General features: G+C 66.4%; 50 protein-coding genes (2 of these 50 running past the window's edge). 31 read left to right on the top strand and 19 right to left on the bottom strand.

The window, feature by feature from the left end:
- A protein-coding gene (locus BLQ85_RS16545) for an ATP-binding protein (protein WP_074578358.1) crosses the window boundary here: on the bottom strand, window positions 1-1,744 show its 5' portion. 623 nt of this gene lie to the left of the window's left edge; 1,744 of the gene's 2,367 nt are visible here — the first part of the coding sequence; the start codon lies at window positions 1,742-1,744; the stop codon falls past the left edge of the window.
- Between the two features lie 268 nt (window positions 1,745-2,012).
- Between BLQ85_RS16545 and BLQ85_RS16550 the strand changes: the two genes are divergently transcribed.
- Window positions 2,013-3,215, top strand: coding sequence for a threonine ammonia-lyase (locus BLQ85_RS16550; protein WP_074578360.1), 1,203 nt, complete (start codon window positions 2,013-2,015; stop codon window positions 3,213-3,215).
- Between the two features lie 19 nt (window positions 3,216-3,234).
- Here the strand turns inward: BLQ85_RS16550 and BLQ85_RS16555 are convergent, their stop codons facing one another.
- Window positions 3,235-3,699: a glycine zipper family protein gene (locus BLQ85_RS16555; protein ID WP_074578362.1), complete on the bottom strand. Its 465-nt coding sequence runs from the start codon at window positions 3,697-3,699 to the stop codon at window positions 3,235-3,237.
- A gap of 137 nt (window positions 3,700-3,836) precedes the next feature.
- Here BLQ85_RS16555 and BLQ85_RS24615 point away from each other — a divergent pair, with 137 nt between their 5' ends.
- Window positions 3,837-4,004, top strand: coding sequence for a hypothetical protein (locus BLQ85_RS24615; RefSeq protein WP_175456135.1), 168 nt, complete (start codon window positions 3,837-3,839; stop codon window positions 4,002-4,004).
- 513 nt (window positions 4,005-4,517) lie between these two features.
- The gene (locus tag BLQ85_RS16560; protein WP_074578365.1) at window positions 4,518-6,380 is read left to right on the top strand and encodes a phosphoenolpyruvate carboxykinase (GTP); all 1,863 of its coding nucleotides are present in this window, start codon (window positions 4,518-4,520) and stop codon (window positions 6,378-6,380) included.
- Between the two features lie 146 nt (window positions 6,381-6,526).
- Here the strand turns inward: BLQ85_RS16560 and BLQ85_RS16565 are convergent, their stop codons facing one another.
- Window positions 6,527-7,045, bottom strand: a complete 519-nt coding sequence (locus tag BLQ85_RS16565) for a hypothetical protein (protein WP_074578367.1) — start codon at window positions 7,043-7,045, stop codon at window positions 6,527-6,529.
- A gap of 149 nt (window positions 7,046-7,194) precedes the next feature.
- Between BLQ85_RS16565 and BLQ85_RS16570 the strand changes: the two genes are divergently transcribed.
- The 3 genes from BLQ85_RS16570 (at window position 7,195) to BLQ85_RS16580 (ending at window position 12,042) form a co-directional block, all read left to right on the top strand.
- Window positions 7,195-8,166 (top strand): LysR family transcriptional regulator, encoded by a 972-nt coding sequence (locus BLQ85_RS16570; protein WP_074578369.1) that lies wholly within the window; start codon window positions 7,195-7,197, stop codon window positions 8,164-8,166.
- Window positions 8,167-8,295: 129 nt separating this feature from the next.
- Window positions 8,296-10,956, top strand: a complete 2,661-nt coding sequence (locus BLQ85_RS16575) for an autotransporter outer membrane beta-barrel domain-containing protein (protein ID WP_074578371.1) — start codon at window positions 8,296-8,298, stop codon at window positions 10,954-10,956.
- 99 nt (window positions 10,957-11,055) lie between these two features.
- On the top strand, window positions 11,056-12,042 hold the full coding sequence (locus BLQ85_RS16580; protein WP_074578373.1) for a Bug family tripartite tricarboxylate transporter substrate binding protein: 987 nt from the start codon (window positions 11,056-11,058) through the stop codon (window positions 12,040-12,042).
- 9 nt (window positions 12,043-12,051) lie between these two features.
- On the opposite strand, the gene BLQ85_RS24355 is transcribed toward BLQ85_RS16580, so the two are convergent.
- Window positions 12,052-12,240, bottom strand: a complete 189-nt coding sequence (locus BLQ85_RS24355; protein WP_139201030.1) for a hypothetical protein — start codon at window positions 12,238-12,240, stop codon at window positions 12,052-12,054.
- Between the two features lie 170 nt (window positions 12,241-12,410).
- Here BLQ85_RS24355 and BLQ85_RS16585 point away from each other — a divergent pair, with 170 nt between their 5' ends.
- The gene (locus BLQ85_RS16585; RefSeq protein ID WP_083336886.1) at window positions 12,411-13,940 is read left to right on the top strand and encodes a sensor histidine kinase; all 1,530 of its coding nucleotides are present in this window, start codon (window positions 12,411-12,413) and stop codon (window positions 13,938-13,940) included.
- A gap of 24 nt (window positions 13,941-13,964) precedes the next feature.
- On the opposite strand, the gene BLQ85_RS16590 is transcribed toward BLQ85_RS16585, so the two are convergent.
- Window positions 13,965-14,387, bottom strand: a complete 423-nt coding sequence (locus BLQ85_RS16590) for a VOC family protein (protein ID WP_074578377.1) — start codon at window positions 14,385-14,387, stop codon at window positions 13,965-13,967.
- Complete coding sequence (locus tag BLQ85_RS16595) at window positions 14,387-14,800, bottom strand: DUF1801 domain-containing protein (RefSeq protein ID WP_254806458.1); 414 nt, start codon at window positions 14,798-14,800, stop codon at window positions 14,387-14,389. The genes BLQ85_RS16590 and BLQ85_RS16595 overlap by 1 nt, the downstream gene beginning before the upstream one ends.
- Window positions 14,801-15,162: 362 nt before the next feature.
- Here BLQ85_RS16595 and BLQ85_RS16600 point away from each other — a divergent pair, with 362 nt between their 5' ends.
- Both BLQ85_RS16600 and BLQ85_RS16605 read left to right on the top strand, forming a co-directional pair.
- A complete protein-coding gene (locus BLQ85_RS16600) occupies window positions 15,163-16,014 on the top strand; it encodes a metallophosphoesterase (RefSeq protein WP_074578379.1) in 852 nt (283 codons plus the stop codon).
- A 260-nt stretch (window positions 16,015-16,274) separates the two neighbouring features.
- Window positions 16,275-16,826 (top strand): hypothetical protein, encoded by a 552-nt coding sequence (locus BLQ85_RS16605; protein ID WP_254806459.1) that lies wholly within the window; start codon window positions 16,275-16,277, stop codon window positions 16,824-16,826.
- 246 nt (window positions 16,827-17,072) lie between these two features.
- On the opposite strand, the gene BLQ85_RS16610 is transcribed toward BLQ85_RS16605, so the two are convergent.
- Both BLQ85_RS16610 and BLQ85_RS16615 read right to left on the bottom strand, forming a co-directional pair.
- Window positions 17,073-21,137 carry a PAS domain S-box protein gene (locus BLQ85_RS16610; RefSeq protein WP_074578383.1) on the bottom strand — a complete coding sequence of 1,355 codons (4,065 nt, stop codon included), beginning with the start codon at window positions 21,135-21,137 and terminating at the stop codon, window positions 17,073-17,075.
- A 213-nt stretch (window positions 21,138-21,350) separates the two neighbouring features.
- Window positions 21,351-22,295: a LysR family transcriptional regulator ArgP gene (locus BLQ85_RS16615; RefSeq protein WP_074578385.1), complete on the bottom strand. Its 945-nt coding sequence runs from the start codon at window positions 22,293-22,295 to the stop codon at window positions 21,351-21,353.
- A gap of 169 nt (window positions 22,296-22,464) precedes the next feature.
- Between BLQ85_RS16615 and BLQ85_RS16620 the strand changes: the two genes are divergently transcribed.
- On the top strand, window positions 22,465-23,814 hold the full coding sequence (locus tag BLQ85_RS16620; protein WP_074578387.1) for a D-amino acid dehydrogenase: 1,350 nt from the start codon (window positions 22,465-22,467) through the stop codon (window positions 23,812-23,814).
- Between the two features lie 7 nt (window positions 23,815-23,821).
- Here BLQ85_RS16620 and BLQ85_RS16625 read toward each other — a convergent pair whose 3' ends face one another.
- Window positions 23,822-24,772, bottom strand: a complete 951-nt coding sequence (locus BLQ85_RS16625; protein ID WP_074578389.1) for a helix-turn-helix transcriptional regulator — start codon at window positions 24,770-24,772, stop codon at window positions 23,822-23,824.
- 112 nt (window positions 24,773-24,884) lie between these two features.
- Between BLQ85_RS16625 and BLQ85_RS16630 the strand changes: the two genes are divergently transcribed.
- On the top strand, window positions 24,885-25,406 hold the full coding sequence (locus BLQ85_RS16630) for a hypothetical protein (protein WP_074578392.1): 522 nt from the start codon (window positions 24,885-24,887) through the stop codon (window positions 25,404-25,406).
- An 11-nt stretch (window positions 25,407-25,417) separates the two neighbouring features.
- Window positions 25,418-26,053, top strand: a complete 636-nt coding sequence (locus tag BLQ85_RS16635; protein ID WP_074578394.1) for a LysE family translocator — start codon at window positions 25,418-25,420, stop codon at window positions 26,051-26,053.
- 9 nt (window positions 26,054-26,062) lie between these two features.
- On the opposite strand, the gene BLQ85_RS16640 is transcribed toward BLQ85_RS16635, so the two are convergent.
- Window positions 26,063-26,485 (bottom strand): VOC family protein, encoded by a 423-nt coding sequence (locus tag BLQ85_RS16640; RefSeq protein WP_074578396.1) that lies wholly within the window; start codon window positions 26,483-26,485, stop codon window positions 26,063-26,065.
- 87 nt (window positions 26,486-26,572) lie between these two features.
- On the opposite strand from BLQ85_RS16640, the gene BLQ85_RS16645 reads away from it, so the two are divergent.
- The 10 genes from BLQ85_RS16645 to BLQ85_RS16690 all read left to right on the top strand — a co-directional run bounded on the left by BLQ85_RS16645 (window position 26,573) and on the right by BLQ85_RS16690 (window position 36,931).
- Window positions 26,573-27,139, top strand: a complete 567-nt coding sequence (locus tag BLQ85_RS16645) for an NAD(P)H-dependent oxidoreductase (protein WP_083336887.1) — start codon at window positions 26,573-26,575, stop codon at window positions 27,137-27,139.
- An 88-nt stretch (window positions 27,140-27,227) separates the two neighbouring features.
- Window positions 27,228-27,518, top strand: a complete 291-nt coding sequence (locus BLQ85_RS16650) for a hypothetical protein (RefSeq protein ID WP_074578398.1) — start codon at window positions 27,228-27,230, stop codon at window positions 27,516-27,518.
- 162 nt (window positions 27,519-27,680) lie between these two features.
- Window positions 27,681-28,640 carry a MurR/RpiR family transcriptional regulator gene (locus tag BLQ85_RS16655; RefSeq protein WP_074578400.1) on the top strand — a complete coding sequence of 320 codons (960 nt, stop codon included), beginning with the start codon at window positions 27,681-27,683 and terminating at the stop codon, window positions 28,638-28,640.
- A gap of 50 nt (window positions 28,641-28,690) precedes the next feature.
- On the top strand, window positions 28,691-29,647 hold the full coding sequence (locus BLQ85_RS16660) for an isoaspartyl peptidase/L-asparaginase family protein (protein WP_254806464.1): 957 nt from the start codon (window positions 28,691-28,693) through the stop codon (window positions 29,645-29,647).
- Entirely contained in the window at window positions 29,644-31,503 is a 1,860-nt protein-coding gene (locus BLQ85_RS16665; RefSeq protein WP_074578403.1) for a dipeptide ABC transporter ATP-binding protein, read from the top strand. The genes BLQ85_RS16660 and BLQ85_RS16665 overlap by 4 nt, the downstream gene beginning before the upstream one ends.
- Before the next feature lie 78 nt (window positions 31,504-31,581).
- Window positions 31,582-33,129: a glutathione ABC transporter substrate-binding protein GsiB gene (gene gsiB / locus BLQ85_RS16670; RefSeq protein ID WP_074578405.1), complete on the top strand. Its 1,548-nt coding sequence runs from the start codon at window positions 31,582-31,584 to the stop codon at window positions 33,127-33,129.
- A gap of 54 nt (window positions 33,130-33,183) precedes the next feature.
- Complete coding sequence (gsiC, locus tag BLQ85_RS16675; protein ID WP_074578408.1) at window positions 33,184-34,104, top strand: glutathione ABC transporter permease GsiC; 921 nt, start codon at window positions 33,184-33,186, stop codon at window positions 34,102-34,104.
- Entirely contained in the window at window positions 34,101-35,021 is a 921-nt protein-coding gene (gsiD, locus tag BLQ85_RS16680; protein WP_074578410.1) for a glutathione ABC transporter permease GsiD, read from the top strand. The genes gsiC and gsiD overlap by 4 nt, the downstream gene beginning before the upstream one ends.
- 18 nt (window positions 35,022-35,039) lie before the next feature.
- Window positions 35,040-36,116: a DmpA family aminopeptidase gene (locus BLQ85_RS16685; protein ID WP_074578411.1), complete on the top strand. Its 1,077-nt coding sequence runs from the start codon at window positions 35,040-35,042 to the stop codon at window positions 36,114-36,116.
- Window positions 36,113-36,931 (top strand): M55 family metallopeptidase, encoded by an 819-nt coding sequence (locus BLQ85_RS16690; RefSeq protein WP_074578413.1) that lies wholly within the window; start codon window positions 36,113-36,115, stop codon window positions 36,929-36,931. Before BLQ85_RS16685 ends, BLQ85_RS16690 begins: the two co-directional genes overlap by 4 nt.
- A gap of 15 nt (window positions 36,932-36,946) precedes the next feature.
- On the opposite strand, the gene BLQ85_RS16695 is transcribed toward BLQ85_RS16690, so the two are convergent.
- The gene (locus BLQ85_RS16695) at window positions 36,947-37,798 is read right to left on the bottom strand and encodes a M14 family zinc carboxypeptidase (protein ID WP_074578415.1); all 852 of its coding nucleotides are present in this window, start codon (window positions 37,796-37,798) and stop codon (window positions 36,947-36,949) included.
- A gap of 173 nt (window positions 37,799-37,971) precedes the next feature.
- Here BLQ85_RS16695 and BLQ85_RS16700 point away from each other — a divergent pair, with 173 nt between their 5' ends.
- From BLQ85_RS16700 to BLQ85_RS16715, 4 genes are all read left to right on the top strand, one after another.
- Window positions 37,972-38,415, top strand: coding sequence for a flavin reductase family protein (locus tag BLQ85_RS16700; protein WP_254806460.1), 444 nt, complete (start codon window positions 37,972-37,974; stop codon window positions 38,413-38,415).
- A gap of 67 nt (window positions 38,416-38,482) precedes the next feature.
- Complete coding sequence (locus BLQ85_RS16705; RefSeq protein WP_074578419.1) at window positions 38,483-39,379, top strand: DMT family transporter; 897 nt, start codon at window positions 38,483-38,485, stop codon at window positions 39,377-39,379.
- 9 nt (window positions 39,380-39,388) lie between these two features.
- Window positions 39,389-40,579 carry a pyridoxal-phosphate-dependent aminotransferase family protein gene (locus tag BLQ85_RS16710; protein ID WP_074578421.1) on the top strand — a complete coding sequence of 397 codons (1,191 nt, stop codon included), beginning with the start codon at window positions 39,389-39,391 and terminating at the stop codon, window positions 40,577-40,579.
- Window positions 40,580-40,863: 284 nt separating this feature from the next.
- Window positions 40,864-41,568 carry a tetratricopeptide repeat protein gene (locus tag BLQ85_RS16715; protein ID WP_139201031.1) on the top strand — a complete coding sequence of 235 codons (705 nt, stop codon included), beginning with the start codon at window positions 40,864-40,866 and terminating at the stop codon, window positions 41,566-41,568.
- An 80-nt stretch (window positions 41,569-41,648) separates the two neighbouring features.
- On the opposite strand, the gene BLQ85_RS16720 is transcribed toward BLQ85_RS16715, so the two are convergent.
- The 7 genes from BLQ85_RS16720 to BLQ85_RS16750 are packed head-to-tail and all read right to left on the bottom strand — an operon-like array spanning window position 41,649 to window position 49,386.
- Window positions 41,649-42,461 carry an SDR family NAD(P)-dependent oxidoreductase gene (locus BLQ85_RS16720; RefSeq protein ID WP_074578425.1) on the bottom strand — a complete coding sequence of 271 codons (813 nt, stop codon included), beginning with the start codon at window positions 42,459-42,461 and terminating at the stop codon, window positions 41,649-41,651.
- A 50-nt stretch (window positions 42,462-42,511) separates the two neighbouring features.
- The gene (locus BLQ85_RS16725) at window positions 42,512-43,255 is read right to left on the bottom strand and encodes an SDR family NAD(P)-dependent oxidoreductase (protein ID WP_074578427.1); all 744 of its coding nucleotides are present in this window, start codon (window positions 43,253-43,255) and stop codon (window positions 42,512-42,514) included.
- 35 nt (window positions 43,256-43,290) lie between these two features.
- Window positions 43,291-44,220, bottom strand: a complete 930-nt coding sequence (locus BLQ85_RS16730; RefSeq protein ID WP_074578429.1) for a branched-chain amino acid ABC transporter permease — start codon at window positions 44,218-44,220, stop codon at window positions 43,291-43,293.
- Between the two features lie 33 nt (window positions 44,221-44,253).
- Entirely contained in the window at window positions 44,254-45,606 is a 1,353-nt protein-coding gene (locus BLQ85_RS16735) for an ABC transporter substrate-binding protein (RefSeq protein ID WP_139201032.1), read from the bottom strand.
- A 31-nt stretch (window positions 45,607-45,637) separates the two neighbouring features.
- The gene (locus BLQ85_RS16740) at window positions 45,638-46,540 is read right to left on the bottom strand and encodes an NAD(P)-dependent oxidoreductase (RefSeq protein WP_074578431.1); all 903 of its coding nucleotides are present in this window, start codon (window positions 46,538-46,540) and stop codon (window positions 45,638-45,640) included.
- A gap of 36 nt (window positions 46,541-46,576) precedes the next feature.
- Window positions 46,577-48,508, bottom strand: coding sequence for a bifunctional 5-dehydro-2-deoxygluconokinase/5-dehydro-2-deoxyphosphogluconate aldolase (iolC, locus tag BLQ85_RS16745; RefSeq protein ID WP_074578433.1), 1,932 nt, complete (start codon window positions 48,506-48,508; stop codon window positions 46,577-46,579).
- Complete coding sequence (locus BLQ85_RS16750) at window positions 48,505-49,386, bottom strand: MurR/RpiR family transcriptional regulator (protein ID WP_074578435.1); 882 nt, start codon at window positions 49,384-49,386, stop codon at window positions 48,505-48,507. The genes iolC and BLQ85_RS16750 overlap by 4 nt, the downstream gene beginning before the upstream one ends.
- A 171-nt stretch (window positions 49,387-49,557) precedes the next feature.
- Between BLQ85_RS16750 and BLQ85_RS16755 the strand changes: the two genes are divergently transcribed.
- The 4 genes from BLQ85_RS16755 to BLQ85_RS16770 are packed head-to-tail and all read left to right on the top strand — an operon-like array spanning window position 49,558 to window position 52,687.
- On the top strand, window positions 49,558-50,574 hold the full coding sequence (locus BLQ85_RS16755; RefSeq protein WP_074578438.1) for a branched-chain amino acid ABC transporter permease: 1,017 nt from the start codon (window positions 49,558-49,560) through the stop codon (window positions 50,572-50,574).
- On the top strand, window positions 50,571-51,314 hold the full coding sequence (locus tag BLQ85_RS16760; RefSeq protein WP_074578440.1) for an ABC transporter ATP-binding protein: 744 nt from the start codon (window positions 50,571-50,573) through the stop codon (window positions 51,312-51,314). The genes BLQ85_RS16755 and BLQ85_RS16760 overlap by 4 nt, the downstream gene beginning before the upstream one ends.
- Entirely contained in the window at window positions 51,311-52,057 is a 747-nt protein-coding gene (locus BLQ85_RS16765) for an ABC transporter ATP-binding protein (RefSeq protein WP_217631827.1), read from the top strand. Before BLQ85_RS16760 ends, BLQ85_RS16765 begins: the two co-directional genes overlap by 4 nt.
- Window positions 52,058-52,063: 6 nt before the next feature.
- Complete coding sequence (locus BLQ85_RS16770) at window positions 52,064-52,687, top strand: ATP-binding cassette domain-containing protein (protein WP_074578442.1); 624 nt, start codon at window positions 52,064-52,066, stop codon at window positions 52,685-52,687.
- A 9-nt stretch (window positions 52,688-52,696) separates the two neighbouring features.
- Here BLQ85_RS16770 and BLQ85_RS16775 read toward each other — a convergent pair whose 3' ends face one another.
- Window positions 52,697-54,499, bottom strand: coding sequence for a sigma-54-dependent Fis family transcriptional regulator (locus BLQ85_RS16775; RefSeq protein ID WP_074578444.1), 1,803 nt, complete (start codon window positions 54,497-54,499; stop codon window positions 52,697-52,699).
- Window positions 54,500-54,758: 259 nt separating this feature from the next.
- On the opposite strand from BLQ85_RS16775, the gene BLQ85_RS16780 reads away from it, so the two are divergent.
- Window positions 54,759-56,060 carry the 5' portion of a benzaldehyde dehydrogenase gene (locus BLQ85_RS16780; protein WP_139201033.1) on the top strand. The gene runs 153 nt beyond the window's last position, so 1,302 of the gene's 1,455 nt are visible here — the first part of the coding sequence; its start codon is at window positions 54,759-54,761; the stop codon falls past the right edge of the window.

A 56,060-nucleotide genomic window follows, 5' to 3' on the forward strand; every position in this document is an offset into this window, starting at 1 on the left:
ACAGGCTGCCGTGGCCGCGGCTTTTAAGGGCCTCGACGATGCGCGGCACTTCAAAGCGCGACTCGACATGGAGCATGGACAGGTCGTAGGTGGTGACGCTGCGCCGCCCCGCCGCCTCCGATTTGTTGCCCAGGGCCACGTCGGCGTTCTTGAGCTGCCGCTCTATCAGCGACTCCATCAGCAGCGGCCGGCCGCCGGCCAGGACGGCTTGCATGGCCTGGCCGTCGACCTGCGCGTCTATCTTTTCCTCGGGCGCGCTGGCCAGGCGGGCGAAACGAACGGCCGTGCGTATCTGCGCGGGCGTGAGGCCCTTGCGCGCGGTGAGTTTGGCCACAAAGGCGTCGCTGACCTGCACGCCCTCCAGCGTCTTGCGCACCACGCCCTCGCGCGCGCCGGGCGGCGGCGAGCGCAGCTCCAGGTGGTAGGCGAAGCGGCGGCGGAAGGCCGGGTCTATCTGCTCGATGCGGTTGGTGACCCACAGCGTGGGCACGGTGTTGGACTCCAGGATCTGGTTGACCCAGGCCTTGCCGCTGACCGAGCCGCTGGCCGGCACCGGCAGCTGTTCGGAGCGCGCCATGAGCTGCGCGGCTTCGCTGGAGATGGGCGGGAACACGTCTTCGACTTCATCGAACAGCAAAGCCGAATGGGTGCTGCCCTTGAGGAAGACCTGCGCGATCTGCAGCGAGCGGTAGCGGTCGCGCCCGCTCAGCGAGTTGCCGTCGCGGTCGGCGTATTCAACTTCAAACAGGTCCAGCCCGGCGGCCTGCGACACAACCTTGGCGAGTTCGGTCTTGCCGGTGCCGGGCGGGCCGTAAAGCAGCACGTTGACACCCTGCTCCTTGGTGGCCACGGCATTGCGCAGCAGGGACACCAGCACCTGCGCGTCTTCCTGCACAAAGGCGAAATCGGCCAGGCCCAGGCTGCTGTGCGCGGCGGGGCGGGTGAAGACGGCCATGAGTTCGTTCTGGTCGCGGTATTCGCGCATCAGCACGGGCGGCAGTTTTTCGCTGACCTTCATGAGGTCGGCCAGGTCGGTGATGTTGTGCTCGGAGATCAGGTTCTCGACCATGCCTATGCGCTCCAGGCGCGAACCCGCGCGCAAGGCCTCGGCGACCTCAGGCGCCTTGACGCCGGCCACGTCGGCGATGGCGGCATAGGCCTCGGGCGCGTTGTTGACCTTGAACTCCACCAGCAGGGAGCGCAGGTCGCGCTGGTAGCGCGCCAGCGTGCCGTAGAGCAGCAGCGCGCGCTCGGCGCGGTTGAGCTGCAGCAGGTTGGCCAGTGCATCGATGTTTTTTTCAACCAGGGTGGATTGTTTCTTGAGCGCGTGCGTAAGCCAGTCGCCGGTAGCGGCCAGCACCGAGAGCAAATCCCTGGGCTGGTCCTTGGCGTGTTCGTCGAGGTAGAAGAACAGCGTGCCCTCTTCGTAGGGGCCGCGCCAGGCGCCGTGGCGCGCCATGAACTCGGCGTCGGTCAGGCTTTCGTGGCCGCGCCAGAATTCGTTGTCCTTGCAGCGGCGCACCAGGAATTCACGCAGGCGCTGCAGCGCGGGCAGCGGCCAGACCAGGTGCCGGCCGGACAGCGAGAGCAGGCTGTTGAGGTCGCGCCTGACGTTGAACTTGGCGCCCTGGCGCGCCGCCAGCGTCAGCACGAAATGCGAACACATCAGGTCCAGCACCGGCGCCTCCTTCAGCCCGGGGGACAGCAGCCACTGCTGCTGCTCGCTAACGGAACGCTTGCTCATGGACAAACCTCCCTATTGCACTGATTGCACCTGATGCAACGACACCGCTGGTTGACATGCCTCTGGACCTTGCCTGATTGACTGGATGCACTACCCTGGCTATGAGCGCCTAGGCGCCACGGGGTTCAACGAGACTCCACCATAACGCAGCTTGAAGCATCATGGAAGACGCTACTTGAACCCCGTCGTGTGAAATGCGCCACAGAATCGCTACCGTTACACGCGGACAATCACACGGCACAATCCCACCATCGCCACAGAGGACATCATGCTCAGCCTTACCGACATCGAACAGGCCGCCCAGCGCCTGCAGGGCCATTTGCTGGACACGCCCTGCGTGGAATCCCGGACGCTGTCGCAGCTGACGGGCGCGCAGATTTTCCTGAAGTTCGAAAACCTCCAGTACACCGCATCCTTCAAGGAGCGTGGCGCTTGTAACAAGCTCGCGCAACTGTCAGCCGACGAACGGCGCCGCGGCGTGATCGCCATGAGCGCGGGTAACCATGCCCAGGGCGTGGCCTACCATGCGCAGCGCCTGGGCCTGCGGGCGGTGATCGTGATGCCGCGCTTCACGCCCGGCGTGAAGATAGAGCGCACCCGCGGCTTCGGCGCCGAGGTGGTGCTGCACGGCGACTCGCTGGACGAGTCGCGCGCCCACGCCCTGCAGCTGGCCGAACGCGAAGGCCTGGTCTTTGTGCACCCCTATGACGACGAGGCCATCGTCGCGGGCCAGGGCACCGTCGGGCTGGAAATGCTGCATGCCGTGCCCGAGCTGGACACCCTGGTCATTGCCGTGGGCGGCGGCGGCCTGATCGCGGGCATGGCCACGGCGGCCAAGGCCCTCAAGCCCGGCATTGAAATCATCGGCGTGCAGACCTCCCGCTTCCCGGGCATGGTCAACGCCATCAAAGGCACCAAGCACCCGCAGGGCACCAGCACCATCGCCGAGGGCATCGCCGTCGGCACGCCGGGCCTCATCCCGCAAGCCATCATCGCCAAACTGGTGGACGACCTGGTGCTGGTCGACGAAGGCGACATCGAGCAGGCCATGGTCATGCTGCTCGAGATCGAAAAAACCCTGGTGGAGGGCGCGGGCGCGGCCGGGCTGGCGGCACTGCTCAAGTACCCGGCGCGCTTTGCCGGCAAGAAGGTCGGCCTGGTGCTGTGCGGCGGCAACATCGACCCGCTGCTGCTCGCGGCCATCATCGAGCGCGGCATGGTGCGCGCCGGGCGCCTGGCGCGCATCAAGGTCAGCGTGCGCGACATTCCGGGCTCCCTGGCGAAGATCACCGCCACCGTGGCCGATGCCGGGGCCAATATCGACGAGGTGCACCACCAGCGCGCCTTCACCATGCTGTCAGCCCAGAACGTGGAGATCGAGCTGGTGATACAGACGCGCGGGCGCGACCACATCCAGCAGGTGCTGGTGGCGCTCAACGCCGCCGGCTACGAGGCTTCGGAGCAGCACTGAGCGCGGCGGGGGGCCAGGCTCAGTTCCAACCAATCACCTCAAAACCGCGTTCGCTGAGGCAGCGCTGCACAAAGCTGCGGTAGGTGCTGTTGGGTTTGTCGTTGTGAAACGCCCCCGACACCGCACCGGCCGAGCCGCCCACGGCAGCCCCCGCGGCGCCGGCGCGCAGCACGCCTTCGCCGCCGCGCCCGGTGATCAGGGCGCCCACGGCGGAGGCCACGCCGCCGACGGCCGCGCCCTCTCCGGCGCGGCGGCCGACCTCGTTGCCGCTTTGCGACGGGCTGAGCCCGGCGGCCGAGGCCCGCGACATGCAGGCATTGACCTCGGCCTGGCCCTGGGCATCGCCCACGCGGTTGAGCGTGGCATTGGGATACAGCACCGGCCTGGCCGAAGCGCTGCTGGGCCCGCCGGTGGCGCAGGCCGACAGCAAGGCCAGCGCGGACACGGCGGCCGGCAAGAGTCGAAATGAAGTTGGGTATTTCATGCGTTCCTTCCGCAAACAAGCATGGGTAAAGGGTAACGCAACTGGGCAAAGCAGCCGGCGGTGGCGGCCTGTTTGCCGCCGGGGCGCCGCATGCGGCTAAAATCTGCCCAGACTTTCAAGCAATTCAGGAACCTCCCATGTCCAGTTCAGCCAACCACACCACCAATGCCGCCCACGACAGCCCTACGCCCGCCCAGGAGCAGGAAGCCGTTGACGCCATCGTCCCCGTGATCCCAATCGTTCTGCCCGTGGTCGGCGGCGTGCTGATGTTCCTGCTGGCCTTTATCGCCATCTACATGGCCTGATACTCCCCCGCTTCCCCTAAAAAGTCCGCAGCCTGCGGACTTTTTTGTTTCCGGCCCTGGCGCCCGCCGCCGGCCCGTTTCACCGCAAAAACCGCCGTGAAACCGTAGCCCAGGTGCCCTTCGCGGCATTCCATACCCCCATGTCAGGGCTGCCTGAACCCCTGCGCATGGTATGCATAACCTCATGCAAGTTCTGCATAACTTTTGACGGTAACTGCAAGGTAACCCGCGCCTATCTTCTTAAAATGAATTCTCTGGCCGACCCGTGGAAGGCGGAAAAGCAGGTCTTCCGGCCGCTTTTTTGACCTTGCGCCGCAGCACCTCCGGGCTTGCGGCCCCCGCCCGCCGACCAGGACCCGGTTGTTGCGTGAGCTGCCCTGTTTCAGGCCCGTCAGGGCCCGGTTCGGAAAAGCCCCCAAGCCTTATTTCGACAGTCGTTTCGATGTCGCAACCTCTTTCGGTTGCCGCGCGACGCCTCTCGAAATAACGCTTTTTAACTTTGGAGTTTTTTCGATGAACCAACCCGTGATGCAAGGCCTGCAGCTCAACACACCGAGCTACGTCAAAAACGCGAAACTGATCGCCTGGGTCGCCGACATGGTGGCCCTGTGCAAGCCCGACAACGTGTACTGGTGCGACGGCAGCGAGGCCGAATACCAGCGCCTGTGCCAGCAGCTGGTCGACGCCGGCACCTTCAAGAAACTCAACGAAGCCAAGCGCCCCAACAGCTTTCTGGCCCAGAGCGACCCCAGCGACGTGGCCCGCGTGGAAGACCGCACCTATATCTGCTCGGCCAAAAAGGAAGACGCCGGCCCCACCAATAACTGGATGGCGCCCGCCGAAATGCGCCAGACGCTGCAGCCCCTGTTCGATGGCTGCATGAAGGGCCGCACCATGTACGTCGTGCCTTTCAGCATGGGCCCGCTGGGCTCGCCGATCGCGCACATCGGCATCGAGCTGTCCGACAGCCCTTACGTGGCCGTCAACATGAAGATCATGACGCGCATGGGCCAGGCGGTGTTCGGCGTGCTGGGCGTGGACGGCGACTTTGTGCCCTGCGTGCACACCGTGGGCGCGCCGCTGGCTGAAGGCCAGAAGGACGTGAAGTGGCCTTGCAACAAGACCAAGTACATCGTGCATTACCCCGAGACCCGCGAGATCTGGTCTTACGGCTCCGGCTACGGCGGCAACGCGCTGCTGGGCAAGAAATGCTTTGCGCTGCGCATCGCCTCCAACATGGGCCGCGACGAGGGCTGGCTGGCCGAACACATGCTGATCCTCGGCGTGACCAACCCCCAGGGCAAGAAATACCACGTCGCGGCGGCCTTCCCCAGCGCCTGCGGCAAGACCAATTTCTCCATGCTGGTGCCGCCCGCCGGTTTTGACGGCTGGAAAGTCACCACCATCGGCGACGACATCGCCTGGATCAAGCCCAGCGCCGACGGCAAGCTCTACGCGATCAACCCCGAAGCCGGTTATTTCGGCGTGGCCCCGGGCACCAACTTCCACACCAACCCGAACTGCATGGCGAGCCTGGACAAGAACGTGATCTTCACGAACGTGGCCCTCACCGATGACGGCGACGTGTGGTGGGAAGGCATGGAAAAAGACACCGGCGGCCAGCCTGCGCACCTGATCGACTGGCAAGGCAAGGACTGGACGCCGCAAATCGCCAAGGAAACCGGCGCCAAGGCCGCCCATCCCAACGCCCGCTTCACCGTGGCCGCCACCAACAACCCGGCTCTCGACAGCGCCTGGGACGACCCCAAGGGTGTGGCGATTGACGCCTTCATCTTCGGCGGCCGCCGCTCCACCACCGTGCCCCTGGTCACCGAGGCGCGCAACTGGGTCGAAGGCGTTTACATGGCCGCGACCATGGGCTCGGAAACCACGGCAGCCGCCACCGGCCAGGCCGGCGTGGTGCGCCGCGACCCCTTCGCCATGCTGCCCTTCATGGGCTACAACATGAGCGACTACTTCCAGCACTGGCTCAACGTCGGCAAGAAGCTGGAAGCCACCGGCGCCAAAATCCCCAAGATCTACACCACCAACTGGTTCCGCAAGGGTGAAGACGGCAAATTCGTCTGGCCCGGTTACGGCGAGAACATGCGCGTGCTCAAGTGGATGATCGACCGCATCGAAGGCACGGGCAAGGGTTCCGAGCACATCACCGGCATCAGCCCCGCCTACGAAGACCTGAACTGGACCGGCCTCAATTTCAGCGCCGAGCAGTTCAAGACCGTGACCAGCATCGACAAGGCCGCCTGGCTCAAGGAGCTGGAGCTGCACGCCGAACTGTTCAAGCAACTCGAACATCACCTGCCGAAAGAGCTGGGGGAGACCAAAGCCGCGATCGAGCGCCGCCTGGCTGCCTGACCGGCAGACCCAAGCGGGCGCGGCGCATGACCTGCGCCGCGCCTTACGCCCCCGGGCCATCCGGTACAGGGCAAAAAAAAGCCACCTGACAAGGTGGCTTTTTTTGTGGGCCGCCGCGGCGGGCGGCCCGGCATCCGGCGGGATGCTTAGATGTAGCTGCGGTGGTAGGCGCGCAGCACCGAGGCGCCGCTGACGGCTTCGGCACGCTCTGCCTTAGCGACAGGAGCAGCGGGTGCTTCCACTTCAGCATCGGCGGCGCGTTGCAGGGCCATTTGCAGGTCGGCCATTACGCGGGGGTCGTTCTTGGCGGCTTGCCAGAGGCGCTGGTCGGCGCGGGCTTCGGCCAGGCTGCGCGACCAGTCGTCCAGGCCGGCTTTGACACGGGCGGCCAGGTTGCGCGCGGTGCCGGCGAACAGCGCCAGGACGGCGAAGGCGACAGCCCACAAGGCGATCCACATCACCAGCAGATGGCCTTCGGTGACGCTGTCCATCACTTGGTAGGCCACCACCATGATGGCGGCCGCGACGGCGGACAACAGCAGCGTGGCGAGGCCGCGGGTGCCGGTAAAGGCTTGGCCCAGCTGGCGTACGGCACCAAAGGCCGACTCAGCGCGGACAACGCCGGGGTGCTGTGTGGAATGTTTGATATTGACGAAGCTGGTCATGATGAACTCCCGTTATGGCTAATCCCCGCCGGGACAAGATATCTCGGCGGGTACAGAGATATTAGGGTTATCACTGATGTTATTCAACTTTATCTTTATGATGAGATTTATTCATATCAGTGATAACCTTGCCGCCTGCCCTCCAAACCATGGCCTCCGAAACCTTCAATCCCCTCAATTTCCGGACGCTGGACCTGAACCTGCTCCGTGTGTTCGACGAAGTGATGGCCGAGCGCAGCCTCACGCGGGCCGCGCGCAACTTGTCGCTGACCCAGCCCGCCGTCAGCAATGCGCTGCGCCGGCTGCGCGAGACCCTGGGCGACGAGCTGGTGCAGCGCAGCGGCCAGGGCATGGCGCCCACGCCACGCGCCCTGGCCATCTGGCCGGCCGTGCGCGAGGCGCTGCAGCAACTGCAGGAGTCGCTGGTTCCCAACGAATTTGTGCCCGGCGAAGCCAACACCACCTTTGTGCTGGCCATGGCCGACGCCACCGCGGCCGAGCTGATGCCCGGCCTGGTCGAAACGCTGGAGCGCGAAGCCCCGGGCGTGTCGATACGGGTGGTGCCGCTCACCACCCGTGACCCGCGGCGCCTGCTGGACGAAGAAACCTGCGACCTGGCCATAGGCTACTTCCCCTCGCTGCTGGCCGACCTGACGGCCAGCGAGCAAAGCGGGGAGCCGCTGCCGTTTTCGCACCAGCGCCTCTACGACGGCGAATATGTCTGCGTGATGCGCAAGGACCACGCGCTGGCCACCGGCCCCTTCTCGCTTAACCGTTTTTGCGCCGCACGCCACATGCTGGTGAGCTTTTCGGGCCGGCCCTACGGGTTTATCGACGAAGCCCTGGCCTCGCTGGGACGCAAGCGGCAGGTCGTGCTCACCGTCAACCAGTTCTTCACGGCCGGCCGGGTGGTGGCCAACTCCAACCTGCTGACGGTGTTGCCGCGCCACTTTGTGCGCGTGACCGGCATTGCCGAGCAGTTGGTGCTGCGCCCCTTGCCTTTTGACGTCTCGCCGGTGCACGTGGACGCGGTGTGGCACCGCCGCTCGCGGCAGCGCAGCGCCCACATGTGGCTGAGGCAGGCGGTGGTGCGCGCCGCCGACCAGGCGTTTTCTGCCTGAGCCCCTCTACGCTTCTATTACAGATGACATGGTGAAGCGCTTGCGCGCCCGGCGGTACATCCGCTAAGCTGGCCCGGCCCGCTCAAGGACGGGACCACAACAACCACGCCAGCCCGAGGGATCCCTTCCGTGATAACACGTCCGAAATTCCGCCTGCGCCCGCTGAGCGCATCCCTTGTCCTGGTCGGCCTGCTCGCGTCGCCCGGCAGCGGCATCGCCCAAAGCACCGACTGGAACGCCGGCGCCGGGGGCAACTGGAACACCGGCGGCAACTGGACCAGCGGTGTGCCCACCGGGGCGACCGCTGCGCGCCTGACCAATGCCGGCGACCAGGTCACCCTGAGCGGCGCAGGCGCGGCGCAGTCACTGGAAGTGCAGGCCAGCGGCGAGGTCATCGTCGGCGCGGGCGGGTCGCTGGCCGTCGGCGACCTCATCAGCCTCGGAACGACAGCCATCGGCGCCGCCGGCCCCGCCGTGCTCACAATACAGGGAGGCGGCACGGTAAGCGGCGCCCACCTTTTCGCGGGCGACGCAGCCCGGCAGGGCATTGTCACGGTCACCGGCGCGGGCTCCAGCCTGACACTGGCGCCTGTCGGCCTGGGGCAGGCGCAGCGCTTTGAGATAGGAGGCAATGGCGCGGGTGAGCTTCACATCGATGCCGGCGCCAACGTCACGGTCAACGGTACGCGCACCCTGCATGTAGGCGACACGGCCAACGGCACCCTTTTTATCGGCAGCGGCGCGGGTGCGGGCACGCTCACGGCCGACAGCGTGATCCTGGGCACGGCGGGCTCCTCCGTGCAGTTCAACCACACCGGCACCACGACGTTTTCAGCGGCTGTTTCCGGCAACGGCTCCCTGACCAAGACCGGGGCCGGCACCACCATCCTGTCGGGCGCCAACACCTACACCGGCGGCACCACCGTCACCGCGGGAACCTTGCAAGGCGACAGCACCAGCCTGCAGGGCAGCATCACCAACAACGCCGCCGTCACCTTCAGCCAGGCGGCCAACGGCAGCTATGCCGGCGCCATAAGCGGCACAGGCACCCTGGCCAAGACGGGCGCCGGCAATCTGGTGCTCAGCGGCGTCAACAGCTACAACGGCGGTACCTCGGTCAATGCCGGCACGCTGTCGGTCAACGGCAGCATCGCCAACTCGGCCGTCAGCGTCAACAACGGCGGCACGCTGGGCGGCAGCGGCACGGTGGGAAGCACCACCATTGCCGCAGGCGGCGTGCTGGCGCCGGGCAATTCCATCGGCACGCTGACAGTCAACGGCAACGTGACGTTTGCGGCAGGCTCCATCTACCGCGTCGAAGTCGACCCGGCCGGCAACAACGACCGCATCAATGCCACGGGCACAGCCACGCTCAATGGCGGCACCGTCGACGTGCAGGCAGGCGCCGGCAGCTACTCGCTGAGCACCCAGTACACCATCCTCAACGCGGCGGGCGGCCGTACCGGGGCTTTTGCGGGCGTCACGTCCAACCTGGCATTCCTCACGCCCTCCCTGGCCTATGACGCCAACAATGTCTTCCTGACCCTGGCACGCAACAACACCAGCTACGCCAGCGTCGGCCTCACGCCCAACCAGGTCGCCACGGGCACGGCCTTGCAAAACGCGGTGGCCGGGGCCAGCGGCGACATGAGCACCGTGCTCGCCGCCGTCGACAGCCTCTCAGCGCCGCAGGCACGCGCCGCGTTCGACGCCGCCAGCGGCGCCGGCATCGTGGAACTGCGCCGCGCCTCCGCCGGCTTTGCCACCCGCTTCGGCAGCCAGCTGCAGGCGCGCCTGGCCGCGGTGCAGGGCCGGGGCACCGGCACACTGGCGAATTCCTTTACCGACCGGCCGCTTCTGCTGGCCGCCAATGACACGCTGTCCGACCTGATGGCGCCGGTGTCCGACATGCCCCCGCGCAAGTTCTCGCTCGCCGGCAACGCGCCGGCGCTGTCCGGCACTTCGGATGCGAGCCAGGGCCTCTGGGCGCGCGGCTACGGCGGCCACAGCACCACCGACGCTGACGGCAACGCGGCGGCCAGCCGCCTGCGCAGCTCCGGCCTGAGCATTGGCTTTGATGCGGAGGCCGGCGAGGGCTTGCGTTTAGGCGTGGCCGCGAGCATCGGCACCGCCCGGCTGTCCACCGACAACAACGAGAGCGGCAAGACACGCGGCACCGCGCTTGCGGTTTACGGTGGCTACACCAGTGGAGCCTGGACCTTCAGCGGCTCGGCCGGCATGAGCTGGGGCAAGAACCACATGGACCGCGGCATCGCTTTCGGAACGCTGAGCCGCACGGCCGGCGGCGACTTCGACAGCGACACGCTCTCGGCTTACGGCGAGGCCAGCTATTCACTCGCCATGGAGGGCTGGACGCTGCAGCCGCTGGCCGGGCTCTCGCTCAGCAGGAACAAGGCGAACGGCTTTACGGAAACGGGGGCAGGCGCGCTGAACCTGCAAGTGGCGAGCCAAACCACCCGCTCATCCAGGTCAATCCTGGGCGCCAGGGCCTTCTTTGACACGGGCCACATCCGCCTGGAGCCCCGGGTGGTCTGGGCCCATGAATTCGGCAACCTGAACACACCGATGACGGCGCAGTTCCAGGGCGCGGCCACGGCTTCGCCGTTCCAGATTTCGGGCGCGGCACTGAAGCGGGACACGCTGATCCTCGGGCTGGGCGCGACCGGCAGCATAGGCAAGGGTGTTGATCTCTTCGCGGATGTGCAAGCCGAGTTCAACGCGGCCCAGCGCAACGTGGCAATGCTGGTGGGATTGCGCAGCCGCTGGTAAACGGCAAGCCGCCGCGGCCCGGATCCAGGCCCTGGGCGCTTTCCGGGGCATGCTTTTTGCGTATGGCTCTGCACACACACTGTCTGCAGGAGCCCCCGAATGTCCCAGCCTGAATTTCCCTTGCTCCGCCGCCGCGGCACGCTGAAGTGGCTCGCCGGCGGCGCGGCCTGCCTCGCCCTGCCGGCTTTCGCCGCCTGGCCCGACAAGCCCATCAAGATCGTGGTGACCTTCCCGGCCGGTGGCGCCAGCGACATCGTGGCGCGCCTGATGGCCGAGCAACTCGGCAAAAAGCTGGGGCAGGCGGTGGTGGTAGACAACCGCCCCGGCGCGGGCGGCAGCGTGGGCGGGCTGGTGGTGGCGCAGGCGCCAGCCGACGGCTACACCCTGATGCTCAGCAATTCGACGCCAGTGTCCATAGGCCCTTTCGCGCTCGAAAAACAGCCTTACGACCCGGTCGAGGGCTTTACCCATATCGCGCTGATCGGCAACGCGCCCTGCGTGGTCATGGCCAACCCGCACGCGCCCATCAAGACCATCACGGATGTGGAATCGCAGGCGCGCAAGACGGGCCGGCTGGACTTCGGTTCGGGCGGGCCGGCGTCCATAGGCCACATCTACGGCGAACTGATGAAAAAAGCCATGGGCGTGAACCTGCAGCACATTCCCTACCGCGGCGGCGCGCCCATGGCGACCGACCTGATTGCCGGCGTGATTCCGGTGGGCATTGATGTGCTGACGGCCTTTGTGCCTTACTTCAAGAGCGGGCAGCTGGTGCCGCTGGCGGTGACCTCGGCGGCGCGTTCGCCGCTGGTGCCCGACGTGCCCAGCGTGCTCGAGTTCGGCTACCGCAAGCTGGTGCTGGACAACTTCTTCGGCCTGAGCGGGCCGGCGCACATGCCGGCCGACATGGTGGCGCGGCTGAACGCCGCGTGCAACGAGATCCTCGCCACGCCGGAAGTCAAAAAGAAGATGCTGGAATTGGGCATCACCACCCAGGCCATGAGCCCGGCCGCCTTTGGCGGCTTCGTCAAGGAACAGGTGGCGGTGCTGGCGCCCGCAGTGAAGGGCGCGGGCGTGAAGCTTTGAGAAAACCGCTCAGCGAACAACGCTAAGGTAGGCGTAGGCGGCCGTGCGCAGTTCCTGGGCTTGCTGCGGATTGCGACCGGCACGGGCTTCGGCGCGCTCCATCAGGTTGTGGGCCACGCCGTTGATGGGGGCCACGCCGGCGGCGGAAGGCAGGAAACGGGCGATTTGGGCAAACAGGCTGTACATGTCGAAAGTCACCCATGGGTGGGTGAAAAGTTGCGGTGAATCAAGAATAAGGGTTTTCCCTAGGGTTTCAAGCCTAAGATGGACCCATAACCATGCAAAACATGCATAGTTTGATCCGCCGGCCCACATAGCCGGGGTTTTCTGGGAGGAATTCACGCCCGCGATACGGCTATGCTCCCAGCATGTCCGCCCCTTCCTCCGCATCGACGACGGCTGTGACGCCTGTTTCGCTGCCGGGCGAGGAACTGCTGCGGCAGATCGCCGCCAACATCGACGCCATGCTCTGGTCCTGGGACCCGGCCGGCGGCCGCATCACTTACACCAACCCGGCTTTCGAGATGTTCTGGGGCCAGTCGGTCGACAAACTGGCGGGCGACCCCTGGCAATGGCTGGAGCAAGTCGACCCGGCGGACCGCGACCGGGTGCGGCAGCTGCAGCTGGCCGCCGTCAAGCGCAGCGAGGAATACCGCGTGCGCAGGCCGAACGGCGACGTCGCCCGGCTGAGCCAGCGCGCGCTGCCCATCCACAGCCCCTCGGGGCAGCTGCTGCGCGTCATCCACCTGGCCAACAACATCACCTGGCAGCTCGACACCTCCAAGCAGCTGCGCGTGGAAATCGGCCGGCGCACCGACTCCGAGGCCAAATACCGCGCGGTGGTGGAAAACGTCAGCGAGGGCATCCTGGTCACGGCGGGCGGGCGCATCCTCTATGCCAACCCCAAGGCGCTGAAGCTGACCGCGCTGGACGAGGCCACCGCCAAGTCGCGGCCCTTCATCGAATTCATCCACCCCGACGACCGCGAGCGGGTGCTGGACAACCACTTGAGGCGGCTGCGCGGCGAGACGGTGGAAAACCACTACCAGTTCCGCGTGCAGCACAGCCAGAGCGTGACGCGCTGGCTGGAAATCAGCGCGGTGATGTTCGAGTGGGAGGGCACGCCGGCCACGCTGAACTTCCTGACCGACGTGACGCTCAAGCGCCAGGCCGAGGAAGACATGCTCAAGGCGCTGGCGCACGAGCGCGAGCTGTCGGAGCTCAAGTCGCGCTTTGTCGCGGTCACCTCGCACGAGTTCCGCACCCCGCTGGCCGCCATCCTGTCGTCGGTGGAGCTGCTCGACGCCTACGGCGCGAGCTTTCCGGCCGAGGAGCGCCGCGAACTGCTGGGCCAGATCAAGACCGCCGTCGCGCGTATGAGCAACATGGTGGAACAGGTGCTGCTGACCAGCCGCCTTGAACTGGGCAAGTTCAGGTTTGAACCCGCGCCGCTGCTGGTGCCCGACTGGCTGGTGCAGGTGATGGCCGAGCTCGAGCGCGGCAACCCGCAGGCCGCGCGCGTGTCCCTCACCTGCGACGGGCTGGACACGCCGCGCACGGCGGACCAGCAGCTGCTGCGCCATATCGTGGTCAACCTGCTGGGCAACGCGCTCAAGTATTCGGACCCCGACACGCCGGTGAGGTTTGCGGTGCGCGGCGTGGGCGAGCAGATCCACCTGCGCATCAGCGACCAGGGCATAGGCATTCCGGAGGCCGACCTGCCGCGCCTGTTCGGCAGCTTTCACCGCGGCACCAATGTCGGCAATATTTCCGGCACCGGCATAGGCCTGCACATCGTCAAGGAATGCGTGGACCTGCACCGGGGCGAAATCGAGGTCAGCAGCCGGCCGGGGCAGGGCACCAGCTTCACGGTGCGGCTGGCGGCGCCGCCGGCCTGACGGGCCACGCCCGCGCCGGCCGGACTAGTCGGCTATCTCGAACTGCGGGTTCCATGCCACCTCCCAGAGATGGCCGTCCAGATCCTGGAAGTAGCCCGCATAGCCGCCGTAGAAGGTCACGCCCGCCGGCTTGGTGATCATCGCGCCGGCTTTTTCCGCCTCGGCCATCACGGCGTCGACCTCTTGCCGCGAGGCCACGTTGTGCGCCAGTGAAAACGCCGGCGCCCCGCGCTGCGATGCCGGCAAGCCCGTGTCGTGCGCCAGGCTGGCGCGCGGCCACAGGGCCAGCTTGAGGCCCGGCTGCAGGTCGATGAAGGCCACGGCGCCATGCTCGAATTCCTCGCCGACGATGCCGGGCGTTGCCAGCCCCAGGCCGTCGCGGTAAAAAGCCAGCGCGCGCCGGAGATCGTCAACGCCGAGGGTGATCAAGGTGATGCGGGGTTTCATCAGGATTTCCTCCGGTGGTAAGTCAGCGCCGCCGTGATGCAGAACGCCAGTGCGCCGCGCGGCAGCGCCTCGGCGGCATCCAGCACGATGGCGCGGTTGCCTTCGAAGCGCAGCTCCACCGGGAACAGCGTGCGGAAGGTGTCGACCAGCGTGGTCTTGCAGTTGAAATAAAGCGCGTACTGCGACGGACTGGACTTGACCGGGCCCAGGCGCAGGGTGCTGCCGCTTTTGCTGGCCGAGGTCAGGTAGGCCGGCTCGCCCCACTTGAGTGTCTCCTCGATCTCGCCGACACCGGGCGTGGCGGCCGCGGTGTCCAGGATCAGGCGACGCAACACCAGCAGCTTGCGCCGCAGCGGCGGGGGATAGGCCGCGAAGGCGCGCGCGACGGCGGGGTTCTCGATGTCTTCTTTCACAAGCGGCTCCTGTTGTGCCATCTCCATCTGCTTGCGGCCTGTGAAATCTAGCACGGGCTAAGAGCCTGTTCAATGTCTAAGCGGGGCCGCGTTGGGGTGCAATCGGGATGAGTGGGTCGCCCGGGCACGCCGCATGGGCTAATGCCCATGCAAGGGCCTGGGTGGCTCAATCGCCCGATTTCATCCCAACCCGAAGGGCAAGTGCCTTCTCGGGCGGTCTGCGGCGTTGCGGCGCTAGCCCATAGCCGTGCTATGGGCGTCGCACCGCGCCTTGCATCCCATCCCGAGAAGGCGCTTGCGCGGTCCCGCTTAGACATTGAACAGGCTCTAAGGCCCCCGGCATCTTCCCGCACAATCGGCGGGTGAACATCCAGCTCCTGTCCGACCTGCATCTCGAATCCAACCCGCATTTCACGGCCCAGCCCGTGCCCGGCGCCGACCTGCTGGTGCTGGCCGGCGACATCGGCTCCTATCAGCAGGGCTCGCTGCTGGATGAAAAAGGCATTGCCGACTTCGGCCTGGCGCGGTTTTCACCCCTGCCCGCGAACCAGGGCGGCGCGGGCTGGCCCACGCCGGTGTTCTTCCTGCCGGGCAACCACGAATACGACGGCCTGGACTTTGACGCCACGCATGCGCGGCTGCGCGAAACCTGCGAGCGGCTGGGCATGGTCTGGCTGGAGCAGGAGACCGTGGTATTGCAAGGCGTGCGCTTTGTCGGCAGCACGCTGTGGACCGACTTCGACGCCCTGAGTGGCGGCCAGGCCCAGGACGCCGACATCACGCTGGGCGAGCAGCTGAAGGCGCGCGAAAAAGCCTTTCGCGCGGCCAATTTTTACCTGAGCAAAAACCACTCTTTCAGGAACGGCCAGCCCCTGCTGGCAGCCGAGGTGCGTGAGCAGGGCCTGAAAAGCCAGGCCTGGCTGCGGCAGGCCCTGGCCCAGCCCTTCGACGGCCCCACGGTGGCCGTCACTCACTTCGCGCCCAGCCTGCTGAGCGCGGACCCGCGCTACGGCCTGGCGCCGGGTACGGCGGGTTTTTGCAACGCGCTCGATGAGCTGCTGCCGCTGGCCGACCTGTGGCTGCACGGCCATTTGCATTGCGCGATCGACTACACCAGCCGCGGCTGCCGCGTGGTGGCCAACCCGCTGGGCTATGCGCGCAAGGGCGAGCAGGAGGGATTTTTGCCCGAACTGCTGATCCCCATCGGCCAATAGCATTCGTATGGGTGCGCGGCCGGCGCGCCGCTGCTGACTAAAGTCGTAGCGCCGCGGCTAGCGCGGCGGTGCCTCTTTTTCTTTGGAACTTCCAGCGCGCCGCGCGACCCAACCAGGGTCGGCAATGTGGGGCCAAGCGTGTCAAGCAGTGATAACACTTTGTTCCAATTGTTGATTTGCGCGCTGTTCGGCTTGCGGGTATCTTGCTTGAAGGGTTCATGCAGGACTTCCTGCACCGCACCCGAATCGGGGAGAGCACCATGAAGAGCAATGTGTCCTATCTTGGCGCCTGGCTTGCCGCCGCCGGCCTGGCATTTGCACTCGCGTTCGCGGCGCCCAATGACTCCAGCGTGATGGGCCGCCTGCCCGCTTTCATGGCGCAGACCCTGCTGCGACAGCCGGTCACCGTGCCCGAAGGCCTCCCGTCGGACCGCACGCTGGCGCTGATCACCTTCAAGCGCGGCCAGCGGGCCGACGTCGAGAGCTGGATCCAGGGCATGAACCTCAGGAACGACCCATCGATCACCTGGATGCGCATGCCGGTGCTCAACGACCCCGGCACGCTGACGGGACGCAGCGCGGTGGAAGACCGGCTGCTGCAGCACTACACGGCCGATTCCGAGCGGGCCAAGATGGTGCCGGTGTTCACTGATCGCGCCAGTTTTGTGCGCTCCGCCGGCCTGGCCAGCACCGACCAGGTCTACGCCGTGGTGGTCAACCGCCAGGGCGAGGTGCTGGCGCGAGTTGAGGGGCAGTTTGATGCCGACAAGGCACAAACTCTGCGCGAAACTCTGCGGTCGCAGAGTTTCTAGCCATGGCCCCCACGCTCCCCCACTTCGAGCCTACGGCGGGTCCCTGCCCCTTGCACGTGGAAAGGGGCCGCCCGCCTGTGACCCGGCAAAGCCGGTTCCAGGGCTCATGCTGGGCTTAAGAGTTCTTTGGGCGCGATCCGTAGGGGTCTTTCACCAGCAGGGGCCGCGGGACTGGCTTTGCCAGACCGCAGGCGCCGCCCCCTAGAGGGGGGAACAAGCTACACGCGGTGAGCTTGGACGGGGGTGTTACACACCCCCTGGGCCCAGCGTGAAATAGAAGGTCGCGCCTTGCCCCGGTTCCGACTTGGCCCACACCTTGCCGCCGTGCCGCGCGATGATGCGGTGCACCGTGGCCAGGCCGACGCCGGTGCCGGAAAATTCGGACGGCGTGTGCAGGCGCTGGAAGGCACCGAACAGCTTCTCGGCATAGGCCATGTCAAAGCCAGCTCCCCGGTCGCGCACGAAGTACACCGTCTCGCCGGCCTCGTTGGTCTCGCGGCCGAAGCTGATCTCCGTGCAGGCCTGCCTGGCGCTGAACTTCCAGGCGTTGCCCAGCAGGTTGTCCAGCACCTGCTTGAGCAGCCTGGGGTCGCCCGGCCCGGTGACGCCGGGCTCGACATGCAGCCGCGCGTCGCGGCCGGGTTCGCGCTCGCGGTAGCCGGCCAGCAAGCCCTCGGCGAGCGCGCTCAAGTCGACGTGCTCCCAGCGCAGGCTGGAACGCGACACCTGTGCCAATGCCAGCATGGCGTCGATCAGCTCGCCCATTTGTGAAACGCCGGCGCGTATGCGCGCCAGGTAATGCCGGCTGCGTTCGGTCAAGGGAGTGTTTTCAGCCTTGGCCATGGTCCGCTCGAGCAGGTCGCTGAAGCCGTCCACCGCGCTCAGCGGGCTGCGCAGGTCGTGCGACACCGAGTAGGAGAAAGCCTCCAGCTCCTTGTTTGCGAATTCAAGCTGCTCGGTACGCTGCTGCACCCGCTCCTCGAGGCTGGCGTTGAGGCGCAGGATTTCCTCGCGCGCGCGCTTGCGTTCACGGATATTGGTGTTGATGCCCAGCACCCCGTTGACCTTGCCCTGCTCGTCGCGCACCACCGTCCAGCGCGCCTCTATGCACACCGTCGAACCGTCGCGCGCGCGCTGCTCGAGCTCGCCGCTCCAGTCGCCGTCGTTGGCCAGGGTCTTGGCCATGCTGTCCAGAAGCACCTGCGGGTCGGGGTACATGAGCGTGTCCATGGTCTTGCCCAGCACTTCCTCGGCGGTCCAGCCATAGAGGCGCTCGGCGCCCTTGTTCCAGAAACGTATGGTCCGGTCGAGGTTGCGGACCATGATGGCGTCCTGCGCCCGGTCCAGCAGCGAGGCCTGCTCGCGCACCTTGATGACGGCCTGCCTTTCGGCCTCCTGGCTGCGCTGGCGCTCCAGGCGGGCGCGCAGGCTGACGATGCCGAAGGCCAGGTTGTCGGCAAGCTCCTGCAGCAGCTTGATTTCATCGGTGCTGAATATCTGCGCCTCGCCCGAATACAGGCACAGCACGCCGAAGCTACGGGGCCCGTCGCGCAGCGGCAGGCAGATCGCGCTGAGGAAACCGCGCTCCAGCGCGTGCGCATGCCAGTAGAACTTGTTGTCGGCCCGGCTGATGTCGCCGGTCTGCTGGGCTTGCCCGCTGCGCACGGCCTGGCCCGCCGGGCCCTGGCCGGTGGCGTCGTCGTCGCGCCAGCTCAGACGGATTGCCGCGAGATAGCCGTTTTCGTCGCCGGCATGGGCCATGGGCAGGATACTGCGCTCCGCGTCGTCCTGCGCATAACCGACCCAGGCCATGCGATAACCGCCCACGTCGACGGCCACGCGGCACACCTCGGCCAGCAGCCCCGCTTCCTCGTCCATCCGGTTGATGGCGATGCTGGAGCGGCTCAGCATCTGCAGGGCCCGGTTGGTGCTGGCCAGCGCCAGGTCGGCCAGCTTGCGGTCGGTGATGTCGCGCGCCGTGCCCACCACGCGCTCCAGCTCGCCCGACGCGTTCATGACCGGGTAGGCGTGGTCGCGTATCCACAGGATCCTGCCATCCGCGGACCGGATGCGGTATTCGATGTCGGAAGCCTGGCCGCTGCGGTTTTGCTTCCTGGCCTCCTTGAGCAAATGGCTGTCCTCGGGCAGCGTGACCTCGGCGTACGAAAGAGGGTCGGCATAAAGGCTTTCGCGGCTGCGGCCCCAGACCCTCTCATAGCCGGGGCTGACGTACAGCGGGCGGCCGGTGCGCGGGTCCACGATGTAGAAAACGTCGTGGATGTTTTCCGCCAGTTCGCGAAAGCGCGCCTCGCTGCTGACCAGGGCCGCCTCGGCGCGTGCGCGCGCCAGCGCGATGCCGGCCAGCCGCGCCGCGATGTTGATCAGCTCGAGTTCCGCGGGCTGGGGCCTGCAGGGGTAAGCGCGGTAGATGGCGAAGGTCGCGAGCACCTCGCCGTCGTTCGACACCACCGGCATGGACCAGCAGGCCCGCAGCCCGTGCTCGCGCATCAGCTCGCGGTAGTCCTGCATCAGCGGGTCGGTCTGCGTGTCTTCCACTACCACCAGGTGGTTGCGGAAGGCGGCGGTACCGCAGGCGCCCACGCCCTCGCCGACGGCCAGGCCTTCGATGGCCTGGTTGTAGCGCTCGGGCAGGCTGGGCGCGGCACCCAGGCGCAGCGTCCCGTCCTCGACCAGCAGGATGGAGCACAGGCTGTCCGGCGAGCTGTCCTCGATCAGGCGCACCACGGCCTCCAGCGATTGCGCCAGGGGCGCGCCGCCGGCGATCAGCGCCAGCACCTGCTCCTGTGCGTGGGCAAAGTTTTCCGCCGCCTTCTGGGCGGTGATGTCGTTGAACACGGTGACGCCGCCCTTCATCACGCCGGTGGCATCGCGCAGCGGCCGCGTGCTCAGGCGCAGTATCCGGTCTTCCGCGCCGGCCCGGCGAAACACCACATCCCAGTTGTCGATGGTGATGCCGCGCGCGGCCTGCGACAGCGGCCGCTCCGACTCGGCATAGGCGGTCTTGCCGTCCAGCATCAAGAGCTGGTGGCCGCGGCGCCAGTCTTCCAATCGCATGCCGGGATCCGGCGCCCCGTTGAACAGCGCGCGCGCCGTGGCGTTGAACAACAGGAAGCGGCCCTCGGTGTCCACGGCGATCACACCCTCGTTCATGCTGTTGAGGATGAGGTCCAGCAGGGCGCGTTCCTTGTCCACGCGCTCCAGCATGGCGTCGAGCTCGCGCTGCCGCGCCTGCAGCGATTCGGCCATGCGATTGAAGGTGTGGCCGATTTCGCCGAGCTCGCCCTGGTACAACGGGCCCAGCCTGACGCGCGCGTGAAGATTGCCCCGCGCCACCTCGTCGGCCTCCTTCAGGATGGCCTTGGCGGGATTGACGATCAGCCGGTTGCCCAGCCACCATGCACAGGCACCGCCAAACAGGGCCACGGCGAGCAGCGCCAGCAACTCAATCGCCAGGTCCTGGTGGCTGGACGCCGCGATCACCGCTTCCGGCGCGCTGATCGCGACAAACAGCCCCTCGCGCCCGCCGCCCGGCACCGGCGCCGCGGCATAGACCCGTTGCACGCCCTGCGCATCCGCCGCCTGCTGCACACCTTGCCGGCGCTCCCGCACGGCTTGCTGCACGAGGGGGTCCGGGTGCGGCTGGCCCAGCCAGGACGGCGCCGGCGGGGAGATGGCCAGTACCGTGCCGTCCCGGTCCAGCACGGCCAGGCGCGCGCCCTGTATGGAGGACACGTCCGCGAGCGATTCCGCCAGGGCGGGCAGGCCCAGCACCGCGAAGGCCACGCCGCTGACCTTGCCAGCCTCGTTGCGCACTGGCACCGCGAAGCCTATGCCGGGACGCCCGCTGGCGCGCCCCACGGCATAACGGCCCACCGCGAAGCGCTGGCCCGCCATGACCTGCTGAAAGTAGGGCCGGTCATTGGCGGCCAGGTTTTTAGCCAGGCCCAGCGCGTCGCACAGCAGCTTGCCGTCGGTCGCGGCCAGGCCCATGTTGGTGAATTCGGGATGCTCGGCATGCAGGTTTTTCAGGTGCTGGTCGCACAGGCCGGGCACCGGGTTCTTGATGTGCGGCCCGCTGGCGACGCCGCTCAGCAGCTCGTGGACCAGGTCCACGGTGCGTTGCGCGCGCGCCGAGAGCATCAGCACATCCGACAGCAGGTCGGACTGCGCCAGCCGCAGCGCGGCCCGGTGGCTTTGTTGCGCGGAGTAAACAAGCAAGCCGAGGACGGGGAGCAGCGCGAGCAGCACCAGCATTACCAGACGGGTACGCAGTCCCAGCCATCCCAGCATTCGGATTACCTTATGCCTTTCACGCCACGCCGCAGCCAGCTCCGCATGGCTTTTGCAGTGTGCGCACCCACCGCGCTTTTGTAAATGGGAATAGTCCCCGAACTGAGGCCATAAGTCTCTATCCCAGGCCTTGTCCTACAGAGCTACCCCCTGCCTTGCGGGGGTAAATTGAATACCAAGGATTTGTTCCGGCCCAAGCCGGCCGGCCGCGCTTCAGGGCACCAGCGACTGGGCTGCGGTCTGTTTGAGCGCGGCCGTCAGGGCGTCCAGAACCTCGGATTCCAGGTTCCAGCAATGCCAGTACAGCTGGACGGGCAGCGTGTAATGGGGCGCCACATTGACGAGCTGGCCCTGGTCTATCAGGCCCTGCGCCAGCAGGCGTGGCACCACGCTGACCCCCCAGCCCGCCAGCACGGCCCTGACCATGCCTTCCGACGAAGGCACAAACAGCTGGTTCAGGGTGACGCGCTTGAGCCCGAAGGCCTTGCCCACAAATTCAACCGGCAGTTCATCCTTGCGGTTGAAGGCGATAAAAGGCACTTCGCGGAAGTTGTATTGGGTCAGCGCCGGCGCGGCCGGCCTGTCGCCAGCGCCATCGCGCTGGCCGAGCCGGCCCTGCGCGAAGGCCGGCGCGGCCACCGCGATGTACTGCATCGCGCCCAGCGGCTCCACCTTGCAGCCCCGCAGCGCCTGCTTGAGCGTGGTCACGCAGCCCAGCACCTGGCCTTCGCGCAGCCATTCATGGGTGAAATTCTGGTCGTCGTGAATGATTTCCATGGGCAGGCCCTGCTGCACCAGCTCGGTCAGCGCCGGCAAGGCCCAGGTGGCGATGCTGTCGGCGTTGATGGCGATGGAAATGCGCTCTTCCTCGCGCGCGCCGCCCAGGGAACTGGGCGCCAGCTCCTTGAGGTCGCGCTCCAGATCGGCGCGCAAAAGGCGCAGCATTTTGGTGTGTTTAAGCAACAGCTGGCCCGCCGAGGTGGGCTTGAGCGGCCGGCTGCGCACGATCAGCACGGTGCCGACCTGGGCCTCCAGGGCCCGCAGGCGCTGCGACACCGCCGACTGGGTGATGGACAGGCGCTGGGCCGCGCGCTCAAAACCGCCCTCTTCCACGATTGCCGCCAGGCATTCGAGTGCATCAGGATCAAAAGTACTCATCCCGCATCCCCTCTTCCGTTTTCTATTTGCCCTACCAGTTGTGCTAGTTGTGCCAGCTACCGGCGCTTTTCAGCTTTATTAGCTGTTCTGATGTTTTCACTGAGAGTTTAATTTTTCTATTAATTGAAAGCAACATCCTTCACACTGGAATGTTGCAAAGGGGTTAGCGATGAAAGTTGTAGTTTTAGGGGCCGGCATCATTGGCGTGAGCACCGCCTGGCATCTGCTGGAACGCGGCCACGAGGTCACGGTGGTAGACCGCCAGCCCGACGCGGCGCTGGAAACCAGTTTTGGCAACGCGGCGCAGATTTCCGTCAGCTATTGCGAGCCTTGGGCCAACAAGGACGCACCGCTGAAGGCCTTGAAATGGATGTTCCGCGACGACGCGCCGCTGCTGTTTCGCCCGCAGCTGCCTTTCGGCGAAGGCTGGCAGCAATGGCGCTGGGGCCTGCAGTTCCTGGCGCAGTGCAACGACACCGCCTTCGAGCGCAACGTGCAGCAACTCGTGGCCCTGGGCGCCTACAGCCATAGCGCGCTCAAGGATGTGGTGGCCGCCACCGGCATCGAATACAACCGGCTCGAGCGCGGCATCGCGCACTACTACACCGACCAGAAAACCTTTGACACGGCCGGCGAGGCCGCGGCCCTGATGCGCAAATACGGCGTGGCGCGCCGCGTGGTGAACACCGCCGAACTGCTGGCCATAGAGCCGGCCTTCAAATCCTTCGCGCACCGCATCGTGGGCGGCACCTACACCGCCAGCGACGAAAGCGGCGACGCCCGCGTTTTCACCCAGGCGCTGGCGCAACGCTGCGCCGCCCGCGGCGCGCGTTTCCTCTACGGCCACGACATAGAGCGGCTGGAGAAAACCGGCGGTGCCATCGAGTCCGTCGCCGTGCGGCCGCGCACCCTGCAGGGCAAAAGCGGCGACCCGGTCCGCCTCAAGGCCGACGAAATCGTCGTGGCCTGCGGCTCCCACACGGCGCCGCTGCTGCGCACCGTGGGCGTCGACCTGCCCATCTATCCCGGCAAAGGCTACAGCGCCACCTTCAAGCTGCTCAGGCCGGAACTGGCGCCTTTTGTCAGCACCATCGACGACGAAGTCAAATGCGCGATGAGCCGGCTCGGCGACCATCTGCGCGTGGCCGGCACCATCGAGGTCGGCGGCTACGACCTCTCGCTGGACACGCCGCTGGCCAAGGCCCGTTGCAAGATGCTGGCCGACCGCATCGAGGAAGTATTGCCGGGCGTGTGCGATACCCGCCTGGAGGAGCAAGGCGGCACGCCGAACTTCTGGACCGGCCTGCGCCCCGCGACACCCACCAACATCCCTTACATCGGCAAGACCAAGGTCGGCCGCCTGTGGGTCAACGCCGGCCATGGCACGCTGGGCTGGACGCACGGCGCGGGCTCGGGCAAGGCCATCGCCGAGCTGATCAGTGGCGAAGTGCCGGCCATGAATTTCGGCTTTTACGGGCAGGATCGCGCCAGCAACCGGCTACAGGCCAAAGCCGCCTGATCACGGCCTAGGCGGCGTGCTGCTCCAGCGTGCGCTGCGCATGCTCGCGCAGCGCGACGCGCAAGGCCACCGGCTCCTGGACGTCGAAGGAAAAAGACAAACGCATCAGCTGCCGCGCGAACCAGCCCAGGTGGTCGGTCTGGCTGTGCAGCAGCACGCCCTCCTCGCTGGGCTGGAACACGCCCACGCTGTCGGGCAGTTCCATCTGCGCGGTCTGCAGGTCGGTGTGCAAAAGCAGCCGCACGGTGTTGCTGCGCGGCATGGTCGCCAGGCCCAGCGCCAGGTGCTGCACCGCGTCGAAGTCGGCCGGCGGCGTGAACACCACGTTGAGGGCGCGCACCTCGCGCACCCGGTCCAGCCGGAATGAGCGCAGCGCGCCGCGCAGGTGGCACCAGCCCGCCGCATACCAGCGGCCCTTGCGAAACACCAGGCCGTAGGCGTCGAACTCGCGCTCGGTGACCTCGCCTTCGGCCGACTGGTAAGCCATGTGCACACGCTGCCAGCCGTGCGCGGCGGCGCTCAAGGCCAGCAAGGCGGTGTTGTCGCCGGGCGCGTCGGCGCGGCGCAGGTCCAGCGTCACCGTTTCACCGAGGCCGCGAACGCGGTTTTTCAGATTGTGCGGCATCACGCGCTCGAGCTTGGCCTGTGCGCTTTGCGCGGCCGGCGCGGCTTCGGCCAGCCCCAGGCTGCGCGCGGCCAGCAAGCCCAGGGACAGCGCCAGGGCTTCGTCGTCGGTGAACATCATGGGCGGCAACTTGAAGCCGGCGATCAGGCTGTAGCAGCCGTAGCGGCCGCGTTCGGCCACCACCGGGATGCCCAGGTCTTCCAGCTTGGCGATATAGCGGCGCAAGGTGCGGCCGTCCACTTCCAGCCGCCGCGCCAGTTCGGCGCCGCTCATGCGCCCATGGGACTGCAGCAGTTCCAGCACGGTCAATACACGGGTGGTCGGGGAATACATGCTGAAAAGTTTAGCCCTTAATCAGGGCTGAAATAGCCCTATTACATCCATAAACTGGGTTTTTCCACAGGTATCACCAACGTATCACGGGGCGCCACAAGCGCTTTTAACCATGACCACCTCCACCCTGCCCAAACCCCTGGACCCGTCCCAGCTGAACGATGGGCGGCACGACTTCAACTTCATCGCGGGACGCTGGCTGGTCAGCAACAAGCGACTCAAAAAACGCCTGGCGGGCTGCACCGACTGGGAGCGTTTTGAGGCCGTACAGGACGGTGCACTGCTGCTGGGCGGCCTGGGCAATATGAACGACCTGGTCGTGGACGGCAAGCAGACCCTGGGTATGGCGCTGCGGTTTTTCAGCCCGCAGACCCGGCTCTGGAGCATTTATTGGGTCAGCCACAGCGACGGGCTGATGCAGCCGCCGGTGATGGGGGCGTTTGTGGACGGCACGGGCCGCTTTGAGGGCCACGACAGCCATGAAGGCCGGCCGGTTCGGGTGCGTTTTACCTGGTCGGGCATCACGCCCACCCGCGCCCGCTGGGAGCAGGCTTTTTCCGAAGACGGCGGCCGCCACTGGGAAACCAATTGGGTGATGGACCTGGCCCGGCCCGCCTATTCCGCGCTGCGCTAGGGGCACCGGCCATGGAGCAGTTCACCCACCTCTGGCTGTTTTTCCTGATGGTGCTGGGCATCATCATCCTGCCCGGCATGGACATGGCCTTTGTGATGGCCAGCTCGCTGACCGGCGGGCGCCGCGCGGGCCTGTTCGCGGTCGGCGGCATCGTGGCGGGCGGCGCCTGCCACGTGGTGGCCGGTGCGCTGGGACTGGGCATTGTGCTCAAGCTGGTGCCCGGCATGGTCAATGTGATGCTCGTCGCGGGCAGCCTTTACATTGCGTGGATAGGCTGGTCACTCACGCGCAGCACCTCGGTGTTCGGCGGCCTGCCGGCGCTGGAACAAAGCCCGCCCTGGCGGACCTTCCGCCAGGCCGCGCTGACCTGCCTGCTCAACCCCAAGGCCTATTTGTTCATGCTGGCGATTTTTCCGCAGTTCCTGCGGCTGGAATACGGTTCGCTGTGGATACAGGCGCTGGCGCTGGGCCTGATCATCGCGCTGACCCAGACCGGTGTGTATGGCTCGCTGGCACTGGCAGCCGCCGGGGCACGCCAGTGGCTGGCCGACCGGCCGGGCGCCAGCGTGGTGATGGCGCGCACCGTGGGCGCCGTGCTGATCGTGTGCGCCGGCTTCACGGCCTGGCAGGGCTGGCGGCAGTTTTAGGAGTCTGTACTAAGGCTTGTGGCCCTCGGGCCAGGGCGGGCCCTTGAGTTCCACAGTGTTGCCTTCCGGGTCGTTGAGGTAGATCGAAGGCCCTTCGCCCTCGGCACCGTAGCGCGACTCCACCTCGCCCGCTTCAACGCCGTGGGCCGCCAGGTGGCGGCGCAGGGCCTCGGCATCAAAGGGCTCGACGCGAAAGCAGACATGGTCGACATTGCGACCCTCCTTGCCCGGCGCCGCGCCGCCGGCCTTGCCCAGTGGGCCGTCCACCGGCACCAGGTCCACCAGCGAACGGCCGGCGCGCAGCTGCACCAGGCCGATGGCGTCCTGCCGGCGTTCCAGGCTGCAACCCAGCACCTGCTGGTAAAAGCGCAGCATGCCCATGAGGTCGCTGACCCGAAGGACGATGTGGTCGATGTCGCGAATACGGATCATGGCGAGGGCGGCTCCAGTGAATCGGTGCCCGATTCTGGCACGCGAGCCCCAACCCCGCAGCTGCAGGGGCTCGCGGCTGCCGCTACCATGGCCGCCATGAATGCTCCATCCAACTTCCTCTTCCTGGCCACCTCCACGCGCGAACCCGGCGTGCTGGGCAACACCGAATGGCTGGCCCGGCAGGCCGCCGCGGCGCTGCCGGCCGGCACGCCCCAGGCCTGGCACCATTTGGCACGCATGCAAATGCCGCCGTTTGTGGACCAGCGCCACACCACAGGCCAATACCCCATGCCAGAGGGCGACATGAAGACCCTGCTGGACGCGACCCTGGCCGCCACCGACATCGTCTTCGTGGCCCCGGTCTACTGGTACAGCATTCCGGCGCCGCTGAAGATTTACCTGGACCACTGGAGCGCCTGGATGCGCGTGCCCGGCCTGCCCTTCAAGGAGGAGATGGCGAAAAAAACGCTGCGGCTGGTCACCACCAGCGGCGACCGCGCCAAGGCCCAGCCCATGATCGACTCCATCCGCCTGTGTGCGCAATTCATGGCCATGAACTACGGCGGCGAGCTCTGGGGCAAGGGCGGGCCGCCCGATGCCGTCAAGGCCGACACAGCGGCGGTGGCGCAGGCCGCAAGCTTTCTGGCGGCCTGAGGGCCGCGGCTGGCGAGGGGGTTTTTCCTACAGGCCCTGCCCTGCGGGGCTGACAGGGCCGGCGCCCCCGGCGGCGCAGAGTGACCGCATGGCCCGAAAAAACCCGCCCCTGAACAGCACCGCCGCGCAAGCGGCCTCCGGCAAAGGCATGCCCGCAAAGGCACCGCGCGAACAGCGCCCGGGACAGGCGGGCACGCCCCAGGACGGCGCGGTGCAAGCCAGCCTGGAACTGCCGCACGAGCGCGATCAGTCGCTGGACATGACCCCCGCCAAGCCCGATCCCGCCGTCAAACAAGCCGCGAGCGACCTGCGCCGGGGCCTGAAAGACACCAGCAAGGCCCCTGAAATGGACCGGGCCTATAAAAAGCTGCGGCCCTAGCGCATCCCTGCTTCGCCGCACAGCCGCGCACCCCGCTCAAGCGCGCCCCCCAACACCTCGCATCGCATGCACAGGCCCGAATTTAATTGGAAATGATCAAAAATTTCGCTATGATGAATTGATTTGTAAATTTATATACATCCAATTTCTGCTTAGGCCCTGATGGCGACATTTCCCGGCAACCCTTCGATGGCACAGCGTATTGGGCGTTTGTTGCCGACGCTGACGCGCTCTCACCGGCAGATGGCCGACTATGTGCTGGCCCATCCCCTGCAAGCAGCAACCATGCCCATCGACGAGCTGGCCGCCACGTTGGGGGTTTCCGTGGCCACCGCCAACCGCTTCGCGCGGGCGCTGGAATTTGAGGGCTACCCGCAGTTCCGCGCCGCGCTGGTGCTGGGCTTCGAAGCCACCCTGGCCCCGGTCGAGAAGCTGCGCAACAAGCTGGAGCACTCCGCCACGGTGGCCGACGTGTTTGCCTCCGCGCTGGCGCAAAGCCAGCGCAACATTGAGCTGACACGGCAAGCGCTGGATGCCCAGAGCTGCGAGCAGGCGGTGGCGGCCATCCTGAAGGCACGGCGCATCTACATTGCCGGCTTCGGCAGCAGCAGCTGGCTCGGCGGGCTGCTGCAGCGCTCGCTGGACCCGTATTGCGACAACGTCCAGCTGCTGGCCAGCGTGGAAAGCTCCTCTTACGGCGCGCGGCTGCTGGCGCGCCTGAAGCCCGAGGACCTGCTGATCGCCATCGCCTACCCGCGCTATTTCAGCGACACGATCTTGCTGGCGCGCCGCGCGCACGACGCCGGCGTGCCGGTGCTGGCGCTGACCGACCGCGTGACATCGCCGCTGGCACCGCTGGCCAGCGTCGCGCTCTACGCCCACACCGAGAGCCAGTATTTCGCCAATTCCGAAGCCACCGTGCTGGCGCTGATCGAGGCCTTGTGCAGCGCCGTCGCCCACAGCGCCAAAGACTCGCTCAAGGCGGCGACTCAGCTGGCCGAGTCGGTGCTGCCCTGGCTGCACGGCAACCACGCCAGCCGGCTGCGCGCCGATGCCGACGCCGCGGCGCCCGCACCCCGCAAAGCCCGCACCCCACCCAAATCGCCAAAGGTTTCCAAGTGACACGGCCCCAGCCTATCCCCCTTATCGCCATCCACGGCGGCGCCGGCACCATGAGCCGCAGCCACATCAGCGCGGAACAAAACGCGGCCTACCACGCCGCCCTGCAGGCCATCCTGCGGCCCGCGCAGCAGCTGCTGGCCGGCGGCGGCAGCGCGCTCGATGCGGTCAGCCTGGCGGTGGAGCTGCTCGAGGACTGCCCGCTGTTCAATGCCGGGCATGGCGCCGTCTTCACCCATGACGAAACCCATGAACTCGACGCGGCCGTGATGGACGGCGCCACCTTGCGCGCCGGCGCGGTGGCCTGCGTGAACCGCGTGCGCCGCCCGGTGCGCGCGGCGCGCGCCGTGATGGAGCGCAGCGCGCACGTGCTGCTGGTGGGGGCCGGTGCCGAGGCCTTCGCCCAGGAGTGCGGGCTGGAAATGGTCTCGCCCGATTATTTTTCAACCGAGGCCCGCCGCGAGCAATTGCGGCGCGCGCTCGCGACGGACGCGGCCGTGCTGGACCACGACGGCGCGGCCCTGGCGTTCCGCTCAGGTCCTGCCGGCGCCGCACCCCTGGACGAAGGCCGCAAGCTCGGCACCGTGGGCGCCGTGGCCCTGGATGCGCAGGGCAACCTGGCCGCCGCCACCTCCACCGGCGGCATGACCAACAAGCGCGCCGGCCGGGTGGGCGACTCGCCCCTGATAGGCGCCGGCACCTACGCCGACAACCGCACGGCGGCGATTTCCTGCACCGGCACCGGTGAAATGTTCATACGCACCGCGGCGGCCTATGACATCTGCGCGCGCATGGCCTATGCCGGCATGCCGCTGGACGCGGCCGCCCGGGAAGTGGTCATGAAGGTGCTGCCCGCCCTGGGCGGGCGTGGCGGCCTGATCGCCGTCGATGCGCAGGGCCACCTCAGCCTGCCCTTCAACACCGAAGGCATGTACCGCGGCTGGGCCCGCGTGGGCGAGGCGCCGGTGAGCGCCATTTACGCCGACGCCATCGAGGGATTCGCCGCATGAGCCCCCAGCCTAACCGCCAGCGCGTCATTGAGGTCAAGGACCTCAGCGTGAGTTTTGCCAGCGAGCAGCGCACCGTGCACGCGGTGCGCAATCTCGGCTTTCACGTGGACGCCGGGGAGACGCTGGCCATCGTGGGTGAATCGGGTTCCGGCAAATCGGTGTCCTCGCTGGCCCTGATGCGCCTGGTGGAGCAAGGCGGCGGCCGCCTGGGCAGCGGCAGCATGTGGCTGACGCGCCGCAACGGCGAGCGCCTGGACCTGGCGCGCGCTTCGCAGTCGCAAATGCGCAGCCTGCGCGGGGCCGACCTCGCCATGGTGTTCCAGGAGCCCATGACCTCGCTCAACCCGGTGTTCACGGTCGGCGAGCAGATCGCCGAATCGATACGCCTGCACCAGGGGCTCTCGCGCCAGGCGGCGCTGGCCGAAGCGCTGCGCATGCTGGACCTGGTTCGCATCCCGGAAGCCAAAAACGTGCTGGGCCGCCATCCGCACCAGCTCTCGGGCGGCATGCGCCAGCGCGTGGTGATCGCCATGGCGCTGGCCTGCAAGCCCACGCTGCTGATCGCCGACGAGCCGACCACGGCGCTGGACGTGACCATCCAGGCGCAGATCCTCGCGCTGATCCAGCAACTGCAGCGCGAGCTGGCCATGGCGGTGATCTTCATCACCCACGACATGGGCGTGGTGGCCGAAATCGCCGACCGCGTGCTCGTGATGTACCGCGGCGACAAGGTAGAGGAAGGCGACTGCGCCACCCTGTTTGCCAGGCCGCAGCAGCCCTACACCCAGGCCTTGCTGGCGGCCGTGCCCCGGCTGGGGGCCATGCAGGGGCAGGATTTGCCGGCGCGCTTTGCGGTGCCGGGCGCGCCGCTATCCGGGAACGGACAGCCTCTCAGCGCCGCCAACACCGTGCGCAGCGACCTGCCGCCCGTGCTCAAGGTGCAGGACCTGGTCACGCGCTTTCCGCTGGCAAGCGGCCTGCTCGGGCGCGTGCGCCGGCAGGTGTATGCGGTGGAGCAGCTCAGCTTCGAACTCAAGGCCGGTGAAACCCTGTCCCTGGTGGGCGAATCCGGTTGCGGAAAATCCACCACCGGCCGCTCGCTGGCGCGGCTGCTCGAATTCAACAGCGGGCAGGTCGAGGTCGCGGGGCGCGACATCTCGGCGCTCAAGGGCCGGGCCCTGCAGGCGCTGCGCCGCGACATCCAGTTCGTCTTCCAGGACCCTTTCGCCTCGCTCGACCCGCGGCTGACCATAGGCTATTCGGTCATGGAGCCCATGCTGATCCACAAGCTCGCCTCGCCCAAGGAGGCCGAGGAGCGCGTGCGCTGGCTGCTGGGCAAGGTGGGCCTGCCGGCCGAGGCGGCCCATCGCTACCCGCACGAGTTCTCCGGCGGGCAGCGCCAGCGCGTGGCGATCGCGCGGGCACTGGCGCTCAACCCCAAGGTGGTGATCGCCGACGAGGCGGTGTCGGCGCTGGACGTGTCGATTCGCGCGCAGATCATCAACCTGATGCTGGACCTGCAGCAGGAATTCGGCGTCGCCTTCCTGTTCATCTCGCACGACATGGCAGTGGTCGAGCGCATCAGCCACCGCGTGGCCGTGATGTACCTGGGCCAGATCGTGGAGATCGGCCCGCGCCGCGCCGTGTTCGAAAACCCGCAGCACGCCTACACCCGGCGCCTGCTGGCGGCCGTGCCGGTCGCCGACCCGGCGCGCCGCAGCGCCGTGCGCGAGCTCATGGCCGACGAGATCCCCAGCCCCATACGCGCCGTGGGCGACGCGCCGCAAGTCGCGCCGCTGCACCAGGTGGCGCCGGGGCATTTTGTCGCGCGGCATTCGGTGGGAGGCCCTTATTGACGTCCACCCTTGCCCCCACCTGCCTTTGCCCTTCCGTCTCCCGTGTTTGCCCCTCGTTTCGCCTCTAGGAGTTTTTTCATGAAGAATCGTCTTTCCACCCTCACCGCCGCGCTGGCCGGCATCATCGGCCTGATGGGCCTCGCCGCGCCGGCCCATGCCGCCAAGGACGTGGTCGTTGCCGTCCAGTCCAATTTCACCAGCACCGACCCGTATGACGCCAACGACACGCTGTCGCAGGCCATGGCCAAGTCCTTCTACCAGGGCCTGTACGGTTTCGACAAGGACATGAAGATGGTGCCGGTGCTGGCCGAGAGCCACACCGTGAGCAAGGACGGCCTGGTCTACACCTTCAAGCTCAAGTCCGGCATCAAGTTCCATGACGGCACGCCTTTCAACGCCGAGGCCGTGAAGGTCAATTTCGACCGCGTCACCAACCCCGACAACAAGCTCAAGCGCTACAACCTCTACAAGAACATCGCCAAGACCGAGGCGGTGGACGCCAGCACCGTGCGCGTGACGCTCAAGGAGCCCTTCTCGCCCTTCATCAACACGCTGGCCCATCCCTCGGGCGTGATGATTTCGCCCGCCGCGCTGGCCAAGTACGGCAGCAAGGGCATCGCGCAAAACCCCGTGGGCACGGGGCCCTTCAAGTTCGTCGAGTGGAAGGCCACCGACTACCTCAAGGTCGCCAAGTGGGAAGGCTACTGGAAGAAGGGCTACCCCAAGGTGGACAGCATCACCTGGCGCCCGGTGGTGGACAACAACACGCGCGCGGCCATGATGCAGACCAACGAGGCCCACTTCGCCTTCCCGATGCCGCCCGAGACGGTGGAAAGCCTGTCGAAGAAGCCCAGCCTGGAAGTGACGAGCGCGCCCTCCATCATCCACCGCTACCTCTCGATGAACACGCTGCAAAAGCCTTTCGACAACCCGAAGGTGCGTGAGGCCATCAACTACGCGATCAACAAGGAGGCCCTGGTCAAGGTGGCCTTCTCGGGCTACGCGATTCCCGCCGAAGGCGTGGTGCCGCATGGCGTGGAATACGCCGCCAAGCTGGGCCCCTGGCCCTACAACCCGGCCAAGGCGCGCGAGCTGCTGAAGGAAGCTGGCTATCCCAACGGTTTCGAAAGCACCTTGTGGTCGGCCTACAACTACACCACGGCACAGAAGGTGATCCAGTTCGTGCAGCAGCAGCTGGCCCAGGTCGGCATCAAGGTGCAGGTGCAGGCGCTGGAAGCCGGCCAGCGCGTGGAGCGCGTGGAAAGCGCGCAGGACCCCGCGACGGCGCCGGTGCGCATGTACTACGTGGGCTGGTCCTCATCCACCGGCGAAGCCGACTGGGCGCTGCGCCCCCTGCTGGCCTCCGAGTCCCTGCCGCCCAAGATGTTCAACACCGCCTACTACAAGAATGCTGAAGTGGACGCCGACATCGCCAAGGCGCTGGTCACCACCAGCGGCGCGGAGAAGGCCAAGCTCTACACCGACGCCCAGCAGCGCATCTGGAAGGACGCACCCTGGGCCTTCCTGGTGACCGAACGGCTGCTGTCGGTGCGCGCGCGCAACCTGGCCGGCTTTTACGTGATCCCGGACGGCAGCTTCAACTTCGACGAAGTCGAACTCAAGTAATCCCGGCCGCGCCTGCCCCAGCCCCTCTGACCTTCTCAAGAAGCCCGCCTTCGCATGACTCTCTACCTTCTCAAGCGCCTGCTGGGCCTGCTGCCGACGCTGCTGATCGTGGCCGTGCTGGTGTTCCTGTTCGTGCACCTGCTGCCCGGCGACCCGGCACGCCTGGCCGCCGGGCCCGACGCGGGCCCCGAAACCGTGGAGCTGGTGCGCCGCGACCTGGGGCTGGACCTGCCGATACCGCAGCAGTTCGTGCGCTTTTTCAGCCACGCGCTACAAGGCGACTTCGGCCTGTCCATACGCACCAAGCGGCCCGTGGCCACGGAGATCGCGGAGCGTTTTGCACCCACCTTCTGGCTCACCATCGCGGCCATGGGGTGGTCGGTACTGCTGGGCCTGGTGCTGGGCATGGTGTCGGCGGTGTGGCGCAACCGCTGGCCCGATAGGCTGGGCATGTCGCTGGCGGTTTCGGGCATTTCGTTCCCCTCGTTCGCGCTGGGCATGCTGCTGATGCAGTTCTTCTCGGTGCAGCTGGGCTGGCTGCCTACCGTCGGGGCCGACTCGTGGCGCCACTACATCCTGCCCTCGCTCACGCTGGGCGCGGGCGTGGCGGCCGTGATGGCGCGCTTTACGCGCAGCTCCTTCATCGACATCCTCAAGGAAGACTATGTGCGCACGGCGCGCGCCAAGGGCCTCACTGAAACCGTGGTGGTGGTCAAGCACGCGCTGCGCAACGCGCTGATCCCGGTGGTCACCATGATGGGCCTGCAGTTCGGCTTCCTGCTGGGCGGCTCCATCGTCGTCGAGGTGGTGTTCAACTGGCCCGGCATGGGCCGGCTGCTGGTCGACGCGGTGGAGATGCGCGACTATCCCGTGATCCAGGCGCTGGTCCTGCTGTTCTCGCTCGAATTCATCCTGATCAACCTGGTGGTGGACATGCTCTACGCCGTCATCAACCCGACCATCCGCTTCAAGTGAACACCACCGAATCCCCCAGCACCGCCGCCGCGAACGAAGCGCCGCTTCCAGACAGCGCGCAGCTCTCCGTGCGCACACCCGCCGCCGAGTTCTGGCGCAAATTCAAGAAGCAGCGCGTGGCCCTGGCGGCCGCCGGTTTTGTGCTGCTGCTGGTGCTGGTGGCGGTGCTCGCGCCCTGGCTGAGCCCTTTTGACGCGGAGAATTTTTTCGACTATGACGCCCTGAACGCGCCGCCCTCGGCCAAGCACTGGTTCGGCGTGGACGCGCTGGGCCGCGACATCTTCAGCCGCATCCTGATGGGCGCGCGCATCTCGCTGGCCGCGGGCCTGGTCTCGGTGGCCGTGGGCGCCGTGATCGGCACGCTGCTGGGCTTGCTCGCCGGCTATTACGAAGGCTGGTGGGACCGCATCGTCATGCGCATGTCCGACGTGCTGTTCGCCTTTCCCGGCATCTTGCTGGCCATCGGCATCGTCGCCATCCTGGGCAACGGCATGATCAACGTGATCATGGCCGTGGCCGTGTTCAGCGTGCCGGCGTTCGCGCGCCTGGTGCGCGGCAATGTGCTCTCGCTCAAGCACCAGACCTACATCGAGGCGGTGCGCTCCATAGGCGCGCCCGACTCGGTCATCATGCTGCGCCACCTGCTGCCGGGTACGGTGTCCTCGGTGGTGGTCTACCTGACCATGCGCATAGGCACCTCCATCATCACGGCGGCCAGCCTCTCCTTCCTCGGCCTGGGCGCGCAGCCGCCCACGCCGGAATGGGGCGCCATGCTCAACGAGGCGCGCGCCGACATGCTCAACGCGCCGCATATCGCGCTGTTTCCCAGCCTGGCCATCTTCCTGACCGTGCTGGCTTTCAACCTGCTGGGCGACGGCCTGCGCGATGCGCTGGACCCCAAGATAGACCGCCAGTAAGCGGGGCAAGGCCGCTTCGTGACATACCGCCACTTGCTGCCCCACATCGGCAGCCTGCCGCACGGGCAGCGCAACGCCATCACCGACGTCGCCGGCGTGAGCGTCGGCCATTGCACGCTGGACGCGGGCGAGGTGCAGACCGGCGTGACCGTGGTGCGCCCGCATGGCGGCGACCTGTTCCGCGACCGCGTCCCGGCCGCGGCGGCCGTGCTCAACGGCTTCGGCAAAAGCGTGGGCCTGCTGCAAATCGAGGAGCTCGGCGTGCTGGAAACGCCGATCGCGCTCACCAATACCTTTTCGGTCGCCGCCGTGGCCACCGCGCAAATCCGGCAATGCATGGCCGCCAACCCCGAAACCGGGCGCGGGCTGCCCACGGTCAACCCGCTGGTGTTCGAATGCAACGACGGCTTTCTCAACGACATCCAGCGCATGGCCGTCACAGAGCAGCACTACCTGCAGGCCTGCGCGCAGGCGGGCGTGGAGGTCGCGGAAGGTTCGGTCGGCGCCGGGCGCGGCATGTCCAGCTTCGGGCTCAAGGGTGGCGTGGGCACGGCCTCGCGCCGCGTGGCGGCCGCCGGGGGCGGCGAGCACACCGTGGGCGCGCTGGTGCTGGCCAACTACGGCCAGCTGCCGCTATTGACCATGGCCGGCCAGGCCCTGGGCGCGCGGCTGGCGGCACAGCATACGCAAGCAGCAGAGCCCGAAAAAGGCTCCATCATCCTGCTGGTCGCCACCGACGCGCCGCTTGACGCGCGCCAGCTGCGCCGGCTGGCCCTGCGCGCCGGCGCCGGGCTGGCGCGCACCGGCTCGGTGTTCGGCCACGGCAGCGGTGACATCGCGCTGGCGTTTTCCACCGCCTACACCGTGCCGCAGCAAACCAGCAGGCCCATGCCGGCCGTGGCCCTGCTGCACGACGGCCTGATAGACCCGCTGTTCCAGGCCGTGGCCGACAGCACCGAGCAGGCCATCATCCACGCCCTGTGGCAGGCCAGTGCCGTCACCGGCCGCGGCGGCCACCAGCGCCGCGCGCTGGCGGAGCTGCTGCCCGGCTGGCCTTCTTCATCCTCCTTTTCACCTTCTGCGGATTGCCCATGAAAGTCCTGATCTCCACCGACATCGAAGGCGTTGCCGGCGTTTTCCACCACGAACAGGTGCGTGCCGGCAATCCCGAGTACGAGCGCGCCCGCCTGCTGATGGCGCACGAGGCCAACGCCGCCATTGCCGGCGCCTTCGACGCGGGCGCCACCGAGGTGCTGGTCAACGATTCGCACGGGAGTTTTCGCAACATGCCTCCGGAGCTGCTGGATGCGCGCGCCCAGGCCGTCATGGGCAAGCCGCGCTACCTCAGCATGATGGCCGGCGTCGACGACGGCGTGGACGCCGTCTGCATGGTCGGCTACCACTCGCGCGCGCAGGGCCGCGGCATCCTGGCGCACACCATCAACAGCTTTGCCTTTGCGCGCGTGTATTTCAACGGCCTTGAACTGGGCGAAGCCGGCATTTACGGCGCGCTGGCCGGCGAGTACGGCGTGCCGGTGGTGATGGCCAGCGGCGACGATGTGTTCATCGAGGAGCACCGCCCGCTGTTTCCGCATGCCACCTTTGTGCAGACCAAGCGGGCGACCGGCCAGACCAGCGGCATCAGCCTGTCCCCGGCCCAGGCCTGCGCGGCCATACGCGTCGGCGTGGCCGCCGCGCTGGCACAGGGCAGCGCGGCCCGCCCTTATGTGCTGCCGGGCCCCATCGCCGTGCGCATCCAGACCCAGTCGCCGGCGCTGGCCGACCTGTTTTGCCAGTGGCCGGCCCTGCGGCGGCTGGAGGGGGACGAGGTCGGCTTTGACGCGCCTACCGTGGAGGCCGCGGTGCGCATGGTCAACAGCTTGTCGGCCATGTCCAGCATGCTGCGCTAGGAGCTGCTTGCCGCCCTAGGGCACACGCGGCGCGTGTTCCGCGCCCTGGCCCACTGCCCGCTCGCTCATCCAGCGCAGCAGGTCCAGCCACATCTGGCGCATCTCGGCATCGAGCGGCGTGCGCGTGGAGTTGGGCAGCTCTATGGTCACCACCGGCACGCCTTTATGGATGCCGCCGTAGTTGCCCAGCGAACCCGGGAAGATGCCGACCTGGTCCAGGTAAAGCCGCCCCAGGCGCGAGGGCGGAACCGAAGGCCCGTCGAAATCGAGCACGCCGTAAGGCGCATGGATGCTGACGATGAGCTGCGGCTTGAAACTTTGCATCTGCTCATGCAGGAAACGCGACTCGGGCTCGGACAGCGGCTTGGGGCCGGGCCAGCGGCGCGGGTCCTTGCCCGTGCGCTTTTCCCAGTAGACCTTGGCGTCGCGCTCCCAGTTGGGCGTGGGGAAGTTGCGGTTCAGGTCCACACCATGCGCGTTGACGCGGCGCGGCGGCGTGGACAGCACGCCGTCGGGGTTGAGCACCGGCACAAAACGCCAGTGGACCACCTGGGGCGCGTCCTGCGGCGGCTGCGCGGCCAGCTTGATCCAGTGCAGGGCTACCGCGCCCGAGGACAGCTCGTCGCCGTGGATGGCGCCCACCACCAGCACGCGCAGGCCGGCGTTGTCGGGCTTGATGTCGCGCACCCAAATCGCCTGCCCGTTGACGGATCGCGCGCCCGTGGGCTGCAGCTGAGCCGCCTCGCAAAGGTCCCGCTTGACGTTCGGCAGTTTGGCCGCGTAGTCGGCGCAAGGCGAATCAGCCCGGGCACCGATCGCTATGAAATAAGTAGCAAGCAGGCAGAGGGCAAAGCGGTGAAACGGCATGCCCGCGAGTTTAACCGGCGCCGCCGCGGCCCCTGCCGCCCTCCCGCCTAAACCCTGACGCAAGTGGGCCGGGGCCGCATCAGTTAAATTAGCTGTCTATGCCGACCCCCGCCATACCTCGCCAAGCGAGCAGCCCCAGCTTTTCACAGCGGGAATTCCGGGCGTCTCTGGCCATGTTCGCCACCGGGGTCACCATCGTCACCGCGCGCACGCCGGCCGGCGTGCTGGTGGGCCTGACCGCCAACTCCTTCAATTCGGTGTCGCTGCAACCGCCGCTGGTGCTCTGGAGCCTGGCGCGCGCGGCCGGCTCCATGGCCGCCTTGAGCGCCGGCTCGCACTACGCGATCAACATCCTCGCGGCCGACCAGAAAGAGCTGGCCGAGCGTTTCGCCAGCGGGCGCGCGGATCGCTGGGACGGCGTGGCCTACAGCGAAGGCGCCAGCGGCGCGCCGCTGCTGGACGGCGCGGCCGCGCACTTTGAATGCTTTAACCGCAGCCGCTATGAAGAAGGCGACCACGTGATCTTCGTCGGCGAGGTCGAGCGCTGCGGCCACCGCGCGGGCGCCTCGCCGCTGCTGTTCCACGGCGGCAGGTTTTATACCGAGCACCCGCTGTAAATCACGAGAAGGCGACGGCCGCGGCCGCCGCTTTCAGGTCCCCGCCAGTTTCGCCAGGTTCTTCACGATGACACGCAAGACCCATCTCGACACCCTCGCCATGTCCCTGCTGCTGGGCTGCTGCCTGTTCTGGGGCCTGCAGCAGGTGCTGATCAAGGCCACCATCAGCGAGATCCCGCCCATGTTCCAGGCCTCGCTGCGCCTGGTCGGCGCCACGGCCCTGCTGTGGCTGTGGTGCCTGTGGCGCAAGATTCCGCTGTTCAACCGCGACGGCTCGCTCAAGGCCGGCCTGCTGGCGGGCGCCCTGTTCGGCGCGGAGTTCGCCTGCATTTATGTGGGCCTGCAATACACCAGCGCTTCCCGCCTCACGGTGTTTTTGTACACCTCACCCTTCTGGGTCGCGGCGCTGGTGCCGCTGTGGGTCAAGTCCGAGCGGCTGCGCGGCCTGCAATGGCTGGGCCTGCTGTGCGCATTTGCCGCCGTGGTGTTCGCGCTGCGCGAGGGTTTTACCGGCGACCATGCCTCGACGGCGCGCGGCGACCTGCTGGCGCTGGCCGCCGGCATGCTGTGGGGCCTGACCACGGTGGTGATACGGGCTACCCAGCTGGTCAAGATCTCCGCCGAGAAGCTGCTGTTCTACCAGCTGGCCGTCAGCGCCGCCGTGTTCCCCTTGCTGTCGCTCTACCTGGGCGAGCAGTGGTCCTGGCAGTTCAGCCCGTTTGCCATCACCTCGCTGCTGCTGCAGACGGTGATAGGCGCGTTCGCCAGCTACCTGGCCTGGATGTGGATGCTGGGGCGCTACCCCGCCACCAAAATTTCGGTGTTTGTGTTTTTCACGCCGCTGTTCGCGCTGCTGTTCGGCGCGCTGTGGCTCAAGGAAAGCGTGACCACCGGCCTGCTGGTGGCGCTGGCCACCGTGGCGGCCGGCATCGTGCTGGTCAACCGCAAGCCGGCAGGCGCATAATTTTTCGGCATGACAACCCACCCACGCATCCCCGGCCATCGTTTCCTCCATTCACCGGGCCCCACGCGGGTACCCGACGAGGTGATGGACGCGATGCGAAGGCAGCCCATGGACATGGGCGACCCGCGGCTGGAGCGTGTGATCCAGGCCTGCGAAACCGGGCTCAAGGCGCTGTTGCAAACCGCCAAGGCCGACGTCTTCCTGTATACCTGCAACGGCCACGGCGCCTGGGAGGCGGTGATCGCCAACCTGCTCGCACCGGGGCAGCAGGTGCTGGTCGCCGGCACCGGGCATTTTTCCGAGTCCTGGGCCGTGCAGGCCGAGGCCATGGGCGCGCGGGTGCTGCGCACGCCCTGGCGCGAAGGCTACCCGGCTGATGCGCAGGCGATTGAAGCCGCCTTGCGCGCCGACAGCTCGCACGCCATCGTGGCCGTGTTTGTGGTCCACACCGACACCGCCAGCGGCATGACCAGCAACATCGCCGCGGTGCGGCGGGCGATGGATGCCGCGGGCCATCCCGCGCTGCTGGTGGTGGATGTGGTGGCCTCGCTGGGCGCGGCGCCTTTTGCCATGGATGCGCTGGGCGCCAACGTCGTGCTGGGCGCCTCACAAAAAGGCCTGATGGTGCCGCCCGGCCTGGCCTTTGTGGCCGCCGATGCCGCCGCGATGAAGGTCGCCGCGGCCAATCCAACACCGCGGTTTTACTGGGACTGGGCGCGGCGGCAAAGCCCGCTGAGCTACCGCAAGTTCTGCGGCACGCCGCCGCAAACCCTGCTCTTCGGCCTGGAGGCCGCGCTGGGGCTGATTTTTCACGAAGGCCTTGAACAGGTCATTGCCCGCCACCGGCTGATCGCCGGCGCCGTGCATGCCGCCGTCCAGGCCTGGAGCGAGGGCGGCGCGCTGGCCCTTTTTGTACGCGAGCCGGCGGCGCGTTCGGTCTCCGTTACCACGGTGGCGGTGGCCGAGGGCATCGATCCCGAGGCCATGCGTACGGTCGCGCGCGAGCAATTCCAGGTCGCGATCGCGGGCGGCCTGGGCCCGCTGGCGGGGCGCACATTCCGCATAGGCCACCTGGGCGACATGAACCCGGCCATGATCCTGGGCTGCCTGGCCGGCGTGGAAGCGGCGATGCGGGTGCAAGGCATTCCTTTCGGCAACGGCGTGCAGCATGCCGTCGCGGCTTTGGCGGGCCAACGCTGAGCCTTGGAACAGGTCTCCACTTGTTGTGCCGGAAAACCCCAGAATGAAGCAACTTTTCTTTGGCGATAAAGCCGGCTTCGCAATTGCGCATCGAAAAGCCGCATCCGAAGATGCACCAAGCTATGGCCACTGCGCTTCGGCCGAGGGAAAGCGTTTGCAGAGGGGATGAAAAATTGAAACGCGAAACTGAAAAATGCGTACGATTTCTTGGTGGCAGCACCGTTAGATATTCACTTTGGTCGGGCCTCTTCTGTACGGCCATATCTATATGGAGCTCCGTTGCCATGAGTCAAACCGCTACGGACGCGCCTACCTGCGATGCACTTTCTGTTCGCTGGGACGAGAGCCCTGGGCTGGGTAGTCGTCTTGGGCGCGCCAAGGCATTGGAAGACCAAGGCAAATCCTGTATTGGCAAAGGTTTTTACGACCCAAGACTTGCCATTCTTTACATGGATGCCGGAGATCTCGCCAGTGCAGACCGCATAGCAAAGCAAGGCATACAGAAGGGCAGTCCTTACCAAGCCAATTTGCACCAGGTATTGGCGGAGACTACCTTGCGCAGAGGCAATGTAGATACGGCTTACAAGATGGCGGAAGACATAGCGAAGAAGAATCCGGCGTATGTACCGATACTAGGATTTTTGGGTGAGATAGATTCCAAAAATCAGAACTGGGCTATGGCTCTGGCGCGATCGCAAAAGTGGAACTCTATTGACCATAGTGCACTGTCCTTGCTGGCAATGGCCGCGGCATTTCATCAGCTTGATCGCCATGAAGAATGCGTGGCTACGGTTGACAAAGCACTTGGCATTGATCCCGCCCGTATTGCAAAAATAGGCGGTATTAAAGAAGCCGTTTTCTCGTTGGGCATTTTGAAACGCAACGAAGAAGCGGCGGAATTACTCAAGCGCCATATGCAGGCCAATCCAAATTGGGCGCTGGATCCGTCGATGGTGAATGCGGCAAAGGCACTCGGATTGGCGAAGTAAGGCTGCAACTTGTCCGAACCCGCGTGAATGGGAAAATTGGGCGCGGCGCTATCAATTTTTTTACACCAGTTTGTTCGGGCTTACTGCGAAGCGGTGATACCGCCGTCGAGATACAGCACCTGCCCGGTAACAAAGCGAGAGGCGGGCGCCGCAAAAAACACCGCCGCACCGGCCACGTCCTGCGGGTCGGCCACGCGGCCCAGCGGAATGCGTTCCAGCACCTGTTGATGCGTCTCGGGATTTTCCAGCCAGTGGCGCGCCATCTCGGTCTGCACCACGGTGGGCGCGATGCCATTGACGGTGATGCCGTGCGGCGCCAGCTCGCTCGCATGCTGGCGTATCAGCATGACCAGGCCGCCCTTGCTGCTGCTGTAGGCCGAATAACCGCGGCCGCGCAGCCCCAGCTGCGCGCGCACCGAGAGCAGATGCACCTGCGCGCCGCCTTTGCCGCCTTCAATCTGTTTTTTGGCCGCGGCCTGCGCGAGAAACATCGCGGCCTTGAGGTTGACCTGCAACACCTCGTCAAAAGCCTCTTCGGTGACGTCGAGCAAGGCCTGCTCGCGCTGCATGCCGACACAGTTCACCAAAATGTCGAGGCCGCCCCACTGCGCTGCCACCGCGTCGACGGAGGCCTGCATCTGCGGCACCGAATGCGCGTCCATGGCCAGGCCCAGGGCCTCGTGGCCCGCCGCCCGCAGCGCGGAAGCCACGGCTTGCGCCTTGGCCTCATCGCGGCCCGACACCGCGACACGCGCGCCCGCGATGGCCAGGCCCCAGGCAATGGCTTCGCCTATGCCGCCGTAACCGCCGGGCACATAAGCGGTTTTGCCGCGCAGGTCGAACAGGCCTGTCAGCGCGGTGCCGAAATCAATCCGGGGTGTGATGTTGCTCATGGATGGCGAAATTGTGGGCGCAAAGCAGGCGAGCGGCGAAAGGGTTTTCCTCAATCCATCAGCAGGCCGCCATTGAGGTCAATGATCTCGCCGGTGATAAAGCCCGACAGCGGCGAAGCCAGGAAGCGCACCACATGGGCGAACTCCTCGGGTTCACAGAAGCGGCCGACCGGGATGTCTTTGAGCAACTTCTGGCGCTGCTCCTCATTGAGCTGCTCGGTGATCATGGGCGTCTTGACATAGGCCGGCGCGACGGCATTGGCCGTGACACCAAAAGGCGCGAGTTCGCGCGCCAGCGAAAAGGTCAGCGAGCTCATCGCGCCCTTGGACACCGAGTAGGCCGTGCCCGCCGTCAAGCCGCCGGTCTTGGCCGCCAGCGAGCTGGTGTTGATGATGCGGCCGAAGCGCCGCGCCTTCATCGCCGGCACCACCTGCTGCGCGAGGTAAAAAGCGCCGTCGAGGTTGGCCCCCAGCACGCGTCGCCATTCACCGGCCTCGGTGGCCTCGACCTTGTTGTTGGAAAGAATGCCGGCGTTGTTGACCAGGATGTCGACGGGCCCGAATGCCTTGACGATGAGGGCATGGCCGTCGCTCACGGCGGCTGCGTCGCTGATGTCAAACGAGAACGCCGAGGCACGCGAACCCAGCTCATCGGCCAGCGCGCGGTTGCCTTCGTGGTTCACATCGACCATCGCGACCTTGCAGCCGTCTTCCAGCAAGGCCTTGACGACGGCCAGGCCCATGGTGCCGGCCGCGCCTGTGACCAGCGCGACTTTGTCTTGAAGCGGTTTCATCCAAATAACTTTCTGCGGTAATCAGTGAAGGGGCGTCATGCATCCAATACGCTCTTTTTGCCAAAGAGACCACGTGAACGGAAAGTCACCACGGCGATAAACAGCAAATACATGGACATCAGCGACCACTCGGATGCATACGAACCGGTAAGCCCCACCACCATGCCCACCATCAGCCCGGCAATCACCGCGCCCCACAGCGAACCGACACCACCCAGCACAATGATCAAAAAGGCCGGCACCACCGCGTCCACGCCCACATGGGGCCGTATACCCCAGATGGGCGCCATGACCACACCCGCAATGGCCGCCAGCGCCACACCGAGGCCGAAGACAAAAAGGCGCAGGCGCGAGAGGTTGATGCCCAGGGCGCGCACCATTTCGCTGTCGTGCGCGCCGGCCTTGATGATGGCGCCGTAGGGTGTCTTCTGCAAAAACACCCAGAGCAGCACAATCATCAGGATGGCAAAGCCGCTGGCGAAGAAGCGGTACCTGGAATACACCAGGTCGCCCATCAGGAAGGCGCCGGAGATGGCCTCGGGCAGCATCAGCTGCTTTTCCGACGAACCCCAGACCACACGTATGCCTTCTTCAATCACCAGCGCGGCGCCGAAAGTCAGCAGCAGGCCGTAAAGCGGGTCGCGGCCGTAGGTGCGCCGCATGCACAGCTCCAGCAGCATGCCGAAGATGCCGACAAAAATCGGCGCGAAGACCAGCGCCACGCCGTAGCGCGTGCCCAGCGGCAGGCCCATATACCAGGCCTGCAGATTCGGGAACATGCCCAGCTGCGGCGCGACCAGGAACAACGCGAAGTACATGCCCAGCGCGAACAGCGAGCCGTGCGCGAGGTTGATGGTCTCCATCACCCCCACGATGAGCATAAAGCCCAGCGCGATGAGCGCGAACAGCAGACCCAGCGAGATGCCGTTGACGAGGTGCGGAACAAGCTGAAGCAGGAAATCCATGTCGGCCTTGAAAGAGGGTTGGCGGCTGGGCGCTCAGGCTTCGTAGCTGGGCGTCGCGTCGTAGCTCTCTAGCTTGCAGGCGCCCGCGGCGTCCTTGTCCATCACGTCCTTGGGGTCGGCCTGCGTGAGGATCTTGAAGATGTCGTCCTTCTCGGCGGGCTGGTCGTTGTAGCTGGCCATGTAAATCGTCTGCTGGCACTGGTGGGTGACCGGGTCCATCCACGCGTCGTAATGCTGCAGGCGGTCGGCCGCGCTCATCTTGCGGCCTTCGAGCTTCTTGATGACCGCGATGTTGTTCGTGGTGCCGGCTTCTTCGATGCAGCGCAGCAGCTCGCGCGTGGCCATATAACTGTTGTGGAACACATTGCCCGGCACGCGTATCGCCATGCCCGGGAACTGCTTCTGGTAGGCCGCCACGAACTCCTTCACGCCGGGCAGGTTCAATCGCCAGTACCAGGTGGTGCCGAAGACGCCGAAGATGGCCTCGGGGCCCAGGCCGTAGACGTCGGGCCAGTCCTGCTGGTTATTGATCCAGGCCATGGTCTGGTTCATCTTGAGCTGCACCACCTGCTGGCGCAGTGCCTTGATGTCGTCGCCGCCCACGGCCGTGGCCACCACGTTGGGCTTGAGCTGCTGCAGCTTGAGCAGGTAGGACGAAAAATCGCGGGTGTTCTGCGGCACCAGCAGTTCTTCCACGACTTTGCCGCCGTTGGCCTCGACAATGGCGCGCGTCGCCTTGGAGGTGGTGTGGCCCCACACATAGTCGTTGGTCAGCAGCACCCAGTTGCGCCCGCTCGCCTTGATGGCGTTCTTGACGATGGCATTCGAAAAGTTGGTGCCGTTGCCGTCCCAGACAAACTTGGTGCGGTGGCAGTCCTTGCCAGCCTCGGTCGGGCTGCTGGAGTTGGTGTTGAAAAACACCGTGCCGTATTTCTGCGCGACCTGCGAGATCGCGTTGGACACGCCGGAGTGCACCGCGCCTACCAGGAAGGCCGCTTCGTTGCGCGTGATCATGCGCTCGGCCACGCGCGAGCCGGTGGCCGGCGTGGTTTCGGTGTCGATGTGGATGGCCTCTATGCGCCGGCCCAGCACACCGCCCTTGTCGTTGAACTCCTTGATGGCCATCATGGCGCCCAGGCGCTCCTCGCCACCCGAGGCCGCGTACAGGCCCGAGGCGTCCATGGTCAGGCCTATGGTCAGCGGCTTCTTCTGGCCGGTCTGCGCCCAGGCGTGGTTGTGCTTCCAGGGCCCCATAAAGGGCGCGACGCCGTACAGGCCCGCGCCCACCAGCGCCAGGCTGGAGTGCTTGAGCAGCGCGCGGCGCGAGGTGGCGGCGGCTTCGGGTTTGGGTTCGGGGGCTGCAGCCTTGTTGTTGATCTCGCTCATGGTTTTGTCTCCTGCTGGTTGAGGGATGGGCTTAACGGGGAACGATCTTGACGTCGTTGAGTTTTTCCTGCGCTTCAAAAAGAGAGGCGATCAGCTTGTCGCCGAAGCCGGCGTTGCTGGCCTGTATCAGGCTCTGGTGCGCGGCCTCGCCCATCAGGCTGCTGACGGGCAGCATCTCGGCCAGGTGGGTGTAGTAGCGCAAGTCTTTCTGCGCATTGGCGATGCCGAACTTGAAGCCGGTGACGTCGCCTTCCTTGAGCGTCTTGGTCGCCATCATCTGGAAGATGCCGCAGTTCACGCCGCCGGCCGAGATCACGTCGTAGAGGCGGTTCAGGTCCAGCCCGCTTTTGGCCGCGACCGCAAAGGCCTCGGCAATCGAGGCGGCAAAGCTCATGGCCATCATGTTGTTGACCAGCTTGAGCACATGGCCGTGGCCGGGCGGGCCCACATGGAAGATGTTTTCGCAAAAGGCCTTGAGCACCGGCTCCAGCGCCTTGAAGTCTTCGGGCTCGGCGCCCACCATGGTGTTGAGCCGGCCTTCCTCGGCCTCCTTGGGCGTGCGCGCCAGCGGCGCATCGACCAGCTTGATGCCCCTGGCCGCGAGGTCATTGCGTATGCGTGTGCTGGAGGCCGGCTCGGCGGTGGAGGTGTCGACCACGATCAGGCCCTGGCGACCGCCGTCCAGCAGGCCGTCCTTGCCGTAGACGATGTCCTCGACCTGGGGCGAACCCGTGACGCAGATAAACACGATGTCCGAAACCTGCGCGCACTCGGCGTTGGTTTTGGCTTCTTTCGCGCCGGCGGCGATGAGGTCGGCGAGGTTGTCGCGGTTGCGGTTGACCTTGAACGTCAGGCCGAAGCCTTTGGCCAGCAGGTTTTTGGCCATGCCGTGGCCCATCATGCCGATGCCGATAAATCCGATTCGGGGTGCCATGTCTTGTCTCCGTCCTGTTCGTGGTGTTGCTTGTGTTCAGTTCACGGGCTCGGTCGCGCGGGTCTGCTTGCCTGTGCGCGCCTGGTCCCAGAGCGCAATCAGCCGCGCATAACGCTCGGCAATGTCCCGGACCACCGCCGCGTCATCCATGGCGCCGGCAAACCAGCCGTTCGCCGCGTCGGCAAAAATCGAACGCCCGACCGCAAAGCCGCGGCAAATCGCATGCGGCGCCGCGATGCGAAAGCTCTGGTCCAGTTTTTCCTCGCTGGCTTCCAGGCCCAGCACCAGCACACCGCGGCAATGGGCGTCATGCTGGTGAATGACCGTGGCGATCTTTTCCCAGGCTGCCGCGCTGGCGGCGGGCGGCAGCTTCCACCAGTCGGGGAAGATGCCGGCCTGGTAAATCTGCGCCAGCGCCTGCGGCACCGTGTCCTCGTCGGCTGGCATGTCCTTGGGGGGAATGACCTCGATCAGGAATTCGTGAAAGCTGTCCACGCTGGCGCGCTGCAGGTCGGCCAGGCTGGCCAGCTGGCTTTCGCGCAAAGGCGCAGGGTCTTGCGGGTGGTAGCTCACCAGGCATTTGGCGACATGCTCGCCGGGCCAGGTCCGCATGGCCGCGCCCAGAGCGGCACCGGCTTCAAACTGCAGCGGGCGCGAGCCGGGCAGCTCCACGGGCCGCGCCACCCACCAGCCTTTGCCCGTGACGGAAGGCAGCACGTCTTCGCCGAAGCGGCCATCAACGATTACGCCAACCCCAGCGCGCCGGCCGGCCCCTAGCCGCGCGCCTTCGGCGATCAGGGATTTGAAGTGCGGAATGCGCTGCATGCCCGCGCCATGGCGCGCGGCCAGCTCTTCGAGCTGCATGCGGTGGTCAAAGGCCAGGATGACCAGTTCTTCCCAGCGCCGCGTGCGCGTGCTGGCGCGGTGCAGGTGCTCGAGCCGTGCATCTTCACGCAGGCGGCGCGTGGTGGAGCCGTGCGCCAGGAAAAACTGCAGCTCTTCCCAGCTCGCCATGGCCGGCGCGCAGCCGTGGCGCGAAACCACCAGCGCGCCGCAGGCATTGGCATAGGCGCAACAGCGCGCGAGAGGCTCGCCCGGTATCCAGCCGCGCAGAAAACCCGACATAAAAGCATCGCCCGCGCCCAGCACGTTGTAAACGTCGACCGGAAAGCCGGGCCCCTGCAAACCCTTTTCGAGCGAATCGGGAATCGCGCCGTCGAACACCACGCAGCCCATGGGGCCGCGCTTGACCACCAGCGTGCCGGCCGTCAATTCGCGCAGGCGGCGCAGGGCGGCCAGCGTGTCGGTGCTGCCGCCCGCGATGTGGATTTCTTCCTCGGTGCCGACCACCAGGTCGCATTGGCCGACCACGGTCTGCAGGTGCGCGCTGACCTCACCCGAAGGCACAAAACGCTGCTCGCCCATGCCGGGGCTGGTCAGGCCCCAGAGCACGGGGCGGTAGTCGATGTCCAGCACCACACGCGTGCCGGCGGCCTTGGCCAGCGCCATGGCGCGGGTGCAGCTTTCGTAGGTGAGCGGCTGCGACAAATGTGTTCCCGAGATCAGCAGCGCCTTGGCCGAGGCAATAAAGGCCGCGTCGAAGTCCTCAGGGCTGATCGCCATGTCGGCGCAGTTGTCGCGGTAAAACACCAGCGGGAAGGTGTCGCGGTCCTGGATGCCCAGGAACACCAGCGCCGTCAGGCGCTTGGGATCGGTGGCCACATGGCTCACGTCCACGCCTTCGGCGGCCAGGGTTTCGCGTACAAAGCGGCCGTTGTGCTCGTCGCCCACGCGCGTCAGCATGGCAGGCTTGAGGCCCAGGCGCGCCACACCGACCGCGGTGTTGGCCGGCGAGCCGCCCAGGTATTTGCTGAAGCTCTGCATGTCTTCGAGGCGGCCGCCGATCTGTTCGCCGTACAGGTCGACGGCGGCGCGGCCCACGCAGATCAGGTCCAGCGGGCGGTTCATGCGGCCCTCTTGCGCGCCGGCTTTCCGGCCGGTTTGCCTTTGGTTTTGGCCGCGCCCTGCTCGGCCAGCTGGTGGCCGGTGCTGACCACCAGCGCCTGCGCCAGGCACAGCGGCGCGACCAGCGAGCGGAAGGGTTTGGACGAATCGTCGGCCAGCTCCAGGCAGACCTCGGCATGCGCCTTGAGCGGCGAGAGCGGGCCGTCGGTAATGGCGATCACCGAAGCGCCCAGCCTGGCCGCCTCCGCCGCGGCGGCGATCACCTCGGGCGAGTAGTTGCGAAAGCTCGCGGCGATGAGCACGTCGCCGGGCGCGATGGAGCGCAGGCTTTCGCGCAGCATGCCGCCGGTGCCGTCGAGCAAATGGGTGCGCAGCTCGAGTTGGCTCAGCGCATAGGCCAGGTAGCCCGCCACCGGGAAAGCGCGGCGCTGTGCCAGCACATGGATGCGCGGCGCCGAGGCCATGAGTTTGACGGCGGCCTGGAGGTCGGCCTGGGCAATGCTTTCTTCCAGGTGGCCGAGTTCGGCCACCGACTCGCCCACCAGCTGGTGCAGCACGCCGGCCGGCGCGCGTTCGCCGTTGAGCTGCTTGCGGCGCAGCTGGTCTATGCGCTCGCGGTAGCTGTCGGAGCGCTCCAGCAGGTGGCCGCGAAACACCTGCTGCATTTCGGAAAAGCCGCCATAGCCCAGCGCGTTGGCAAAACGGATCATGGCCGAGGGCTGGACCTCGGTGGCCTCGGCTACCGTGGCCACCGTGCCCAGGGCCAGCTCGTTGGGCTGCTCCAGCGCGAAGCGCGCGATGCGCTGCAACTGCTTGGACATGTCCGGGTAGGTCCGGCCTATCAGCGCCTTGAGTTCTTCGTAGTTCGTTGCAGAGTCCATGGGTTCTTGCCGCCTGGGAAATGCGATGGGCCGGGCCGGCTCGCATCGCGTCAATTTAGAATAAATGTTCTTGCTTATTTAAATAATAGAATTTATATTCTGTTTTGTCCAGCGTCTTTTTTTCGAACGCTTTTTCCTTCCCCCAAGAAAACCCAGAGAGACAAGGCCCCCATGCAACTCGCTTCCGGCCGCGCGCCGCTGATTCCCTTGCCCATGCTCGCCACGCTGCTGGTGCTGCTGTCCACGCCGCTGTGGGTGGGCCGCGTCGGTCTGTACCAATACCTGGCCCTGGAAATCATGATCTGGGTGCTGTTTGCGCTGGGCTATAACCTGCTGCTGGGCTTCACCGGCCTGCCCTCTTTCGGCCACGGCGCGTTTTTCGGCACGGGCGCCTATGCCTTCGGCCTGCTGCAGCTCAGGGTCTGGCCCAACCTGTGGTTCGACCTGGCCGGCGCGGTGCTGGTCACGGCGGCGCTGGGTGCGTTGGTGGCGCTGTTCATCTCGCACCGGCGCGGCATTTATTACGCGCTGCTCACCATCGCCTTCGGCCAGGTGTTCTGGTTTATCGCCAACAAATGGCATACCGTCACCGGCGGCGAGGACGGGCTGCTCAACATCAAGCGCCTGCCGGCCGACTTCGGTGTGGTCTCTTTCAACCTTTCCGGCAACAACGCCCTCTTCTTCTTTTGCCTGGCGCTGTTCGCGATGGTGCTGCTGGGCCTGTGGCGGCTGATCCATTCGCCGCTGGGCCGCATCTTCAGCGCCATCAAGCAGAACGAAACACGCGCGGCCTTTGTGGGCTACAACGTCTGGCTCTACAAATGGCTGGCTTTCACGCTGTCCACCGCCGTGGCGGGCCTGGCCGGCGCGCTGTTCGCCATGGCCCAGCAGTCGGCCTACCCCAACGTCATGAGCCTGCACAACTCGGGCTTTGTCGTGATGATGGTGCTGATAGGCGGCGGCCTGGTGAGCTTCTGGGGCCCAGTCATAGGCGCGACCTTTTTTATCCTGGCGCGCGACCTGCTGGGTGCCTACACCGAGACCTGGCTGCTCTGGTACGGCCTGGTCTTTATGGCCATGGTGCTGTTCAAGCCCGAAGGCATCGCCGGCGCCTGGCAGGCCTGGAAGGCCAGGCCGAAACGCAGCGCGCTGGCCAAGGCAGCGCCCGCGGCGGGAGGTGCGCTGTGAAGCTTTTTGAGGCCAGCGGCCTGTCCAAACGTTTCGGCGCCCAGGTGGTGCTGCAAGACATCACACTCAGCTTTGAAGAGGGGCAACTGAACGGCATCATGGGCCCCAACGGCGCGGGCAAGACCACCTGCTTCAATGTGCTGACGGGCCGCTATAAACCCGACCGCGGCCGCGTGACCTTTGCCGGCGAGGACATCACCGGCCTCTCGCCGCGCGAGATCGCGCGCAAGGGCGTGTCGCGCTCCTTCCAGATCATGAATCTGTTCGACAGCTACACCGCGCTGGACAACGTGCTGGTGGCCACGCCGCATGTGCGAAAGCAAGGCTTCAACCCCTGGCGCGACCTGGGCGCCGACGACACGGCGCAGCAGCTGGCCGCCGCCATCCTTGAACGTGTGGGCCTCAAGGGCAAGGAGCGCACGCTGGCCAGCAGCCTGTCTTACGGCGAACGCCGTGCGCTGGAAATCGGCGTGGCGCTGGCGGCCGAGCCGCGCATGCTCTTCCTCGACGAGCCCACCGCCGGCCTGGGCGCCGAAGGCACGGCGCGCCTGATGGAGCTGGTGAAAGAGCTCAAACGCCAGCTGACCATTGTGATCATCGAACACGACATGAACTTTCTTTTCAAGCTCGCCGACCAGATCTCGGTCATCCACTGGGGCCAGGTCATTACCCAGGGCACGCCCGACGCCCTGAAACAAAACGAATGGGTGCGCCGCTCCAACCTGGGAGCGCTGGCATGAGCGCCGTCCTCAAATCCGTCATCCAGACTGTTTCACAGCCGGCGGACATGCTGGCCGTGGGGCGCATAGACACTTTTTACGGCGAGACGCAGGTGCTGTTCGACGTGTCGCTCAAGGTCGGCGCCGGCGAAGTCGTGGCGCTGCTGGGCCCCAACGGCGCGGGCAAGACCACGCTGCTGCGCTCCGTGCTGGGCCTGACGCCGCCGCGCAAGGGCAGCATCGCCTTCGATGCGCGGGACATCACACGTTTGCCCACGCATGAGATCGCCAAGGCCGGCATGGGCTGGGTGCCGGACGACAGGCGCATCTTTCCGACGCTGACGGTGGCGCGCAACCTCGCCATCGCGCGCAAGGCGACGCGCTTTCGGCCTTGGCATGAAAAAGAATGTTTTGAAATTTTCAGCGCGCTCGAATACCTGATGCACCGCGAGTGCGAAAACCTCTCGGGCGGCGAGATGCAGATGGTGGCGATCTCGCGCGCGCTGCTGGGCTCGCCCGGCCTCGTGCTGTTCGACGAGCCCAGCCAGGGCCTGGCGCCCAAGGTGGTGCAGGACGTGATGAAGACCATCAGCCGGCTCAAGGCCGAAGGCATTGCGGTGCTGGTGGTGGAGCAGAACGTGCAAAGCGCGCTGCAGGTGGCCGACCGCGCCTATGTGATGAACCAGGGCGTGATGGTCCACGAAGGCCCCGCGGCCGAATTGCGCAACGATGCCGCTTTGTGCCGGCAACTTTTGGGAGTTTGAGCCAGCATGAGCCATCCACTGTTACGCGTAGAAAAACTCGCCAAGCAATACCAGCGCGGCGTGCTCCGCAAGACCACCACCTTTTCATTGAACGCCGATTTCGAGGTGCACAAGCCCTGCGTGGTCGGTGTCATGGGCCCCAACGGCTCGGGCAAGACCACGCTGTTCGAGCTGATCACCGGCAGCAACCTGCCCAGCGCGGGGCGTGTGCTCGTGAACGGCCAGGACATCCACCAGGTGCGCACACGCGAGCGCGACCGGCTGGCGATCCATTACCACCAGTCCTACCAGGTGCGCTCCTTCCAGAAGACCAAGCCCGACTTCATGCTGGCGCACGCACACAGCGATTCGCCGCTGGTGCACCTCTTTGACGAACCGCAGTTCAACACGCAGGACGGCTATATCGGCTTTATGCTGGACTTCTTCGCCAGGCTCAAGGCCAACGGCCGGCTGGTGTTTTTATGCCTGCACCCCAACGAGCCCTACCACGTGGATATCCTGCGGCAGTGCTGTGAGCGTTTTATCTTTGTGCAGAAGGGCGCGGTCAGCGAGGCGCCCGATTTCGACACGCTGGCGCGTGATGAGAAGGTCAGGGCTTACCTGGGGGCGCTGGCGCCGGCGGTAACCTAGAACCTGTTCTTAGATCAGGCTGTGTTTCCTGGCCCGGTAGGCCAGCTTGGCGCGCGTGGTGCCCAGCCGCCGCGCCGCCGCCGAGAGATTGCCCTGGCAGGCGGAGATCGCGCGCTCCAGCGTGTCGCGCTCGGTTTGCTCCAGCGATTGCGGCGAAACGGCAGTGCCCGTCAGCACGGGATGGGCGCAGGCCGGCGCGCCCTCGAAATTCAGGGTGCCCGAGCTGCCCTGCAGCCGCAAGGTCATGACCTCGGCGTTCAGGGTTTCGCCGCCGGTGAACAGGTGGTGCACATCGATCAGCCCGTCGGCATCGGCCATGATCACGGCGCGCTCGATCAGGTTTTGCAGTTCGCGGATATTGCCGGGAAAGTCGTAGTTCAGCAGGGTGCGCACCGAGGCCTGGGTGAAGCCGCCGGTGTTGCAGCCGTGCTTGCGCCGGTAGTGGTTCAGGAAATGGTTCATCAGCAGCGGAATGTCGTCGCGCCGCTCGCGCAGCGGCGGCAGGTGGATGGGAAACACATTGAGCCGGAAGAACAGGTCCTCGCGAAAGCGCCCCTCGCGCACGGCCTGGCGCAAGTCCTCATTGGTGGCGGCCACCACACGCACGTCCACCGCGATGCCGCGCGTGCCGCCCACGCGCTCGACCTCGCCCTCCTGCAAGGCGCGCAGCAGCTTGCCCTGGGCGACAAAACTCAGCATCCCGATTTCGTCGAGGAACAGGGTGCCGCCGCTGGCGCGCTCAAAGCGGCCCGGCCGCGAATGGCTGGCGCCGGTATAGGCGCCGCGCTCCACGCCAAAGAGCTCGGACTCGATCAGCGTCTCGGGGATGGCCGCGCAGTTCACCGCGATAAAAGGCTGGTCCTTGCGCGGGCTGATCCTGTGCAGCATGCTGGCGAATTTTTCCTTGCCCACGCCGGACTCGCCCGTGAACAGCACGGTAGCCGAGGTACGCGCCACGCGGCTCAACTGGTGGCAGGCCGCGTTAAAGGCCGATGAGGCACCGACCATGGCGTCGCCGGCGGGTGCCTCGCTGGGCGCCAGGTCGGCCGGGCCCGCTTCGCTGCGCGCGTAAGCCGCGGTGTCGACAAACTCCCTGGCGTTCAGGTAGCGCATGTCTTCCTCGATGTTGTCCCACTTGTCGGCGGACTTGCCGACCACGCGGCATTGCGCGTGGCCCATGGAGCGGCACATGGTTTCGCGGAAGACGATGAGGCGGCCGAACAGCGTGCTGACATAACCGGTGGCATAACCCACCTGCATCCAGCAGGCCGGCGAGCCGCCTATGCCGTAGGCGGCGATGTGCTCGTCGTCCTCGCTGGAGTTGTGCCAGATGAATTCGCCCTCATAGCCGCTGGTGTCGGGGTCGTAGGTCACGCTGACCAGCTCCACCTTGACCACACCCTCGAGCGCATGCAGGCGTGTGCCGGCCATGGCGGCCGCCGGCGGGTCGGCATCGGGCCAGTGCTTGCGCACCAGCTGCGCGTCGCGGGCGCCGCTGACATAACCGGCACGGGTGAACAGGCCGCGCGCCTTTTCGATGCCCAGGCTGTCGACCATCTCGCGGCGCATGGACCCCAGCGCCTCGGTGTGCAGCAGCACCATGCGCTGGTCCTGCAGCCAGATGCGCCCGTCGCCCGGCGAGAAGAACAGGCATTCGCTGATGTCGGCAATCGTCGGATGGGTGTCGCCGCCTATGTGGGTGCTGGCAAAACCGCCCAGGGCCTTGGCCACCGACGCGCTGTCAAAGCTGCCCAGCGCGACACCGGTGGCCCGGGCCACCTCGGCCAGGGAAATGCGGTCTGAGACACCCATGGCGTTTGTCCTCGAATTGATCAAATGGTGAAAAAGTAGTTTTACTTTATAACCATTTGGCCAAAAAACCCTCAGGGCTTTCCATGTGCTGCGGCGCAGCAATCGGACCTAGGGTATGTCCCGGTTTTCCCAATGAAAAACCGCTCGCTGCGGCGCCGCAAGCGGGCCACGGCACGCGCCGCTGGTACATGCATTGCGATACAGCAGCACGACGCGCCGATGTGGCGAGCTGATCAAACAACCGTGAGGACAAAAGCAAATGGGTGTATCCGACGCGAAGGCATTTCTGGATTTTTCCGCGCTGGCGAGCGCGCCGCTGGGCGGCGGCAAGCGCGACGTGGTCGAGCCCGCGACCGGCAAGGTGATGTGCACCGTGGGCATCGCCAACGCGGCGGATGTGGCCGCGGCCACGCGGGCGGCGGCCGGCGCGCAAAAGCCCTGGGCCGCCCTGCCCCCGCGCGAGAAGGCCGACGTGTTTCGCCGCGCCGGCGCGCTGTTCCAGCAGCACTTCGACGAACTCGCGCTGTATGCGACGCGCGAAACCGGCGCCATCCTGCCCAAGGGCCAGCATGAGATCCGCGAGGCCATCACGATTTGCCACCTGGCCGCGGCCATGCCGCTGCAGCCCCAGGGCCATGTGCTGCCCAGCGTGCCGGGGCGCACCAGCATTGCCCGCCGCATGCCGCACGGCGTGGTGGGCGTGATCTCGCCCTTCAACTTCCCGCTGATCCTGACGCTGCGCGCCGTGGCGCCGGCGCTGGCCGCGGGCAATGCCGTGGTGATCAAGCCCGACACCCGCACGCCGGTGACCGGCGGCCTGATGATCGCGCGCATCTTCGCGCAAGCGGGCCTGCCCAAGGACTTGCTGCAGGTCCTGCCCGGCGACGCCGAGGCCGGCGAGGCTTTGGTGACCGACCCGCTGGTGCCCATGATCGCCTTCACCGGCTCGCCCGCCGTGGGCAGGCGCATAGGCGAACTCGCGGGCAAGCACCTCAAGAAGGTGTCGCTGGAGCTGGGCGGCGCGAACTCGCTGATCATCCTGGACGACGCCGACCTGGACATCGCCGCGAGCAACGCGGCCTGGGCCGCCTACCTGCACCAGGGCCAGATCTGCATGGCCGCCAACCGCATCCTGGTGCACGAAAGCATCGCGGCCCCGCTGCTGCAGCGCCTGGTCGCCAAGGCCACGCACCTGCCGGTCGGCGACGGCGCCACCGGCCAGGTCGCGCTCGGGCCGCTGATCGACGCGCGCCAGCGCGACCGCGTGCATGCCATCGTGCAGGACAGCATCAAGGCCGGCGCGAAGCTCGAAGCCGGCGGGACCCATGACGGCCTGTTCTACAAGCCGACGGTGCTGTCCGGCGTCAGGCCCGGCATGCGCGTGTTCGACGAGGAGACCTTCGGCCCGGTGGCCAACATCATCACCTTCGGCAGCGACGAAGAAGCCGTGGCGCTGGCCAACAACAACACCGGCAGCCTGGCCTGCGCCGTGATTTCGCGCTCCGTGGGTCGCGCCATGGCGGTGGGGCAGCAGCTCAAGGCCGGCATGGTCCACATCAAC

The organism is Polaromonas sp. JS666 (genome assembly GCF_900103405.1).
Classification (GTDB): Bacteria; Pseudomonadota; Gammaproteobacteria; order Burkholderiales; family Burkholderiaceae_C; genus Polaromonas.

What these genes read in the sequence shown, in the direction of transcription:
- BLQ85_RS16610 (WP_074578383.1), bottom strand. Translation starts at nt 21,137, where the DNA reads ATGCTGGGATGGCTGGGACTGCGTACCCGTCTGGTAATGCTGGTGCTG.
- BLQ85_RS16650 (WP_074578398.1), top strand. Translation starts at nt 27,228, where the DNA reads ATGGCCCGAAAAAACCCGCCCCTGAACAGCACCGCCGCGCAAGCGGCC.
- BLQ85_RS16740 (WP_074578431.1), bottom strand. Translation starts at nt 46,540, where the DNA reads ATGGCACCCCGAATCGGATTTATCGGCATCGGCATGATGGGCCACGGC.
- BLQ85_RS16730 (WP_074578429.1), bottom strand. Translation starts at nt 44,220, where the DNA reads ATGGATTTCCTGCTTCAGCTTGTTCCGCACCTCGTCAACGGCATCTCG.
- BLQ85_RS16585 (WP_083336886.1), top strand. Translation starts at nt 12,411, where the DNA reads ATGTCCGCCCCTTCCTCCGCATCGACGACGGCTGTGACGCCTGTTTCG.
- BLQ85_RS16590 (WP_074578377.1), bottom strand. Translation starts at nt 14,387, where the DNA reads ATGAAACCCCGCATCACCTTGATCACCCTCGGCGTTGACGATCTCCGG.
- BLQ85_RS16620 (WP_074578387.1), top strand. Translation starts at nt 22,465, where the DNA reads ATGAAAGTTGTAGTTTTAGGGGCCGGCATCATTGGCGTGAGCACCGCC.
- BLQ85_RS16710 (WP_074578421.1), top strand. Translation starts at nt 39,389, where the DNA reads ATGACAACCCACCCACGCATCCCCGGCCATCGTTTCCTCCATTCACCG.
- BLQ85_RS16605 (WP_254806459.1), top strand. Translation starts at nt 16,275, where the DNA reads ATGAAGAGCAATGTGTCCTATCTTGGCGCCTGGCTTGCCGCCGCCGGC.
- BLQ85_RS16635 (WP_074578394.1), top strand. Translation starts at nt 25,418, where the DNA reads ATGGAGCAGTTCACCCACCTCTGGCTGTTTTTCCTGATGGTGCTGGGC.
- BLQ85_RS16615 (WP_074578385.1), bottom strand. Translation starts at nt 22,295, where the DNA reads ATGAGTACTTTTGATCCTGATGCACTCGAATGCCTGGCGGCAATCGTG.
- BLQ85_RS16775 (WP_074578444.1), bottom strand. Translation starts at nt 54,499, where the DNA reads ATGGGTGTCTCAGACCGCATTTCCCTGGCCGAGGTGGCCCGGGCCACC.
- BLQ85_RS16555 (WP_074578362.1), bottom strand. Translation starts at nt 3,699, where the DNA reads ATGAAATACCCAACTTCATTTCGACTCTTGCCGGCCGCCGTGTCCGCG.
- gsiB (WP_074578405.1), top strand. Translation starts at nt 31,582, where the DNA reads ATGAAGAATCGTCTTTCCACCCTCACCGCCGCGCTGGCCGGCATCATC.
- BLQ85_RS16725 (WP_074578427.1), bottom strand. Translation starts at nt 43,255, where the DNA reads ATGAAACCGCTTCAAGACAAAGTCGCGCTGGTCACAGGCGCGGCCGGC.
- BLQ85_RS16630 (WP_074578392.1), top strand. Translation starts at nt 24,885, where the DNA reads ATGACCACCTCCACCCTGCCCAAACCCCTGGACCCGTCCCAGCTGAAC.
- iolC (WP_074578433.1), bottom strand. Translation starts at nt 48,508, where the DNA reads ATGAACCGCCCGCTGGACCTGATCTGCGTGGGCCGCGCCGCCGTCGAC.
- BLQ85_RS16750 (WP_074578435.1), bottom strand. Translation starts at nt 49,386, where the DNA reads ATGGACTCTGCAACGAACTACGAAGAACTCAAGGCGCTGATAGGCCGG.
- BLQ85_RS16550 (WP_074578360.1), top strand. Translation starts at nt 2,013, where the DNA reads ATGCTCAGCCTTACCGACATCGAACAGGCCGCCCAGCGCCTGCAGGGC.
- BLQ85_RS16625 (WP_074578389.1), bottom strand. Translation starts at nt 24,772, where the DNA reads ATGTATTCCCCGACCACCCGTGTATTGACCGTGCTGGAACTGCTGCAG.
- BLQ85_RS16665 (WP_074578403.1), top strand. Translation starts at nt 29,644, where the DNA reads ATGAGCCCCCAGCCTAACCGCCAGCGCGTCATTGAGGTCAAGGACCTC.
- BLQ85_RS16640 (WP_074578396.1), bottom strand. Translation starts at nt 26,485, where the DNA reads ATGATCCGTATTCGCGACATCGACCACATCGTCCTTCGGGTCAGCGAC.
- BLQ85_RS16700 (WP_254806460.1), top strand. Translation starts at nt 37,972, where the DNA reads ATGTTCGCCACCGGGGTCACCATCGTCACCGCGCGCACGCCGGCCGGC.
- BLQ85_RS16570 (WP_074578369.1), top strand. Translation starts at nt 7,195, where the DNA reads ATGGCCTCCGAAACCTTCAATCCCCTCAATTTCCGGACGCTGGACCTG.
- BLQ85_RS16660 (WP_254806464.1), top strand. Translation starts at nt 28,691, where the DNA reads ATGAGCCGCAGCCACATCAGCGCGGAACAAAACGCGGCCTACCACGCC.
- BLQ85_RS16715 (WP_139201031.1), top strand. Translation starts at nt 40,864, where the DNA reads ATGAGTCAAACCGCTACGGACGCGCCTACCTGCGATGCACTTTCTGTT.
- BLQ85_RS16765 (WP_217631827.1), top strand. Translation starts at nt 51,311, where the DNA reads ATGAGCGCCGTCCTCAAATCCGTCATCCAGACTGTTTCACAGCCGGCG.
- BLQ85_RS16655 (WP_074578400.1), top strand. Translation starts at nt 27,681, where the DNA reads ATGGCGACATTTCCCGGCAACCCTTCGATGGCACAGCGTATTGGGCGT.
- BLQ85_RS16770 (WP_074578442.1), top strand. Translation starts at nt 52,064, where the DNA reads ATGAGCCATCCACTGTTACGCGTAGAAAAACTCGCCAAGCAATACCAG.
- BLQ85_RS16695 (WP_074578415.1), bottom strand. Translation starts at nt 37,798, where the DNA reads ATGCCGTTTCACCGCTTTGCCCTCTGCCTGCTTGCTACTTATTTCATA.
- BLQ85_RS16560 (WP_074578365.1), top strand. Translation starts at nt 4,518, where the DNA reads ATGAACCAACCCGTGATGCAAGGCCTGCAGCTCAACACACCGAGCTAC.
- BLQ85_RS16645 (WP_083336887.1), top strand. Translation starts at nt 26,573, where the DNA reads ATGGCCGCCATGAATGCTCCATCCAACTTCCTCTTCCTGGCCACCTCC.
- BLQ85_RS16705 (WP_074578419.1), top strand. Translation starts at nt 38,483, where the DNA reads ATGACACGCAAGACCCATCTCGACACCCTCGCCATGTCCCTGCTGCTG.
- BLQ85_RS16580 (WP_074578373.1), top strand. Translation starts at nt 11,056, where the DNA reads ATGTCCCAGCCTGAATTTCCCTTGCTCCGCCGCCGCGGCACGCTGAAG.
- BLQ85_RS16755 (WP_074578438.1), top strand. Translation starts at nt 49,558, where the DNA reads ATGCAACTCGCTTCCGGCCGCGCGCCGCTGATTCCCTTGCCCATGCTC.
- gsiC (WP_074578408.1), top strand. Translation starts at nt 33,184, where the DNA reads ATGACTCTCTACCTTCTCAAGCGCCTGCTGGGCCTGCTGCCGACGCTG.
- BLQ85_RS24615 (WP_175456135.1), top strand. Translation starts at nt 3,837, where the DNA reads ATGTCCAGTTCAGCCAACCACACCACCAATGCCGCCCACGACAGCCCT.
- BLQ85_RS16565 (WP_074578367.1), bottom strand. Translation starts at nt 7,045, where the DNA reads ATGACCAGCTTCGTCAATATCAAACATTCCACACAGCACCCCGGCGTT.
- BLQ85_RS16735 (WP_139201032.1), bottom strand. Translation starts at nt 45,606, where the DNA reads ATGAGCGAGATCAACAACAAGGCTGCAGCCCCCGAACCCAAACCCGAA.
- BLQ85_RS16690 (WP_074578413.1), top strand. Translation starts at nt 36,113, where the DNA reads ATGAAAGTCCTGATCTCCACCGACATCGAAGGCGTTGCCGGCGTTTTC.
- BLQ85_RS16720 (WP_074578425.1), bottom strand. Translation starts at nt 42,461, where the DNA reads ATGAGCAACATCACACCCCGGATTGATTTCGGCACCGCGCTGACAGGC.